Annotated in this window: 55 protein-coding genes (2 of these 55 cut by a window edge); 38 read left to right on the forward strand and 17 right to left on the reverse strand. The window is 67.2% G+C overall.

All coding sequences use genetic code 11. The features are described 5' to 3' along the window. On the forward strand, positions 1-435 hold the 3' portion of the coding sequence (locus WFK61_RS14170; protein WP_336812640.1) for an SCO family protein. 156 nt of this gene lie to the left of the window's left edge; 435 of the gene's 591 nt are visible here — the last part of the coding sequence; its start codon lies off the left edge, out of view; the stop codon is at positions 433-435. Positions 436-467: 32 nt separating this feature from the next. Here WFK61_RS14170 and WFK61_RS14175 read toward each other — a convergent pair whose 3' ends face one another. The 6 genes from WFK61_RS14175 to WFK61_RS14200 form a co-directional block, all read right to left on the reverse strand. Then, positions 468-929 (reverse strand): GNAT family N-acetyltransferase, encoded by a 462-nt coding sequence (locus tag WFK61_RS14175; protein WP_336812641.1) that lies wholly within the window; start codon positions 927-929, stop codon positions 468-470. Between the two features lie 42 nt (positions 930-971). After that, on the reverse strand, positions 972-1,358 hold the full coding sequence (locus tag WFK61_RS14180; RefSeq protein WP_336812642.1) for an ACT domain-containing protein: 387 nt from the start codon (positions 1,356-1,358) through the stop codon (positions 972-974). A 70-nt stretch (positions 1,359-1,428) separates the two neighbouring features. Beyond that, positions 1,429-2,130 carry a L,D-transpeptidase gene (locus WFK61_RS14185; RefSeq protein ID WP_336812643.1) on the reverse strand — a complete coding sequence of 234 codons (702 nt, stop codon included), beginning with the start codon at positions 2,128-2,130 and terminating at the stop codon, positions 1,429-1,431. A gap of 176 nt (positions 2,131-2,306) precedes the next feature. Next, positions 2,307-2,621, reverse strand: coding sequence for a hypothetical protein (locus WFK61_RS14190; RefSeq protein ID WP_336812644.1), 315 nt, complete (start codon positions 2,619-2,621; stop codon positions 2,307-2,309). Between the two features lie 89 nt (positions 2,622-2,710). Then, positions 2,711-3,430 (reverse strand): L,D-transpeptidase, encoded by a 720-nt coding sequence (locus WFK61_RS14195; RefSeq protein WP_336812646.1) that lies wholly within the window; start codon positions 3,428-3,430, stop codon positions 2,711-2,713. A 137-nt stretch (positions 3,431-3,567) separates the two neighbouring features. After that, positions 3,568-4,371, reverse strand: a complete 804-nt coding sequence (locus tag WFK61_RS14200) for a hypothetical protein (protein ID WP_336812648.1) — start codon at positions 4,369-4,371, stop codon at positions 3,568-3,570. A 269-nt stretch (positions 4,372-4,640) separates the two neighbouring features. Between WFK61_RS14200 and WFK61_RS14205 the strand changes: the two genes are divergently transcribed. Continuing rightward, the gene (locus tag WFK61_RS14205) at positions 4,641-4,916 is read left to right on the forward strand and encodes a hypothetical protein (RefSeq protein WP_336812650.1); all 276 of its coding nucleotides are present in this window, start codon (positions 4,641-4,643) and stop codon (positions 4,914-4,916) included. Between the two features lie 114 nt (positions 4,917-5,030). Then, positions 5,031-6,560, forward strand: a complete 1,530-nt coding sequence (locus WFK61_RS14210; protein ID WP_336812651.1) for a UxaA family hydrolase — start codon at positions 5,031-5,033, stop codon at positions 6,558-6,560. A gap of 18 nt (positions 6,561-6,578) precedes the next feature. Here WFK61_RS14210 and WFK61_RS14215 read toward each other — a convergent pair whose 3' ends face one another. Then, positions 6,579-7,553, reverse strand: a complete 975-nt coding sequence (locus tag WFK61_RS14215) for a VOC family protein (protein ID WP_336812653.1) — start codon at positions 7,551-7,553, stop codon at positions 6,579-6,581. A 210-nt stretch (positions 7,554-7,763) separates the two neighbouring features. Here WFK61_RS14215 and WFK61_RS14220 point away from each other — a divergent pair, with 210 nt between their 5' ends. Continuing rightward, positions 7,764-8,156 carry a hypothetical protein gene (locus WFK61_RS14220; protein WP_336812655.1) on the forward strand — a complete coding sequence of 131 codons (393 nt, stop codon included), beginning with the start codon at positions 7,764-7,766 and terminating at the stop codon, positions 8,154-8,156. A gap of 6 nt (positions 8,157-8,162) precedes the next feature. On the opposite strand, the gene WFK61_RS14225 is transcribed toward WFK61_RS14220, so the two are convergent. Beyond that, a complete protein-coding gene (locus WFK61_RS14225) occupies positions 8,163-9,347 on the reverse strand; it encodes an aminotransferase (RefSeq protein ID WP_336812656.1) in 1,185 nt (394 codons plus the stop codon). Positions 9,348-9,453: 106 nt separating this feature from the next. Between WFK61_RS14225 and WFK61_RS14230 the strand changes: the two genes are divergently transcribed. Continuing rightward, entirely contained in the window at positions 9,454-10,209 is a 756-nt protein-coding gene (locus WFK61_RS14230; protein ID WP_336812657.1) for an SIR2 family NAD-dependent protein deacylase, read from the forward strand. Here WFK61_RS14230 and WFK61_RS14235 read toward each other — a convergent pair. Further along, positions 10,206-10,835, reverse strand: coding sequence for a LysE family translocator (locus WFK61_RS14235; RefSeq protein WP_336812658.1), 630 nt, complete (start codon positions 10,833-10,835; stop codon positions 10,206-10,208). The two genes, WFK61_RS14230 and WFK61_RS14235, sit on opposite strands and share 4 nt — an antisense overlap. A 200-nt stretch (positions 10,836-11,035) precedes the next feature. On the opposite strand from WFK61_RS14235, the gene WFK61_RS14240 reads away from it, so the two are divergent. Continuing rightward, positions 11,036-11,653, forward strand: a complete 618-nt coding sequence (locus tag WFK61_RS14240; RefSeq protein ID WP_442896304.1) for a cold-shock protein — start codon at positions 11,036-11,038, stop codon at positions 11,651-11,653. A gap of 65 nt (positions 11,654-11,718) precedes the next feature. Here WFK61_RS14240 and WFK61_RS14245 read toward each other — a convergent pair whose 3' ends face one another. Beyond that, positions 11,719-12,015, reverse strand: a complete 297-nt coding sequence (locus WFK61_RS14245) for a hypothetical protein (RefSeq protein ID WP_336812659.1) — start codon at positions 12,013-12,015, stop codon at positions 11,719-11,721. Between WFK61_RS14245 and WFK61_RS14250 the strand changes: the two genes are divergently transcribed. After that, complete coding sequence (locus WFK61_RS14250) at positions 12,010-12,912, forward strand: HD-GYP domain-containing protein (RefSeq protein ID WP_336812660.1); 903 nt, start codon at positions 12,010-12,012, stop codon at positions 12,910-12,912. The two genes, WFK61_RS14245 and WFK61_RS14250, sit on opposite strands and share 6 nt — an antisense overlap. Positions 12,913-12,921: 9 nt before the next feature. Here WFK61_RS14250 and WFK61_RS14255 read toward each other — a convergent pair whose 3' ends face one another. Beyond that, a complete protein-coding gene (locus tag WFK61_RS14255; RefSeq protein ID WP_336812661.1) occupies positions 12,922-13,272 on the reverse strand; it encodes a HesB/IscA family protein in 351 nt (116 codons plus the stop codon). Between the two features lie 86 nt (positions 13,273-13,358). Between WFK61_RS14255 and WFK61_RS14260 the strand changes: the two genes are divergently transcribed. The 16 genes from WFK61_RS14260 (at position 13,359) to WFK61_RS14335 (ending at position 30,081) form a co-directional block, all read left to right on the forward strand. Further along, entirely contained in the window at positions 13,359-14,612 is a 1,254-nt protein-coding gene (locus WFK61_RS14260) for a deoxyguanosinetriphosphate triphosphohydrolase (protein ID WP_336812663.1), read from the forward strand. Between the two features lie 35 nt (positions 14,613-14,647). After that, positions 14,648-16,414 carry an arginine--tRNA ligase gene (gene argS, locus WFK61_RS14265; protein WP_336812665.1) on the forward strand — a complete coding sequence of 589 codons (1,767 nt, stop codon included), beginning with the start codon at positions 14,648-14,650 and terminating at the stop codon, positions 16,412-16,414. 103 nt (positions 16,415-16,517) lie between these two features. Next, positions 16,518-18,080, forward strand: a complete 1,563-nt coding sequence (locus WFK61_RS14270; protein WP_336812667.1) for an SPOR domain-containing protein — start codon at positions 16,518-16,520, stop codon at positions 18,078-18,080. A gap of 186 nt (positions 18,081-18,266) precedes the next feature. Then, on the forward strand, positions 18,267-19,361 hold the full coding sequence (locus WFK61_RS14275; RefSeq protein ID WP_336812669.1) for a TRAP transporter substrate-binding protein: 1,095 nt from the start codon (positions 18,267-18,269) through the stop codon (positions 19,359-19,361). Positions 19,362-19,478: 117 nt separating this feature from the next. Then, positions 19,479-20,489, forward strand: a complete 1,011-nt coding sequence (gene nagZ, locus WFK61_RS14280) for a beta-N-acetylhexosaminidase (protein WP_336812671.1) — start codon at positions 19,479-19,481, stop codon at positions 20,487-20,489. Positions 20,490-20,537: 48 nt separating this feature from the next. Further along, positions 20,538-21,368, forward strand: a complete 831-nt coding sequence (locus tag WFK61_RS14285) for a segregation and condensation protein A (protein WP_336812673.1) — start codon at positions 20,538-20,540, stop codon at positions 21,366-21,368. Further along, positions 21,365-22,060 carry an SMC-Scp complex subunit ScpB gene (gene scpB, locus WFK61_RS14290; RefSeq protein WP_336812675.1) on the forward strand — a complete coding sequence of 232 codons (696 nt, stop codon included), beginning with the start codon at positions 21,365-21,367 and terminating at the stop codon, positions 22,058-22,060. Before WFK61_RS14285 ends, scpB begins: the two co-directional genes overlap by 4 nt. Before the next feature lie 241 nt (positions 22,061-22,301). Further along, positions 22,302-23,342: an ABC transporter ATP-binding protein gene (locus WFK61_RS14295; protein ID WP_442896306.1), complete on the forward strand. Its 1,041-nt coding sequence runs from the start codon at positions 22,302-22,304 to the stop codon at positions 23,340-23,342. Between the two features lie 81 nt (positions 23,343-23,423). After that, a complete protein-coding gene (locus WFK61_RS14300; protein ID WP_047577664.1) occupies positions 23,424-23,672 on the forward strand; it encodes a twin-arginine translocase TatA/TatE family subunit in 249 nt (82 codons plus the stop codon). A 46-nt stretch (positions 23,673-23,718) separates the two neighbouring features. Further along, positions 23,719-24,432 (forward strand): Sec-independent protein translocase protein TatB, encoded by a 714-nt coding sequence (gene tatB, locus WFK61_RS14305; RefSeq protein ID WP_336812680.1) that lies wholly within the window; start codon positions 23,719-23,721, stop codon positions 24,430-24,432. Then, complete coding sequence (gene tatC / locus WFK61_RS14310) at positions 24,429-25,238, forward strand: twin-arginine translocase subunit TatC (RefSeq protein WP_336812682.1); 810 nt, start codon at positions 24,429-24,431, stop codon at positions 25,236-25,238. Before tatB ends, tatC begins: the two co-directional genes overlap by 4 nt. Positions 25,239-25,355: 117 nt before the next feature. Then, the gene (locus WFK61_RS14315) at positions 25,356-25,640 is read left to right on the forward strand and encodes a GIY-YIG nuclease family protein (protein WP_336812684.1); all 285 of its coding nucleotides are present in this window, start codon (positions 25,356-25,358) and stop codon (positions 25,638-25,640) included. 183 nt (positions 25,641-25,823) lie between these two features. Beyond that, entirely contained in the window at positions 25,824-27,125 is a 1,302-nt protein-coding gene (serS, locus tag WFK61_RS14320) for a serine--tRNA ligase (RefSeq protein ID WP_336812686.1), read from the forward strand. Positions 27,126-27,128: 3 nt separating this feature from the next. Continuing rightward, positions 27,129-27,890 (forward strand): 5'/3'-nucleotidase SurE, encoded by a 762-nt coding sequence (gene surE / locus WFK61_RS14325; protein ID WP_336812688.1) that lies wholly within the window; start codon positions 27,129-27,131, stop codon positions 27,888-27,890. 20 nt (positions 27,891-27,910) lie between these two features. Then, positions 27,911-28,573 carry a protein-L-isoaspartate O-methyltransferase family protein gene (locus WFK61_RS14330; protein ID WP_336812690.1) on the forward strand — a complete coding sequence of 221 codons (663 nt, stop codon included), beginning with the start codon at positions 27,911-27,913 and terminating at the stop codon, positions 28,571-28,573. A gap of 134 nt (positions 28,574-28,707) precedes the next feature. Further along, positions 28,708-30,081: a peptidoglycan DD-metalloendopeptidase family protein gene (locus tag WFK61_RS14335; RefSeq protein ID WP_336812692.1), complete on the forward strand. Its 1,374-nt coding sequence runs from the start codon at positions 28,708-28,710 to the stop codon at positions 30,079-30,081. A 328-nt stretch (positions 30,082-30,409) separates the two neighbouring features. Here WFK61_RS14335 and WFK61_RS14340 read toward each other — a convergent pair whose 3' ends face one another. Further along, complete coding sequence (locus WFK61_RS14340) at positions 30,410-31,288, reverse strand: ATP-binding protein (protein WP_336812694.1); 879 nt, start codon at positions 31,286-31,288, stop codon at positions 30,410-30,412. 518 nt (positions 31,289-31,806) lie between these two features. Here WFK61_RS14340 and yajC point away from each other — a divergent pair. The 5 genes from yajC (at position 31,807) to WFK61_RS14365 (ending at position 36,124) form a co-directional block, all read left to right on the forward strand. After that, positions 31,807-32,082 (forward strand): preprotein translocase subunit YajC, encoded by a 276-nt coding sequence (gene yajC, locus WFK61_RS14345; protein ID WP_257733051.1) that lies wholly within the window; start codon positions 31,807-31,809, stop codon positions 32,080-32,082. A gap of 63 nt (positions 32,083-32,145) precedes the next feature. Then, the gene (gene secD, locus WFK61_RS14350; RefSeq protein ID WP_336812696.1) at positions 32,146-33,756 is read left to right on the forward strand and encodes a protein translocase subunit SecD; all 1,611 of its coding nucleotides are present in this window, start codon (positions 32,146-32,148) and stop codon (positions 33,754-33,756) included. Positions 33,757-33,783: 27 nt separating this feature from the next. Then, entirely contained in the window at positions 33,784-34,743 is a 960-nt protein-coding gene (secF, locus tag WFK61_RS14355) for a protein translocase subunit SecF (RefSeq protein WP_336812698.1), read from the forward strand. 9 nt (positions 34,744-34,752) lie between these two features. Then, positions 34,753-35,130, forward strand: a complete 378-nt coding sequence (locus tag WFK61_RS14360) for an Mth938-like domain-containing protein (protein ID WP_336812700.1) — start codon at positions 34,753-34,755, stop codon at positions 35,128-35,130. 106 nt (positions 35,131-35,236) lie between these two features. Further along, positions 35,237-36,124 carry a phytoene/squalene synthase family protein gene (locus WFK61_RS14365; protein ID WP_336812781.1) on the forward strand — a complete coding sequence of 296 codons (888 nt, stop codon included), beginning with the start codon at positions 35,237-35,239 and terminating at the stop codon, positions 36,122-36,124. A 255-nt stretch (positions 36,125-36,379) separates the two neighbouring features. Here the strand turns inward: WFK61_RS14365 and trmFO are convergent, their stop codons facing one another. Together trmFO and WFK61_RS14375 are read right to left on the reverse strand one after the other, a co-directional pair. Then, on the reverse strand, positions 36,380-37,786 hold the full coding sequence (gene trmFO / locus WFK61_RS14370) for a methylenetetrahydrofolate--tRNA-(uracil(54)-C(5))-methyltransferase (FADH(2)-oxidizing) TrmFO (RefSeq protein WP_336812702.1): 1,407 nt from the start codon (positions 37,784-37,786) through the stop codon (positions 36,380-36,382). A gap of 185 nt (positions 37,787-37,971) precedes the next feature. Further along, the gene (locus tag WFK61_RS14375) at positions 37,972-38,127 is read right to left on the reverse strand and encodes a DUF1127 domain-containing protein (protein WP_082009515.1); all 156 of its coding nucleotides are present in this window, start codon (positions 38,125-38,127) and stop codon (positions 37,972-37,974) included. Positions 38,128-38,688: 561 nt separating this feature from the next. On the opposite strand from WFK61_RS14375, the gene WFK61_RS14380 reads away from it, so the two are divergent. Continuing rightward, positions 38,689-39,042, forward strand: a complete 354-nt coding sequence (locus tag WFK61_RS14380) for a hypothetical protein (RefSeq protein WP_336812707.1) — start codon at positions 38,689-38,691, stop codon at positions 39,040-39,042. A 200-nt stretch (positions 39,043-39,242) separates the two neighbouring features. Here WFK61_RS14380 and WFK61_RS14385 read toward each other — a convergent pair whose 3' ends face one another. After that, positions 39,243-41,642, reverse strand: a complete 2,400-nt coding sequence (locus WFK61_RS14385) for a heavy metal translocating P-type ATPase (protein WP_336812709.1) — start codon at positions 41,640-41,642, stop codon at positions 39,243-39,245. 241 nt (positions 41,643-41,883) lie between these two features. Then, positions 41,884-43,368, reverse strand: a complete 1,485-nt coding sequence (locus tag WFK61_RS14390) for a M81 family metallopeptidase (RefSeq protein WP_336812711.1) — start codon at positions 43,366-43,368, stop codon at positions 41,884-41,886. Positions 43,369-43,553: 185 nt separating this feature from the next. On the opposite strand from WFK61_RS14390, the gene WFK61_RS14395 reads away from it, so the two are divergent. The 6 genes from WFK61_RS14395 to WFK61_RS14420 all read left to right on the forward strand — a co-directional run bounded on the left by WFK61_RS14395 (position 43,554) and on the right by WFK61_RS14420 (position 51,597). Further along, positions 43,554-45,014, forward strand: a complete 1,461-nt coding sequence (locus WFK61_RS14395; RefSeq protein WP_336812713.1) for a M81 family metallopeptidase — start codon at positions 43,554-43,556, stop codon at positions 45,012-45,014. Then, positions 45,005-46,309 carry an alanine racemase gene (locus tag WFK61_RS14400; RefSeq protein ID WP_336812715.1) on the forward strand — a complete coding sequence of 435 codons (1,305 nt, stop codon included), beginning with the start codon at positions 45,005-45,007 and terminating at the stop codon, positions 46,307-46,309. Before WFK61_RS14395 ends, WFK61_RS14400 begins: the two co-directional genes overlap by 10 nt. Before the next feature lie 342 nt (positions 46,310-46,651). Then, complete coding sequence (locus WFK61_RS14405; protein ID WP_336812717.1) at positions 46,652-48,160, forward strand: M81 family metallopeptidase; 1,509 nt, start codon at positions 46,652-46,654, stop codon at positions 48,158-48,160. Between the two features lie 32 nt (positions 48,161-48,192). Then, positions 48,193-49,731 carry an ABC transporter substrate-binding protein gene (locus WFK61_RS14410; protein WP_336812719.1) on the forward strand — a complete coding sequence of 513 codons (1,539 nt, stop codon included), beginning with the start codon at positions 48,193-48,195 and terminating at the stop codon, positions 49,729-49,731. Positions 49,732-49,774: 43 nt separating this feature from the next. Then, positions 49,775-50,653, forward strand: coding sequence for an ABC transporter permease (locus WFK61_RS14415; RefSeq protein WP_336812720.1), 879 nt, complete (start codon positions 49,775-49,777; stop codon positions 50,651-50,653). Beyond that, positions 50,650-51,597, forward strand: a complete 948-nt coding sequence (locus tag WFK61_RS14420; RefSeq protein WP_336812721.1) for an ABC transporter permease — start codon at positions 50,650-50,652, stop codon at positions 51,595-51,597. Before WFK61_RS14415 ends, WFK61_RS14420 begins: the two co-directional genes overlap by 4 nt. A 5-nt stretch (positions 51,598-51,602) precedes the next feature. Here the strand turns inward: WFK61_RS14420 and WFK61_RS14425 are convergent, their stop codons facing one another. After that, positions 51,603-52,394 carry an IclR family transcriptional regulator gene (locus tag WFK61_RS14425; RefSeq protein ID WP_336812723.1) on the reverse strand — a complete coding sequence of 264 codons (792 nt, stop codon included), beginning with the start codon at positions 52,392-52,394 and terminating at the stop codon, positions 51,603-51,605. 133 nt (positions 52,395-52,527) lie between these two features. On the opposite strand from WFK61_RS14425, the gene WFK61_RS14430 reads away from it, so the two are divergent. The 3 genes from WFK61_RS14430 to WFK61_RS14440 form a co-directional block, all read left to right on the forward strand. After that, positions 52,528-53,844 carry an aspartate aminotransferase family protein gene (locus WFK61_RS14430; protein ID WP_336812725.1) on the forward strand — a complete coding sequence of 439 codons (1,317 nt, stop codon included), beginning with the start codon at positions 52,528-52,530 and terminating at the stop codon, positions 53,842-53,844. Positions 53,845-54,100: 256 nt separating this feature from the next. Next, complete coding sequence (locus WFK61_RS14435; RefSeq protein WP_336812726.1) at positions 54,101-55,294, forward strand: CaiB/BaiF CoA transferase family protein; 1,194 nt, start codon at positions 54,101-54,103, stop codon at positions 55,292-55,294. Continuing rightward, on the forward strand, positions 55,291-55,542 hold the start of the coding sequence (locus WFK61_RS14440) for an enoyl-CoA hydratase/isomerase family protein (RefSeq protein ID WP_442896307.1). It continues 546 nt past the right edge of the window; 252 of the gene's 798 nt are visible here — the first part of the coding sequence; the start codon lies at positions 55,291-55,293; its stop codon lies beyond the right edge, outside the window. Before WFK61_RS14435 ends, WFK61_RS14440 begins: the two co-directional genes overlap by 4 nt.

The following is a 55,542-nucleotide window of genomic DNA, read 5'->3' on the forward strand; positions in this document are numbered from 1 at the left end:
AAGGCGGTGACCGATGTCGATTTCCGCGGCAGCCCGCTCGCTGTGTTCTTCGGCTTCACGCATTGCCCGGAGGTCTGCCCGACCACGCTCCTGCGGCTGGGCGGCCTGACCCGGCAGCTGGGGGCGGATGCCGCGCGGTTGAAGATCCTGCTGATCACGGTCGATCCGGAGCGCGATACGCCGGCGCAGCTCGCGCTCTATCTGCAATCCTTCGATCCGGGCGTGACCGGTCTCACCGGTTCGCAGGCGCAGGTCGATGCGGTCATCGCAGGCTTCAAGGCCTATGCGAAGAAGGTCCCCGTCGATGGCGGCTACACCATGGACCATACCGCCAACGTCTATCTGATGACGGGCGAGGGCGCCTTCCGCACGATGATCGACTATCACGAGGCCGATTCATCGGCGCTGGCGAAGCTGCGGATGTTGCTGCGCTGAGTCGAGAGACGCAGGATCGTGCGGCTCGCGCCTTATTCCGCGCGAACTGGGAGCCGCCTGGCCTGAAAGCCGGTCTTGGACTGCTCGAAGCCGGCTGCCTCGTAAAACGCCAGCGTGGACGGCTTCTTCGAACCCGTCATCAGCATCGCCTTGTAGCAGCCGGCTGCCCAGGCGCGGTCGAGGGCGGCCTTCAGGATCGTCTTTCCCAGCCCGCGATTGCGATGGCCCGTGTCTGTGACGACGTTCTCGATCAGCGCATAGGGCGTTCCGCCCCGCGTCAGGTTCGGGATCACGATCACGGTGCAGCTTGCGACGAGATCGCTACCGAGGAAGCCGAGCAGGACGGCGCTCCCTTCGAAGCTCCGCAGCTTCTCCAGAATGACCGCTGCCTTGTCGCCAGGGCAGGGCGCATCATCCGGGAAGAGGTGGCGATAGAGAGCCTGCAGCGCGGGCAGGTCGGCCGGCTCGGCGGCGCGAATAATGAGATCGGTCATGTCGAAAGGAGGCGCTGATCGCCTTCGCCGGAACGGCAGCTTCTAGGATATGAAGACATGACCTGCCTGTTCGAGCAGGTCCTGGGATTTCTCCCAATCGGCATCGGCGACGAGGATATGCTCGCCGTCGAAGGTGCAAGCCACGAAAACGCCGATGCCCTGGCTGGATAGAGGCTCAATCAGCGCCTGCACGATTCCGGTCGCGTTGAAGGGGATCGGCCCGAGGCTGCGGAAGCAGCGCCAGTTCCTCTCCGCTTCGACGGCGTCAGGTATCCGCTCCTGCAGGCAGACGAGCGTCAATTCGTCGTCGGCGCGCATCAATGCGGAAAAGCCGGGACCGTCGAACCAGTTCGGGATGGGCGAGGCCGGGCCGAGCCGTGCAACGCCATAGATGCCGGCAACGGCGCGCAGTCTCACGGCAACGGACATGACGCCATCCTCCCATGAAAAAGGGCGGCGCTCCGGCGCCGCCCCTTCTATCCGCATTGATGTCCTTGGCTCAGGCCGGCAGGACGACCACTTTCGTCTTGACCGGCGTCTGGTCGTAGAGGTCGATCATGTCCTGGCTGAGCAGGCCGACGCAGCCGCTGGTGATGCCGGAACCGATCGATTCCTCGTCGCTCGACGCATAGATCGTGTAGAGCGTGTACTTGCCGTTCTGGTAGAGGTGCAGCGTGCGGGCGCCGAGCGGGTTCTCGAGTCCGCCCGGCATGCCGCGGGCATATTTCGCCGCTTCGGGCTGGCGCTTGATCATTTCCGGCGGCGGCGTCCAGGTCGCCCATTCCGACTTGCGGCCGACATAGGCGTCGCCGTTCCAGCGGAAGCCGTCGCGGCCGACATTCGCGCCGTAGCGAGTGGCGTTGCCGCCGTCCTCGATGCGGTAGACATAGTAGTTGGCGGGATCGACGATGATCGTGCCCGGCGCTTCCTTGGTCTCGTAGCGGACGGTGCGGCGCCAGTACTTCGGATCGACCTTGGCGATGTCGGCGGCGGGAATGGCGAACTTCTTGTCGGGCACCGGCCCATAGGTCTGCTGTGCCTCGGCGAGGCTCATGCCGTCGGTCGCGGCACAGCCGCCGAGCCCGAGCGCTCCGAGGCCGGCCGCCGAGCCGACCAGGAACGAGCGGCGATCGACAAGCCCAGACCGGCGCGCGAGCGAAGCCATTCCGCCGGCACCGGCATTCCTACCGTCCATGATCATGATCCGGGATTTCCCATGTCCTGCTGCCTGGCGAGACCTTGCTCCAGCATGCACGCGTTAAACTCGATAGCCGGGCGGAGATTGCCGTCACGGGGCTCCGCTGGCAAGCGCCAGCTTGTGTCGACGGCGCGACGATGCAGACGAAAAAGAGCGACGGTTGCCCGTCGCTCTTGAGATCACCACCAGCCCGGAGGCGGCGGAGGCGGATAATAGCGCGGCGGCGGCGGGCCCCAGCCTGGGCCGGGACCGTAACCATAGCCGCGCGGCGGACCATAGCCCCGGCCGTAGCCGTAACGGCGATCATAGCGCTCCTGGCGCAGGTTCTCTTGGATGATCATGTGCCGCCGCTCGGCCGCGGCCGACCAGGAATACTCGGCAGGCGCCTTGTCGAGGCGCTCGGCCAGTGCTTTCGGCAAAGCTTCGGAGGCCATGGCCGGTGCGGCGAGCGCGCTCCCGACGGCAATCGTGGCAAAAATCAACAGCTTGCGCATGGCAAACTCCTTTCGATGGCGATCAAACCACGCGGCGCCTCAACGAAACCTGAACAGGCCTGTTGGCTGCCGTTCATCTTGCCCGCAGGTCAGACGGGCAGCACCGTCACCGGCGTGCCCGGCGCCACGCGCGCATAGAGATGGGCGATGTCCTGATTGATCATCCGGATGCAGCCGGATGAGACGTTGGTGCCGACCGTGTAGGGCTCGAACGTGCCGTGGATGCGGTAGCCGAGATCGCGGCCCTCGCCGAAGAGGTAGAGCGTGCGGGCGCCGAGCGGACTTTTCGAGCCGCCACGCACGCCGAGCCCGCGCGGGGTCTGCTCGAGCTGGGCCCTGATCGCCGGGTCGCGCGCGATCATCTCGGGAGGCGGGACCCAGTCGGCCCAGTCGCGCTTCATGTTGATCCGGGCCGCGCCGGACCAGCCGAAGCCTTCGCGCCCGACGCCGACGCCATAGCGGGTCGCGACACGCGGAGACTCGACGAAATAGAGGTGGTAGCCGGCAGGGTCGACCACGATCGAGCCGGGCTTCTCGTCGCGCGGAAACTCGACGGTCTGCCGGAGGTAACGGGGATCGATGCGCTGATAGTCGATCGCCATGATCGGAAAGCGCTCGCCGGGATAGTCGGTATAGACCTCGGCGTAGTTGGGCTTGGCGAGCGTGCGGGTCGCGAGACCCTGCGGGCTCTGCCCGAGCGAGCCCGAGCCGATTTCGGGGAGGGCGACGATGCTCCGCGACCCGCATCCGGCAAGTCCTGTCGCCGCGACGGACAGGGCGGGAAAGGTAAACGAGCGGCGGGTCAGCATGGGGTATCTCTCAGGAAGGCCTGAGGAGATACATCGGCTTGGATGGTTACTGTTGGGTGAATTCGCGGTTCGAGGCCTGTTTACGCTCTGGAAACGCGCGATCGATCCGACGTCCACCCTCGCCCCCGCCGCTCCACTCAGCCGATAGCACGAGCTGTGCTCCATTGGCCGATGCCGGCGTCGTCCTCCAGCACGGCATCGTTCAGGGTCCAGCGGGGAATGCTGCGCATCCGGCCGAGCCCGGCGAAAAGGTCGGCAAAGCCGCCATCCGGTGCGATCTCGCGCAGCACCGCGTCGAGCTCCTGTCCGAATCCTTGAAACCCCTCGGCATCCACTTCGCTCAGGTGAATCTGGTTCCAGGTCGTGCCAAGCGACGGGGCTTCGAACAGGACAGCGGCCGTCTCCATCGTCCTGAACGTCCCGAGCTTTCCCATCGCGACGAGATTCGCTGCCGCAGGGCCGATATAGCGCCGCATGATCTCGCGATAGTCGCGGAGATGGGCGGGCGCGACATCGAGATACTCGATCGACGGCTTTCGATGCGGGCGGTGGGATGACCCGGTCCAGCCGCGCGGAAAGACGAAGGAGGCGGGCGTCGTGACCAGGATTTCGGCCCGGAGCAAATTGAGGCCGGCTGGCGATACGCTGCCGACGAGATCGGCAATGACTTCGCTGGGAACGATATCCCGAAAATAGATGAACTCGGCATGGCTCCAGACGGGCGCGTCGGATTGGCTCTTGAAGATCGAGCTGTGGCGATAAAGCGCGCGGCCGAGGCAGGTTTCGCCGAAATGTCGCCACTGGCCCGCCGCCCGTTCCAGGGCCTCGCTTGCTTCTACCGAGCTGGCGTCGAGGGTGCGGGCCAGCACCACGAGGCGCTCGTCCGGCTCGACGCAAACGAGGCCGGGTTCGTTGGGGAAGTCCGTCGACTGCTGCGGCATTGTCATTCGCTTCCTGTTGCTCGCCCTTCGGCCATAGCGTCTGGCGGCAGAAGGGCTGATTGCCGCTCATTTCGCCACATCAAACCTCCCTGCGAGGTTATTGGGCAACCACGCGGATTTCGGAACGGCCGCGCAGGCTGAATGCGGACCTGACCATCCGTCATTTGAAGGATGAAGCCCGCGGCCATTTTAGTTACCCATACGTAAACTTGGTGGCTCGGATAAGCGCGAAAAGTGCGGCGCCATCAAAAGGGGAAGGGGATACGCACATGTTCAATGTCGCCTTCGCGCGTGACCGCCAGTCCGACATGGTGATCGTGCCGGTCGAGGCCTCGTTCTCCGAGCTATGCCGGAGCGAGCAGCAGAGGATCATCGACCGCATCGGGCAATCGGCCGAGGATGCCGGATGGCGGGGCGTGGTCGTCACGGTCTGGGACAAGGGCGGCAAGCTCGGCTTCCGCGCGCCGCTCGCCCTGCACTCCTACCTGCGCTCGCGAACGATGGGCGAGATTTGCGCAGGCCTGAGCGCGCGGCTGGACTATTAACTCGACGGGCGCATGGCCGTTTCCTCATTTGAACCGATTGAAAACAGCGCCGGTTGGGCGCATCTCTAGGGGCGCGCGCCGCCGTCGCGGTGCCCGGAGGTTTCGGTTCCCGCCATGCTCGACAAGTCCGCGCCGCCCCGCACGCTGAAGCTCAACGCCGCCGACAATGTCGTCGTCGCCGTCGATCCCGTGGATCTCGGCGTGACCGCGGCGGGCGTCGAGGCGCTGAAACGGATACCGCGCGGGCACAAGATGGCGATCGTGCCGATCGCCAAGGACCAGCCGATCCGCAAGTTCGGCCAGATCATCGGTTTCGCCACGGCCGATATCGTGCCCGGCGACTGGGTCCACGAGCACAATACCGGTTTCCATGCCTTCGATCGCGATTATGCCTTCGCTGCCGAGGCGAAGCCGGAATTCGTGCTGCCGGTCGAGCAGCAGGCAACCTTCGAGGGCTTCCGCCGCGCCAATGGCAAGGCCGGCACGCGCAACTATGTGGGCATCCTGACCTCGGTGAACTGTTCGGCTTCGGCCGCGCGCTTCATGGCCGAGGAGGTGAAGCGCTCCGGCCTGCTCGCCGATTATCCCAATGTCGACGGCGTCATCGCGCTGACCCACGGCACCGGCTGCGGTATCGACTACAACGGCGAGAGCTTCGAGGTGCTGAAGCGCACCACCTGGGGCTATGCCTGCAATCCGAACATGGCGGCGGTGCTCGTCGTCGGGCTCGGCTGCGAAGGCTTCCAGATCAGCCGCATGAAGGAGGCCTACGGTATTTCCGAGAGCGACGTCTTCCGGACGCTGACGATCCAGGAGACCGGCGGCACCAAGAAAGCCGTCGCCGCCGGCATCGATGCGCTGAAGACCATGCTGCCGATCGCCAACAAGGCGGTGCGCGAGACGGTGCCGGCGTCCGAGCTGATGCTGGCTTTGCAGTGCGGCGGTTCGGACGGCTATTCGGGCATCACCGCCAATCCGGCGCTGGGGGCTGCCGTTGACATCCTCGTCGAGCATGGCGGCACAGCGATCCTCTCCGAGACGCCCGAGATCTACGGCGCCGAGCATCTACTGACGCGCCGCGCCGCGACGCGCGAAGTCGGCGAGAAGCTGGTCGGCATCATCAAGTGGTGGGAGGATTACACCGAGCGCGCCCGGATGAGCATGAACAACAACCCCTCGCCGGGAAACAAGGCGGGCGGGCTCACCACCATCCTGGAGAAGTCGCTGGGCGCGGCCGCCAAGGGCGGCACCAAGACGCTTTCGGCGGTCTATCACTATGCCGAACCAGTGAAGGAGAAGGGCTTCGTCTACATGGACACGCCCGGCTACGATCCGGTCGCGGCGACGGGGCAGGTGGCCGGCGGCTCGAACATCCTCGCCTTCACCACCGGGCGCGGTTCGGCCTATGGCTGCAAGCCGACACCCTCGGTGAAGCTCGCGACCAATACGCCGATCTACGAGAAGATGATTGACGACATGGACATCAATTGCGGCGACGTGCTCGACGGCGTCTCGCTGGAACAGAAGGGCCGCGAGATCTTCGACAAGCTGCTGAAGGTTGCCTCGGGCGAGCGGTCGAAATCAGAAGAGCTCGGCTATGGCGACGCCGAATATGTGCCCTGGCAGATCGGCGCGACGATGTGAGGACCGGGCAGGGCGCGCTCAGCCCTGTAGCAGCCTGACGCGCGTGCCCCAGGGATCGAGGCTCTCGAAGCCGCCGGCGATCGGCGCTGCCGTCAGCTTCGCGCCGGTCAGGCGCTCGGCCTGCGCGGCCATCAGGTCCGGCTTCTGCGTCATCAGCGAGAACCAGGCGAGCCCGGTGCTGGCTTCGTCGCGCAGCCCGGCACCGGCGCTGTTCCAGGTGTTGAGCGCGAGATGGTGATGGTAGCCGCCTGAGGACAGGAAGCTCGCCGTGTCGCGCCGGCTGGTCGGGGCGAGCCCGAGCAGGTCCTTGTAGAACCTGTCGCCGGCATCGACATCGCCGACGCGCAGGTGGATATGCCCGATGCGAAGCCCGTCCGGCGCCCTGGCATAATCGCTGATGCCGGTATTCGTCAGCGACAGGATGCCGTCTACATCGAGGCGGTGTGTGCCCATCACCACGCGCCCGTTGTCCCAGCGCCAGTTCTCGGCGGGGCGATCGGCATAGACCTCGATGCCGTTGCCTTCGGGGTCGTTGAGATAGACGGCCTCGCTGACGCTGTGGTCGGCGAAGCCGGTCAGTGGCGTCTGGTTGCGCGCGACATGGACCAGCCAGCGCGCGAGATCCCGCCGGCTCGGCATCAGGAAGGCGATGTGGAAGAGCCCGGCGGCCGTCGGCGGCTCAAGGGCCGCGCCCGGCTTAGGCTCCAGCGTCAGCAGGGCGCCCTCGGCGGTGCCAAGCGTGACGGAGGCGGCGCCGCGTGCCAATACTGAAAGGCCGATGACGTCGCGGTAATAGCCGGTCATTCGCTCGATATCGCGGACCTTCAGAGCGGCTGCCCCGATCCGGATCGGCGTCTTGCTGGCGAAGCCCGGCCCGGCAGCCGGCGCGGCAACGGGGCCGCCTTCAGCACGGGCGGCGAGGCTGGCTGCGCCTGCGAGCGAAGCCACGCCGGCGAGTTGGAGCAGGAAGCGGCGGGTCTGGGCACTGTTCATCGGTCGAGGCATGGGGCTGGCGTGGCGGCCGCTGCCGTCATGAACGGAAGCGGGCACCGACGCATCTCACAAGCGCGTGGGCCGGTTTGCCGGGCGCGCCGGAATTTTCGCCGCGTGATTGAACCGGACCATCGTGGGCCGCGACCAAGGATGGCTCCGACGCTGGTTGCCAGCGACACCGGAGCGCTTCTTCCATCGGTCCGGATCTCCATGAAGACCTTCTTCCTCGTCACCATCCCGCGCGTCCTGCTCGGGGTGATCTTCCTGATCAGCGCCGTCGACGGCTTCTGGTGGCTCGCCACGGGTGCGAACCTGATCCATCCGCCGACCAGCCCGCGCGGCGTCGTCTTCGAGACCGCCTTGCAGGATTCGGGCTTCATCTGGCCCTTCATCAAGGCGATCAACCTCACCGGCGCGCTCAGTCTGATCTCCAATGTCGTGCCGGCCTTCGGCCTGGCGCTCATCGCTCCGGTCATGGCGGTGATCGTGCTGTTCCACGCCACGATCAACCCGCAGGGCCTGCCGGTCGCGATCACCCTCGTCGTGCTAGGCTCGATGCTGGTCTGGGCCTATCGCGACCGCTACGCGGAGCTGTTCCGGTAGGGCTGCCTAGACCGAAAACCCCGTCAGCCGCTCGCGCAGGCCTTCGATCCTGTCCGCCGCGACATTGGCGATGGCGATGCGCAGGTGGTTCTCCTGGCCGGGGCCGAAATAGGGGCCGGGCAGGGCGAGCACGCCGCAATCCTCGACGAGGCGGCGCGCAACCTCGGCTGCCTTCACGCCCTCGAACGGGTGGGCGACATAGGCGAAATAGGCGCCGGCCGAGAGCACGCGCCAGCCGTTCAGCGGCGCCATCGCCTTGCGGAAGAGATCGGCGCGGACGTTGATCTCGGCGCGGTTGCGCTCGCGCCAGTCGCGAATGCCGTCGATGCCCCAGGTGACGGCGGCCTGCCCGGCCCGCACGGGGCTGATCTGGACGCAGTCGAGCACCTTGCCGATCTGGGTGAGGGCTGGCTCGCCGGCCGTGATCGCGCCGAGGCGCCAGCCCGGAATCGCATAGGCCTTCGAGAAGCTGTAGAGCCCGATCACCGAATCCTGCCAGCTCGTTGTCGCGAAGACCTCATGTGGCCTCGCAACGTCCGCAGGCAGAAAATCGCGATAGGTCTCGTCGAGAACCAGCCAGATGCCGCGCCTTGCGCAGAGCGCAGCGAAGGCGGCGATGGTCTGCAGCGGATAGACCGCGCCGGTCGGGTTGTTGGGCGTGACGAGGACGATGGCGCGGGTGCGGTCGTCGATCAGCGCCTCGGCCGTCGCGACATCAGGCACGAAGCCGGCCTCCGGCGCGCAGGGCAGCGGGCGGGCTTCGACGCCGAGCATGGTCAACGTCATCTCGTGATTGAAATACCAGGGCGTCGGCAGCAGCACGTTGTCGCCGGCCCGCGCCAGCGCCATCATCGTGACGACATAGGCTTGGTTGCAGCCGGAGGTGATCGCGACCTCGGCCGGCGCGAAGGTCGTGCCGTATATGCGCGATATCTCGGTGGCATAGGCTTCGCGAAGGGCTGCGTCGCCGGTGATGCCGCCATAGCGCGTGCTGCCGGGCTCGGCCGCGGCCGCCGCGAGCTTCTCGAGCAGGGCCTCCGGCGGCGGGGCGCCGGGGACCGCCTGCGAGAGGTCGATCAGCGGGCCGCGGGCGCCGCCATAGGCGCGGGCCCAGCCTTGCGCCTCCGGGATCGGCGGCGTGCCGGTATCGATGAGATCGGGATTGAGCGATGCTGTGGCGGTCGTCGGCATGGTCTCACTGGTTTGCGGCGTGCGTGGCTTTGCGTCAATCGCCTTGGAAGCGCAGCAAACCCGCGCCATATCTGGAGCGCTTCCAATCCAGCGACCGGGCGGGTTCATGCAGGACGAGACCGAGGATGCCATTGCCGCGCTGCAGGGGCTGCTCGACGAGGCGGACAGCATCGTCAGCTTCACCGGCGCCGGCATCTCGACGGAATCCGGCGTGCCGGATTTCCGCACGCCGGGCTCGCCCTGGATGGTCAACAAGCCGATTCCCTACGACGCCTTCGTCCAGAGCCACGAGGTTCGCGTCGAGGCCTGGCGCCGCAAGTTCACGATGGACGACCATTATCGCGGCGCTGAGCCCAATAGCGGCCACCGGGCGCTCGCCCGGCTGGTCGCGGAGGGGCGTTCGCCCGCGATCGTCACGCAGAATATCGACGGGCTGCACCAGGCCTCCGGCGTGCCCGAGGACAAGGTGATCGAGCTGCATGGCAACGGCACTTATGCGACCTGCCTGACCTGCGGCTGGCGGCATGAACTGGCGGCGATCCGGCCCGTCTTCGAGGCGACGGGCGAGCCGCCCGAATGCATGATCTGCGGCGGCCCGGTGAAATCCGCGACGATCTCCTTCGGGCAGGCGATGCCGCAGGAGGCGATGAAGCGGGCGCAGATGCTGGCGCTGGAATGCGACCTCTTCCTCGTCGTCGGCTCGTCGCTCGTGGTCTATCCGGCGGCGACGCTGCCGGTGATCGCCAAGCGGCAGGGCGCGAAGCTCGTCATCCTCAACCGCGAGCCGACCGAACTCGATCCGATCGCCGATCTCGTCATTCGCGCCGAGAGCGGGGCCGTGCTTGGCGCCCTGCGGGGCTAGTCGCGCGAGGCGAGCGCCAGCCTGAGGGCAAGGCCGCCGAAGACCGCGCCCATCAGCCTTTGCGGCAGGCGGGCCAGGGCAGGTCGGCTGGCCAGTACCTGGCCGATGCGGCTCGCCGCGAGGATGACGATGCCGTTCATCAGTAGGCCCATGACGTTCAGGATCGTCGCGAGGACGATGACCTGAAGCGCGATCGAACCCAGTTCCGGCTTCAGGAACTGCGGCAGCAGGGCTAGCATGAACAGCGCCATCTTGGGGTTGAGCAGGTTGGTCCAGAGCCCTTGCAGGAAGATGCGCTGCAGCGGGACGGCGGCAACACGATCCGGTGCGAACAGCGGCGCCTGCGAGCGCAGGGTCGTCCAGGCAAGGTAGGCGAGATAGGCCGCGCCGACCCAGCGCAGCACGTCATAGGCCGTGGGCACGAGGATGAAGAGCTGGGACAGGCCGAAAGCCGCCGCAAAGGCCTGGAGATAGCTGCCGATCGCGATGCCGGCATAGGTGAGGAGGCCGGCCATCCGGCCCTGGCTCAGGCTGCGCGAGGCGATCAGCAGCATGTCGGGGCCGGGCGTGGCCGTGAGGACCGCCGCCGCGGCGGTGAAGAGCGCGAGCGTGGACAGGTCGAGCATGGCGAATCCCGCTGATGTGGCGTTCCGGCATCATGGCACGACCCTGGCCGCCGCCGTCACGCGCCTGCCGATGGCCCGATCTGTGCGGCTGTCGGGGCTACCGGATGATGTGGACGAATTTTTCGGGGCTGTATCCTGAATCGGCAGCAATGGTATCGTGACAACGCGAATCAAGCGTTGCGCGTGGGGGTGAGCGGCACATGTCCGACGAATTCGGTGAGAGCGGGCGGCCACCGATGGGTCCTATCCAGTCACTCAATCGTGTCATGCGGCTCGATGGGCCGGGCAGCCACGTTTCGGAGGTGCCGGTCGAGGTCACCGGCTACGTCAAGTGGTTCGATGTGTCCAAGGGCTATGGCTTCGTCGTGCCGGAGGCTGGCGGTGCCGATGTCCTGCTCCATGTCACGATCCTGAAGCGCGACGGATTCAATACGATAGCGGAAGGGGCTCGCATCGTGCTCGAAGCCGTCGAGAAGGCTCGCGGCCGTCAGGCCGTGCGCGTGCTCTCGATCGACACGACCTCCGGCCGTCACCCGTCCGAGATGCCGATGGCACGCACCAATGTCGCGGTCTCGCCGACGAGCGGGCTGGAGCGCATGGTGGTGAAGTGGTTCAACCGCCTGCGTGGCTTCGGCTTCGTCTCGAAGGGCGAGGGCGCGCCCGACATCTTCGTGCATATGGAGACGCTGCGCCGCTACGGCCTCGTCGAGCTGGTGCCGGGGCAGACCGTGCTGGTGCGTTATGGACCGGGGCCGAAGGGTCTGATGGCCGCCGAGATTCATCTGGAACAGGACGTGGCCGCGACCGCGGCGCACTGAGCCGCGCGGAGACCGGAGAGGCAACCGCCCCTTCGGCTTCGCTTCGCGTTCCACTTTGTTTGCGATCAGTCCCAGTATTCGCGACCGGCTTTACGGTTCATCAATCCGCGCGGCGTTGAGATGCTGGCTTCTTCGGAGGCCGCGTCATCGTTCTTCTGCTCAGTGATCACGACGAGCGCCGTCAGGCGTTGCAGCGGATGCTCTCCGTCTGGGGTCCGTGCGCAGCACTGTCGCTTGGCGGTAGCGGGGACGCTCCGCATGAAGGCGCCACCCTTCTCGTCGTCGATGTCGATCTTTCCGAACGTTTGAGCATCGAGGCGACGCGTGCGGCGCTCGCGCCGCGCCTGCATGCCGGCATGCATTGCATCTTCCTGCTCCGCGACATGTCGAGTCGCTGCCAGATTCAGGCCAATGCGCTCGGCGCGACCGATATCCTGCCGACCGATGTCCCGACCGGCGTGCTGCTCGACAAGATCGGGCTCTTGCTGACCCCACCCGGCCAGTCCGAGGCTGCGGCGGCGCTCGGGCAGCGCTTCGTCGCGGCCTCGGCGGCACTCTCCGATCTGATGGGGGCGGCCGGGTCCGGCGCCGGATTGCCGATGAAGGCGATCGAGGACAGCGTCACTGCCCTCAACCGCGCGGCCGATAGCGGCGACCTCAACGCCTGGCTCGACATGGTGTGGCGTCACGACGATGCGACCTACCAGCATTGCCTGCTCGTGTCGGGCCTGGCTGCCGCTTTCGCCCAGCGGCTCGGCTTCCGCGAGGCCGACCGGCGATTGATCGCCGAGGCTGCCGTCCTGCACGATATCGGCAAGGCCCGGATTCCACTCGACATCCTGCGCAAGCCGGCGAGCCTTTCGCTGAAAGAGCGCGAGGTCATGCGCGAGCATCCCGGAATCGGCCATGACATGCTGGTCGCGCAGGGGGGCTTCGCACCGCTGGTTCTCACCGCGGTGCTCTCGCATCACGAATATCTCGACGGTTCGGGCTATCCGCACGGGCTCAGCGCGGGTGAGATTCCCGATCCGGTGCGGATCATCACGATCTGCGACGTCTACGCGGCGCTGATCGAGCGGCGCAGCTACAAGCCGCCGATGCCGCCGGGCGATGCCTATGCGACGCTCGTCGCGATGGGCGGAAAGCTCGATCGCGATCTCGTCAGGGTCTTCGGCGAGGTCGTGCTCGATGCCGAGATCGGCCGGCTCGGTCAGTACGGCAAGCCTGTCCTCAAGCGCGCGGCCGGGCATGCCGCCTGAGGGCAGAGCCTAGACCGCGAAGGACGTCCCGCAGCCGCAGGAGCTCGTCGCGTTCGGATTGGTGATGCGGAAGGACTGGCCGATCAGGTCGTCGACGAAGTCGATCGTGCAGCCTTCGAGCAGATCGAGCGAGGTCTCGTCGATCAGGACGGTGGCGCCGTCACGCTCGATGACGAGATCGTCCGGCGCCTTCTCCCGGTCGACGTCGAAAATATACTGGAAGCCGGAGCAGCCGCCGCCGGCCACGCTGACGCGCAGCATCGAGCCCGGCGGCTCCTGCGCCATCACCGAGATGATCCGTTTGGCGGCGTTCGCGGTCACCGCGATGCCGCGTGGATTGACCGCAAGATCGGTCGACATGGTCAGATGCTCCTTGCACCCTGGTTGCCCGGAAAGGTAATGGCCCGGCAGCGCCTCTACAAGCACGGGCGCGCGACGGGGCAGCCATGCCGCATCCACAGACCCAGCCTTCCGGCTTTTCCTTCGCGCCCGGCACCGAGCCGGGGGAGCGCTGGCGCGCGCCCTATGCCTGCCGCTCGACGACGAGTCGCGGCCGGCTGGTGGCGGAGCCGGCCTCGGCGACGCGCGGCGAATTCCAGCGCGACCGCGACCGCATCATCCATTCGACCGCCTTCCGCCGGCTGAAGCACAAGACGCAGGTCTTCGTCTCGCATGAGGGCGACCATTACCGCACGCGCCTGACCCATACGATCGAGGTGGCGCAGATCGCCCGCGCCCTGGCGCGTGCGCTCGGGCTCGACGAGGATCTGGCCGAGGCCTTGGCGCTGGCGCATGACCTCGGCCACACGCCCTTCGGCCATACCGGCGAGGACGCGCTGGAAGAATGCATGGCCGGGTTCGGCGGCTTCGACCACAATGCCCAGACGCTCCGGATCGTGACGCGGCTGGAGCGGCGCTATGCCGATTTCGACGGGCTCAACCTGAGCTGGGAGACGCTCGAGGGCCTCGTCAAGCATAATGGCCCGCTGCTCGACCATCAGGGCAGGCCGACGGCGCGCTATGCCAGGAGCGGCATCCCGGTCGCGATCGTCGAGTATCAGGAGCGTCAGGACCTCTGGCTCGACAGCTATGCCTCGGCCGAGGCGCAGGCGGCCGCGCTGGCCGACGACATCGCCTATAATGCCCATGACATCGATGACGGCCTGCGTGCGGGGCTGTTCGGCCATGCCGAGCTCCGGGCGGTGCCGTTCCTCGCCGAATTGCTCGACGAGATCGAGCGGCGCCATCCGGGGTTGGAACGGGCGCGCGCCACCAACGAGCTGGTGCGGCGCGTGATCACGCGCTTCGTCGAGGACGTGATCGCGGAATCGCAGCGGCGCCTGACCGCGCTGATGCCCGATGATGCGGATGCGATCCGGCGGGCGGATGCTCCCGTCATCGCCTTCTCGCCGGTGATCGAGACGGCAGACCGCGATATCAAGGGCTTCCTCTATCCCAACATGTATCGCCACCCGCGCATCGCGCCGATCCGGGCCGATGCGGCGCAGGTCGTGCGCGACCTGTTCCAGCGCTTCAGCGCCGATCCGGCGGCGATGCCGGAGGAGTGGGCGGCGGGTTGCGATCCGCTCGACGAGCACCGCCGCGCGCGGCGTATCGCGGACTATATCGCAGGGATGACGGACTGGTACGCGCTCGACGAGCACCGCCGCCTGTTTGACGCCACCCCCTCGCTGCGATAGGGCCGGGCGGCTTTCCATCCGCAATCGTGGCCGCAATGAACCTGTTCGAGATCTATTCCGCCCGTCTTCACACCGCGCTCTCGGCCCTGGCCGAGCGAGGCGCGCTCCCGGCCGGCCTCAATCTCGCGCGCGTCGTGGTCGAGCCGACCAAGGACCCGGCCCATGGCGATCTCGCCACCAATGCCGCGATGGTTCTGGCCAAGGATGCCGGCACGAACCCGCGCGCGCTTGCCGCGCTGCTGGTCGAGGAATTGTCCAAGGACCCGGAGATCACCAAGGCCGAGATCGCCGGCCCCGGCTTCATCAACCTGACGCTGCAGCCGGCCGTGTTCACGGCAGTGCTGAAAGCCGCGATCGAGGCTGGCCTGGATTACGGGCGCGGCGCGCCCAAGCCCGAGCCGAAGGTCAATGTCGAGTACGTCTCGGCTAATCCGACCGGGCCGATGCATGTCGGCCATGGCCGTGGCGCCGTGTTCGGCGATGCGCTGGCGAGCCTGCTCGCCTTCGCCGGCCATGACGTCACCCGCGAATACTACATCAACGATGCCGGCGCGCAGGTCGACGTGCTCGCCCGTTCCGCCTTCCTGCGCTACCGCGAGGCGCTGGGCGAGGATATCGGCGCGATTCCCGAGGGGCTCTATCCCGGCGACTATCTGGTCTCGGTCGGCAAGGCGCTCGCCGAGCAGTATGGCGATACCTTGCGCGGCAAGGCCGAGTGGGATTGGCTCCCGCTCGTCCGGCAGGCGGCGATCGACGGCATGATGGCGATGATCCGTGACGATCTCGCCGCGCTCGGCGTCGTCCACGAACTGTTCTTCTCCGAGCGCTCGCTGCAGGGGCGGGACGGCAATTCCAACGCCGTGCACCAGACCATCGAGGATCTGCGGGCGCGTGATCTCGTCTATGAAGGCCGCCTGCCGCCGCCGAAGGGCCAGAAGGACGAGGACTGGGAGGACCGCGAGCAGACCCTGTTCCGCGCCACCAAGTTCGGCGACGATGTCGACCGGCCGCTGCTGAAGTCCGATGGCAGCTACACCTATTTCGCCAACGACATCGCCTATCACCGCTCCAAGTTCATGCGCGGCTTCCCCGAGATGATCGACGTCTGGGGCGCCGACCATGGCGGCTATGTCAAGCGCATGCAGGCGGCCGTGAAGGCCGTGACGAACGGGCAGGGCTCGCTCGACGTCAAGCTCTGCCAGCTCGTGCGGCTGCTGCGCAATGGCGAGCAGGTGCGCATGTCCAAGCGCTCCGGCGACTTCGTCACCCTGCGCGAGGTCATCGACGAGGTCGGCCGCGATGCGGTGCGCTTCATGATGATCTTCCGCAAGAACGACGCGACGCTGGATTTCGATCTCGGCAAGGTCGTCGAGCAGTCGAAGGACAACCCGGTCTTCTATGTCCAGTACGCGCATGCGCGCTGCGCCTCGATCTTCCGGCAGGCCCGCGAGGCTTTCCCGGATATCGACCTGTCGACGCCGGCGCTGGCCGGGGCCGATCTGTCGATCCTGACCGACGAGGCCGAGATCGGCGTCGTCAAGATGCTCGCGTCCTATCCGCGAATCATCGAGGGCGCTGCCGCTGCTCACGAGCCGCATCGCGTGGCCTTCTTCGTGCATGAACTGGCGAGCGCCTTCCACTCGCTCTGGAACAAGGGCAAAGACTCGCCGCAATTACGGTTCGTTAATCAAACTGATCGAAAGTCGACCTTGGCGAGATTGGCGTTCGTGCACGCGGTGCGCAGCGTCCTTGCTTCCGGTCTGGCTGTCGCCGGAGTTGCGGCGCCGGAAGAGATGCGCTGACGGAAAAGGCTTTTTCCGGCGGCGCGCACAAGGTCAGGTTGACCGCACAGAGTTCCCGGTTCTTCCATAGGAGGAAGCGGCTTGTGCTGGAATGGATCGTACCATGAGTGAGCCAGCTAGGAACCGTTTCGCGCTCGATCTTGAAGATCTCGAGCGCCAGCTGCGCGGAGCCGGGCAGACGCCCCGCCCGGGGCAGCAGGCCGACCCGCTTGCGGAACTGACCCGCATCGTCGGGCAGGACGATCCGCTGAAGGACATCTTTGCCGAGCGGCGCCAGCCGCCGCGCCCTGCGATGCGCCAGGAGCCGAGCTTCGAGGTCGTGCCGCAGCTGCCGGCGCCGGCCGTTCCCGAAGCGAGCCAGCCCCCGGCCGAGATGCGCGGCGCGCTCGACGAGTTCGAGGCGCTGCTGCGCCGCACCGAGCCGCGGCGAGCGCAAGCCCCGGTGCCCGCGCCGGTGCAGCCCGCTCCTCAGCAGGATTTCGAGCCCGATTTCGACCTGCCCGAGCCGCTGCCTTATGCCCGCCCGGCGGCGATGCAAGGCGCGGCCCAGCCGCGTGATCTCGACGAGGCCGTGCCGCAGCATCACGCGCCGGCTGCCTATGCCGATGAACCGGCGACCTATGATTATAGTCATGCCCAGCAGGCGATGCCCGCGCCCGAATACGGCGAAGACGACATGCCCGACCTTGAGCCGCGCCGCTCGCGCAAGGGGCTCTGGGCCGCGGCTGCGGTCATCGCCGTCGGCCTCGTCGGCGTCGGCGCCGCCTTCACCCTGCGCGGTGGCTCGGCGACCAAGGACGGCCAGCCTCCGGTGATCACGGCCGATTCCGGTCCGGTCAAGGTCGCGCCGGCCAATCCGGGCGGCGCCGAGATTCCGAACCAGAACAAGCAGATCTACGAGCGCAGCGCGGAAGCGCCGGCGGCGCCGACCAAGGTCGTGAACAACGAAGAGCAGCCGGTCGACGTGCAGCAGGCCGCCCGCTCGATGCCGCCGCGCGTCGTCGCCGGTGCCGGCACTGCGCTTGCCGCCGCTCCGAGCGCGCCTGAGCGCAGCATCGCTCCGGCGGAGCCCGGCCTGACGCCGATGCCGCCCGTGCCGGGCCTCGGTGAACCGCGCAAGGTTCGCACCGTCTCGATCCGTCCGGACGGCACCCCGGCGCAGGCTCCGATTGCCATCGATCAGCCGATCGCGACCGGTTCGGCGCCGACCCGCTCGATTGCCAGCCAGACGGGGAATTCGGCCCTGGCGCAGTCTCGCCCGGTCCAGCTTCCCGCCGCCGCGGCCCCGAAGATCGAGGCCCGCGCCACGACGCCGCCGGCCGCGACCACGCCGGTCGCGCCGACCCGCCTCGCCAGCGCCGCGCCGGCTCCGGCCGCCGTTCCGCCGGCGCCGGCCACGGCCGCTGTCCGCGCCGGCACCGGCGATTTCGTGGTGCAGCTCGGTGCGCCGGGCAGCGAGAGCGAAGCCCGCGCCACTTTCGCGGCGCTCCAGCGCAAGTATCCGCAGCAACTCGGCGGCCAGGCTCCGATCGTCCGCAAGACCGAGCTTGCCGGCGGCAAGACGGTGTTCCGCCTCCGCGTCGGGCCCTATTCCCGCGAGGATGCGACCTCGATGTGCACGGCGCTCCAGGCTGCCGGCGGACAGTGCTTCATCGCCAAGAACTGATCGCGTCCGACCTGTGACGCGATATGACGGCGGCGCCCATCGGGCGCCGCCGTTCTCATTTGAATCAGACGCATGACAGGGTGTGTTGCCACGCTTGTTTCATGCGTTCGGCCATGCGAGTAGCCTCCCCAACAACGAGTGGCCTGCCCCGAAATGGCGGGCTGGCAGAACGCTGGAGGTAAACCCATGGATCGCCGCAAGTTCGTCAAGGTCGCCGGTGCCGGCGCCGCAGGCAGCGCCGTCATCGCCGCGCCCGCGATTGCCCAGTCGCAGCCCAAGATCAATTGGCGCCTGACCTCCAGCTACCCGAAGAGCCTCGACACGCTGTTCGGCATCTCGACCCATGTCGCCAAGCGCGTCGCCGAGATGACCGACAACAATTTCCAGATCCAGGTCTTCGCGCCGGGCGAGATCGTGCCGGCCCTGCAGGCGCTCGACGCCGTGCAGAACGGCACTGTCGAGTGCAGCCACACGCTGGCGAGCTTCTATATCGGCAAGGACCCGGCCTTTGCCTTCGAGACCTCGCTGCCCTTCGGCTTCAATGCCCGCCAGCAGAATGCCTGGCTCTACCAGGGCGGTGGCCTCGAGCTCTGCCGCGCCTTCATGAAGGGCTTCAACGTTTACACGATCCCCTCGGGCAATACCGGCGCGCAGATGGGCGGCTGGTTCCGCAAGGAGATCAAGTCGCTGGAGGACCTGAAGGGCCTGAAGTTCCGCATCGCCGGCCTCGGCGGGCGGATCATGGCGCGCCTCGGCGTCGTGCCGCAGACCATCGGCGGCGCCGACATCTACCCGGCGCTGGAGCGCGGCACGCTCGATGCGGTCGAATTCTCCGGCCCCTATGACGACGAGAAGCTCGGCTTCGTGAAGGTCGCCAAGTACTACTACTACCCCGGCTTCTGGGAGGGGAACGCCAATGTCAGCTTCCTCGCCAATCAGGACAAGTGGAACGAGCTGCCGGCCTCCTACAAGGCGATCGTCGAGGCGGCCTGCGCCGAGGCGAACGCGCATTGCCTGGCCAAGTACGACCACAACAATCCCGACGCGCTGATTCGCCTTGCCGGCACCGGCGCGGAGCTGCGGCCCTTCCCGCAGGAAGTGATGACGGCGGCGTTCAAGGAGGCTTTCGCCATGTATGGCGAGCTTGCCGCCAGCAACGCGAACTTCAAGACCTTCTACGATTCCTTCCTGCCGTACTGGAAGAAGGAGCAGCTCTGGTTCCGCATCGCCGAGCTGCCCTTCGACGCGTTCAACGCGCAGGCCTACCAGCAGGTGAAGTAACGATACGGGCGGGCGCGGATCATTCCTGACCGCGCCCGCGCTGCTTTCTGTGTTCTCGCATCGGCCTTGTCCGAAAACCGCATTTCCCTTTTCGGGCCGATGCCGTAACCCGATGTCATGACATCGCGCGCCTTCATCGCCGGCTGCCTCGGCACGAGCCTCACCGCGGACGAGCGGGCCTTCTTCCGCGACGCAAGGCCCTGGGGCTTCATCGTCTTCAAGCGCAACACGCAGTCGCCCGAGCAGGTCGCGGCGCTGACCGCCGAGATGCGCGAGACGGTCGGCTGGCACGCACCGATCCTGATCGATCAGGAAGGCGGTCGGGTCCAGCGCATGGGGCCGCCGAACTGGCCGAAATACCAGTCGGCCCGTGCCTTCCTCGCGATCAACGACCCCATCCGCCAGCGCGAGATCGTCCGCCTCAACGCCCGCCTGATGGCGCATGACCTGAAGAGCGTGGGCATCGATGTCGATTGCCTGCCGGTGCTCGACGTGCCGGTCGCCGGCAGCCATGACGTGATCGGCGACCGCGCCTATGCCCATGATCCCGATCAGGTGGCGCGGCTCGGCAGGGCGGCGGCCGAGGGGTTGATCGCCGGTGGCGTGCTGCCGGTCGTCAAGCATATGCCCGGCCATGGCCGCGCGCGCGCCGACAGCCATCACGACCTGCCGATCGTCGACGCCTCGCTGGACGATTTGCGGGCGCATGATTTCCGGCCGTTCCGGCATCTCGCCGACATGCCGCTGGCCATGACCGCGCATCTCGTCTTCACCGCTCTCGATTCCAGGAACCCGGCGACGATCTCCCGCAAGATCGTGCGCGAGATCATGCGCGGCGAACTCGGCTTCGACGGGCTGATCATGACCGATGATATCTCGATGAAGGCGCTGTCGGGCTCGTTCGAGGCCAAGTCGCGTGCCGCGATCCGGGCCGGCGTCGATGTGATCCTGCATTGCCACGGCATCATGGACGAGATGATCGCGGTCGCCGGGGCCGTGCCGGAGATGACCGGCGCCCGCGCCCGCCGCGCCAACGCAGCGCTCGGCCGCATCCGGCATGAGCCGGAGCCGGTCGATCTGGAGGCCGCGCGCGCCGAGATCGCCGCGGCGCTTGCCTTGAGCGCCTGAACGGCCGAATCTGCGCCTTCGGGGATGACAGGTGGGGCAGGGCCTTCGATGACGGCCGAATTGCCATTCGAGGAAGACCGCGAGCAGCGCGCGGGCGAGCCTTCGCTCGTCGTCGATGTCGACGGCTATGAAGGGCCGCTCGACCTGCTGCTCGATCTCGCGCGCCGGCAGAAGGTCGACCTGCACCGCATCTCGATCCTGGCGCTGGCCGAGCAGTACCTCACCTTCGTCGAGGAGGCGCGGGCGCTGCGGCTCGAACTCGCCGCCGATTATCTCGTGATGGCGGCCTGGCTGGCCTATCTCAAGTCGCGCCTGCTGTTGCCCGAGCCGCCCAAGGGCGAGGAGCCAAGCGCTGCCGACCTTGCGACGGCGCTGGCGCTACGCCTGCGCCGGCTGGAGGCGATCCGCGCCGCCGCGAACAAGCTCTCGGCCCGCGAGCGATTGGGGCTCGATGTCTTCGCGCGGGGCGCACCGGAGGAGATCGTCGCCGGCGCCCGGCCGGTCTGGGAGGCGGAGCTCTACGACCTGCTCGCAGCCTATGCCCAGCAACGGCAGAAGCGGGTCCAGGGGCATATCTCGGTCGGTCACCGCGCCGTCTGGTCGTTGGTCGAGGCGCGCGAGGCGCTGCAGCGTTTGGTCGGCGCCGCCGGTGACTGGACCGAGCTTGACGACTATCTCACGCAGTACATGAGTTCTCACGGCCTGCCGGCGCGGGAGATGCGGGCGACGGTCCGGGCTTCCGCGCTCTCGGCGATGCTGGAAATGGTGCGGGAAGGGGTGATCGACCTCAGGCAAGAGGAGGCTTTCGCGCCGATCCAGGTGCGTCGCCGCTCGGCCCGGCCGGAAGGGCTGCCCTTCGCGGCCAAGGACGCTTCATGACCGGCGTGGCGGCTGAACCCGAGGATGCCGAGGCAGATGGCGGCGCGGAGGCCTTTTCGCTGGCGTTGCGCGTCGTCGAGGCGCTGCTGTTTGCCTCCGCCGTGCCGTTGACGGCCGAGGCGCTCGGCCGCGCCATTCCTGCCGGTATCGCTATCGAGCAGGTGCTGGCCCGGCTCGCCGAGGATTATGCGCTGCGCGGGGTCAATCTGCGTCAGGTCGCCGGCGGCTGGGCTTTCCGGACGGCGCCGGACCTCGGCTACCTGCTCGCGGCTGAGGCGGAGCCGCCGCGCCGGCTGTCGCGGGCTGCGCTCGAGGTGCTGTCGATCATCGCCTATCACCAGCCGGTGACGCGGGCCGAGATCGAGGAGATCCGCGGCGTCGCCACCGCCAAGGGCACGCTCGATATCCTGCTGGAGGCGGGCTGGGTGCGGTTGCGCGGGCGGCGTCGCTCGCCCGGCCGGCCGATCACCTATGGCACGACGCCGGGCTTCCTCGACCATTTCGGGCTCGACCGTATCGACGATCTGCCGGGGCTGGAGGAACTGAAGGGCGCGGGCTTCATCGAAGGGCGCCTGACGCGCGACCTCGCGGTGCCGGTTCCCGACGACGATCCGGGTCTGCGCGACGACGAGGACCCGCTCGGCGACCTGTTCAGCCCGCTTGACGACGGCGAAGGCGGATCGCAGGGGTGAGGAGCGGGCACCGTGATCGTGCAATCGTTTTGCACGGCGTCATCCCGGACAAGCCGCGAAGCGGCGCCGATCCGGGATCCATCGTCGAGCGCGGTGGCCTCCGATGGATCCCGGGTCTGCGCTACGCTTGCCCGGGATGACGGCGCGAATGGTTGAACATGAAGTGGGATCGGGATTGAGCGAGACCAAATCAGGATGGCTCGGCTGGGGCCGGCGCGGCACGGCCGGCGCGGCGATCCCGATGGCGCTCGGTTTCGAGAACGTGACGCAGCGCTTCGGCGCGGTGACGGCGCTGTCGGATGTCTCGCTCTCGGTCAAACCCGGCGAGATCGTCGCGCTGCTCGGCCAATCCGGCTGCGGCAAGACGACGCTGCTGCGGCTGGCGGCAGGGGTCGAGCGGCCGAGTGCGGGCCGCGTCCTGCTGGAGGGGCGCGACGTCTCGGCGCCCGATCGCTTCGTCGAGCCCGAGCACCGCGGCGTCGGCTTCGTCTTCCAGGACTATGCACTGTTTCCGCATCTCAGCGTGCGCGACAATGTCCGCTTCGGCCTGCGCGGCCAGGCGCCAGCCGCCGCCGAGACGACGGCCCTGCGGGCGCTGGCACGCGTCGGCCTCGCCGAACTCGCCGATTCCTATCCGCATATGCTCTCGGGCGGCGAGCAGCAGCGCGTGGCACTGGCGCGTGCGATCGCGCCGCGGCCGGGCGTGCTGCTGATGGACGAGCCCTTTTCGAATCTCGATCGCCGTTTGCGCGACGTGGTGCGCGACGAGACCGCGGCCCTGCTGGAGGAAACCGGCGCGACCTCGATCATCGTCACGCATGATCCCGAGGACGCGATGCGCATCGCCGACCGGATCGTGCTGATGCGGGCCGGGCGGATCGTCCAGGTCGGCACCGGCGAGGAACTCTATCGACAGCCGACCAGCCTCTTTGCCGCCCGATTTTTCTGCGATCTGACGGAGATCGAGGGGCGTGTCTCGGGCGGGGCGGTCGATACGCCGCTCGGCCGCTTCGCGGCGCCCGGAATGGCGGAAGGATCGATGGCGGTGGCCTGCATCCGGCCTCATCGGGTCCGCATCGTGCCGAAGGGCTACTATCTGCGCGGACGACTGACGGCGCGGCGTTTCCTCGGCGAGGCCGATCACCTTCAGGTGAGCGTGGACGGCTTCGATCGGGCCTTGTCGGTGCGGGCGCCGCTCTCGGACGAGATCGCGGTGGGCGATGAGATCGGGGTCGAGATTCCGTCGGACGAAGTCCTTGTGTTTCCGGCCGTGGATCAATAGGTTCCGCCGCCGAACAATCGACCGGACAAGGATTTGGTTGGGGCCATTCCCCGGTCGACGCAAATTCGGAGGAGTTTCGCCATGGGTGGCGTGAGCATTTGGCACTGGATCGTCGTCGGCGTCATCGTGATGCTGCTGTTCGGGCGCGGCAAGGTTTCCGAATTGATGGGCGACGTCGCCAAGGGCATCAAGTCTTTCAAGAAGGGCATGGCCGAGGATGACGAGGCAGCGGCGCCGACCGCCACCAATGTCGACCCCAAGGTGATCGACCAGACGAAGGCCGACAACGCCGCCGCCCAGGCCCAGGCCAAGGCCGAGCACAAGGCCTGATGCCGCGGCGCCCCTCGGGGCGCCGGCTTGAGAGGACGAGCCGTCGATGTTCGACATCGCCTGGAGCGAGATGGTGTTGATCGGCGCGGTGGCGCTGGTCGTCATCGGCCCAAAGGACCTGCCCAAGGCCCTGCGCACGGTCGGCCAGACAATTGGCCGGGTCAGGCGCATGGCCTCGGAATTCCAGGGGCAGTTCAACGATGCGATGCGCGAGGCCGAACTCGCCGACCTGAAGAAGCAGGTCGAGGATGTCGGCGGATCGGTGTCGAGCGCGCTGAACAACGATTTCAAGCCGATCGATACTCCGAAGGAGTTCGATACGGCCAAGCCGGATGCTTCGAAGCCGGACGAGGCCGCCTTGAAGGAGGCCGAGGCCAAGCTCGCTTCGCTGCCGCCGCCGGCGCCTTTGCCGCCGGTCGAGATCGCGGCCGACGCGCCCAAGCCCGCCGACAAGCCGAAGCGGACGCGCAAGGTCGCGGCCGAGCCTGCTCCTGTCGTCACCGAGGCTCCGGTCGCTCCGGTTGCCGCGATCGAGCCGGCCCCGGCGAAGCCTGCCCGCAAGCGCAGCGCCAAGGCTGCCGAAGCTCCGGCCATCGTCGAAGCACCGGCTCCGCCGCCGGTTGTGACGGTGCCGGCGAAGGCTCCGAAAGCCGCTGCTGCGCGCAAGCCCAAGGCAGTTGTCGCTACCGCGCCGACTGAGCCCGCCAAGCCTGCCGCCCGCAAGCGCAAGACCGCCAAGGGCGAGGAGAATTCCGCATGAGCGTCGCCAATCCTCGCGACGGCGAGGACGAGATCGAGGCCTCGCGCGCGCCGCTCATCGAGCATCTCGTCGAATTGCGCTCGAGGCTGATCAAGTCGCTGATCGCTTTCCTGGTGATGTTCTTCCTCTGCTTCGCGCTGGCGACGCAGATCTACAACATCCTGGTCCAGCCCTATATCTGGGCGGCGGGGCCGGGCGCGAACGTCCAGCTCATCTACACCGCGCCGCTGGAATATCTGTTCACCCAGATCAAGATCGCGGCGTTCGGCGCGGGCTTCCTGGCGTTCCCGGTGATCGCGACGCAGATCTACAAGTTCGTCGCGCCGGGGCTCTACAAGAACGAGAAGCAGGCCTTCGCGCCCTATCTGGTGGCGACGCCGGTCTTCTTCATCGCCGGCGCAGCGATGGTGTTCTTCTTCGCCATGCCCGTGCTGATGAAGTTCTCGATCGGCATGCAGCAGACCGCGACGGACGGGCAGGCCGGCATCGCGCTCCTGCCCAAGGTCAGCGAATATCTCTCGCTGATCATGACGCTGATCTTCGCCTTCGGCATCGCCTTCCAGCTGCCGGTGATCCTGACCCTGCTCGGGCAGGCGGGCATCATCGATTCGAAGTTCCTCAAGGAAAAGCGCCGCTACGCCATCGTCTTCGTCTTCGTCGTGGCGGCGGTGCTGACCCCTCCGGACGTGATCTCGCAGCTCATGCTCGCGATCCCGATGATGCTGCTCTACGAGCTCTCGATCTTCTCTGTGCGCCGCGTCGAGAAGAAGAGCGAGGCGAAGAAGGCGGAAGAGGACGCCGAGTAATCAACCGCGACCGTCATCCCGGCCGCAGCGAAGCGGAGCGCCGGGATCCATCGTAGGGCATTGCACCTGACGATAGGTCTTCGATCGGGCAGTTCGTCCGGAATGACGAGGCTGCACATGTGGCTCTACATCATGGCGAGCGGCTGGAATGGGACGCTCTATGTTGGCGTGACGAACAGCTTGAGCCGCCGAATTGCCGAGCACCGGGGCGGGCTCGGGTCTGATTTCGTCCGCAAGTATGGGGTGATTCATCTCGTTTATGCGGAACGGCATGAACGCGCCGACGAAGCGATTGCGCAGGAAAAGCGGGTCAAGCGTTGGCGACGCGAGCGGAAAATCGCCCTGATCGAAGCCGAGAACCCAAATTGGATGGATCTCTCGGGCACAATCCATCTCGACTAACGGGATCCATCGTAGAGCTCTGGAGTCTTACGATGGATCCCGGATCTGCGCTGCTTCGCAGCTTGTCCGGGATGACGGCTTGGTTCTGGAGTTTTCGCTGCGAGGTTACCTGTTCCCTCGCGCGCGATCCCGGTCTAGAGCATGCGACGCTGCATTCCGCAGCGATGGCATGGCCGGACGACGATGTACGACATCAGATGGATTCGCGAGAACGCCGCGGCGTTCGACAAGGGGCTTGAGCGCAGGGGCCTGGCGCCGCTGTCGTCCTCGCTGCTCGAACTCGATGACGTCCGTCGCTCGTCGATCGCCAAGGCGCAAGCCACGCAGGAGCGCCGCAACGCGCTCTCCAAGGAAATCGGCAAGGCGATGGGCGCGAAGGATGTCGCGCTCGCCGACAGCCTGAAGGCCGAAGTCGCGGCGCTCAAGGAGCAGCAGCCGGCGCTGGAGGCCGAGGAGAAGGCCGCCAAGGACGCGCTCGACGAGAAGCTCGCCGCGATCCCGAACACGCCCTTCGACGATGTGCCGGATGGTGCCGACGAGCACGGCAATGTCGTGTTGCATGTCCATGGCGTGAAGCCGGAGGAGCGCGGGCTGCTCAAGGGCGTCAACGACCCCAAGCAGCATTTCGAGCTGGGCGAGGCGCTCGGCCAGATGGATTTCGAGAAGGCGGCCAAGCTCTCCGGCTCGCGCTTCGTCGTGCTGCAGAGCCAGATCGCGCGGCTGTCGCGGGCGATCGGGCAGTTCATGCTCGACACGCACACGGAAGAGCACGGCTATACCGAGGTGAATCCGCCGCTGCTCGTGCGCGACGACGCGATGTTCGGCACGGCGCAATTGCCGAAGTTCCGCGAGGACCAGTTCCGTGCCGGCGAGGATCATTGGCTGATCCCGACCGCCGAGGTGCCGCTGACCAATCTGGCAAGGGAATCAATCCTCTCCGAGGAGGAGCTGCCGCTTCGATTCACCGCGCTCACACCTTGCTTCCGTTCGGAGGCCGGCTCGGCCGGGCGCGACACGCGCGGCATGCTGCGCCAGCACCAGTTCGAGAAGGTCGAACTCGTCTCGATCACCGCGCCGGAGAAGTCGCGTGAGGAGCATGAGCGCATGCTCGCCTGCGCCGAGGCGGTGCTGAAGAAGCTCGACCTGCATTATCGCGTGATGACCTTGTGCACCGGCGACATGGGTTTCGCCTCGCAGAAGACTTGGGACATCGAGGCCTGGCTGCCCGGCCAGAAGACCTATCGCGAGATCTCGTCCTGCTCGGTCTGCGGCGATTTCCAGGCGCGCCGCATGAACGCCCGCTACAAGACCAAGGACGGCAAGGGCCCGTTCTTCGTGCACACGCTCAACGGCTCGGGCACGGCGGTCGGCCGTGCGCTGATCGCGGTGATGGAGAATTACCAGAACGCCGACGGTTCGATCACCGTGCCGGACGTGCTGGTGCCCTATATGCGCGGCGCGACGCGGATCGAGAAGGCGGCCTGAGACATGCGTATCCTCGTCACCAATGATGATGGCATCCATGCCGAGGGCCTGGCCGTGCTGGAGCGCATCGCGCGCCAGCTCTCGGACGATGTCTGGGTCGTGGCGCCCGAGACCGACCAGTCCGGCGTGGCGCATTCGCTGTCGCTGTCAAATCCGCTGCGGCTGCGCCAGATCGACGAGAAGCGCTTCGCGGTGCAGGGCACGCCGACCGATTGCGTGATCATGGCGGTGCGCTCCGTCATGGCCGATGCGCGGCCCGATCTCGTGCTCTCGGGCGTCAACCGGGGTTCGAACGTTGCCGAGGACGTGACCTATTCCGGCACCATCGCCGCCGCCATGGAAGGCACGCTGCTCGGCGTGCCCTCGATCGCGGTGAGCCAGGCCTATTCGCCCGGCAATCGCGATTCGATCCGCTGGGACTGCGCCGAGGGCCATGCGCCGGGCATCATCCGCCGCTTGCTGGAGGAGGGCATCCCGGAAGGCGTGCTGTTCAACCTCAACTTCCCCAATGCGGGGCCGGACGAGGTCGAGGGCGTCGCCGTCACCGTGCAGGGCCGGCGCGACCAGGAGCTGGTGCAGCTGGAGCCGCGCAAGGACGGTCGCGGCAATCCCTATTACTGGATCGCCTTCCAGCGCAGCGGCAAGGAGCCGGCCAATGGCACCGACCTGAAGGCGCTGGCGGAGAAGCGCATCTCGATCACGCCGCTCGAGCTCGACCTGACGCATGAGCCGACGCTGACGCGCTTCGCTCAGCTCTTCGCCTGAGCCCTGGGGCGGGGAGGGGCATGAGCGAGGACGCGCCGGCCAGCGAAGGCGAGCGCACCGTCGCCTTCCTGCTCTCGCTCCGGGCGCGGGGCGTGCGCGATCTCGCGCTGTTGCGCGCGATGGAGCGGGTGCCGCGCGACCGTTTCGCGCCGGCTCGCTTTGCCGATCTCGCCCGGCAGGACGTCTCCGTGCCGCTGCCCTGCGGCCAGACGATGACGGCGCCGCATACGGTCGCCAATCTGCTCGGCGCGCTCGACATGCAGCCGGGCGCGCGGGTGCTGGAGGTCGGGACGGGCTCCGGCTATGTCACGGCGCTGCTCGCCGCGATGGGCGGCGAGATCGTTTCGCTGGAGCGCTACCGCTCGCTCGCACTGGCGGCGCATGAGCGGGTCTCCGGCAGCGGGTTCGGCGGGGTCGTCGACCTGCGCCATGCCGACGGGTTCCAGCCCGACCGGACGCTCGGGCGCTTCGACCGCATCCTCGTCAATGGTGTCACCCAGGCGGTGCCGGAGGCGCTGCTGGCGCGGCTGTCGCCGGGCGGGCGTCTCGTCGGTGCGCTGCGCATCGATGGCGCGGCGCGGCGGGTGGTGGTCACGCATCTGGAAGACGGGCAATTCGATCACGCGACCGGGCCGGCGCTGCGCCTGCCGCCCTTGATCCCCGGCCGCTCGCGCGCGCTTTAGGGCCTTTGCCTGCGCGCGAGGCGTTTCGAAAAATCCAAAAAAGTGAAGACGGCCGGCTGAGAGAAACGCTTTCGTAACCTCAACGGGACTTTAATCGCCCCTATCGAGTTGCGTCGTTCGCGAGTACTCAGTTCATGCGTAGCCAAGCCGGATCGATCAATCCCCGCGCTCTCCGTCGTCTGTCCACGGTGTGCCTGTTCGCCGTCGGCGTCAGTGCCTGCTCGTCGGATACGATGCGCTTCACCGAGACGCCGTTCGACAGTCCCTTCAAGTCGGCCCAGGCATCTGCCCCGGTCCGCGATCCGGTCACGACCGGCTCCATCGGGCAGGTTTCGAGCGCGCCGCTGCAGCCGGTGGGTTCCGCCCCGGTCGTCCGGGCGCAGTCTCTGCCAGCGCCGCAATCTTCGGTCGCGCTGAGCGCTCCCGTTTCGCAGCCTGTCTCAGGCGGCTCTGCCGGCTGGTCCGCGCAGGGCGGCACGCCGGTCGTGCTGGCCCAGGGCGAGACGCTCGACACGATTTCGTCGCGTTACGGCGTGCCGCGTGCCGCCATCATGTCGGCGAACGGGCTGAGCAACGCGAATGTCGCCCCCGGCACGCGCATCACCATTCCCGTCTATAATGCCTCCGCTTCCGCTGCTCCGGTTGCCGCTCCGGCCCCGGCTCGCCAGGTCGCCCAGGCTCCGGCCGAGACCCAGCGCTTCGTTGCCGGCCCTTCGGCAGCTCCGCGCATCGCGCCGCCGGCTGCCGTCGATCCGACGGCGCAGGCCAAGGCTGCCGCCGATGCCAAGGTCGCTGCCGCCGCCGAGGCCAAGGCGAAAGCCGCTGCCGACGCGCAGGCCATGAAGGAATCGCGCGCCCGCTTCGCTGCCGAGGCGAAGGCCAAGGCCGATGCCCGCAAGACCGGTGCCGCCCTGCCGACGCCGGCTGCCAAGCCCGCGGCTGCGCCGATCGCCGCCGTGAAGCCTGTTCCCGAGGCTAAGCCGGTGAAGACTGCTGCGCCGGCCGCCAAGCCGGTGGTCGTGGCTAGCGCTCCGGCCGCCGAACCGAAGCCGACTGCGATCCCGAAGGCCGAGCCCGCGCCGGAGCCGAAGACCACCGCCAGCATTCCGAAGCAGGAAGAGGAAGCCTCGTCGGGCGACAAGGCGGATTTCCGCTGGCCGGCTCGCGGCCGCGTCATCTCCGGCTATAGTGGCAAGGGCGGCAACGAGGGCATCAACATCGCCGTTCCCGAAGGCACGCCGGTCAAGGCTGCCGAGGGCGGCACGGTCGCCTATGCCGGCAGCGAGCTGAAGGGCTATGGCAACCTCGTCCTGATCCGCCACCCGAACGGCTATGTCTCGGCCTATGCCCATAACGGCGAGCTCAAGGTGAAGCGTGGCGATACGGTCAAGCGTGGCCAGGTCGTCGCCAACTCCGGCCAGAGCGGCAACGTCTCCTCGCCGCAGCTTCATTTCGAACTGCGCAAGGGCTCGGCGCCGGTCGATCCGACGCCCTACCTGAACAACTGATACCGGAGCTGCGGACGAGGTTTTCCCCTTCGATCGGTTCCGCGAGACCCTCCCGATCGAAAAGAACGGGGCTGCCCCAGAAAAGGGCGGCCCCGTTTTCGTTTGTCTCGTGACTTGGTTGGTTAGGCGCCGGGAGCGAAGCAGCAGAGCCGCGCGCTTGTCATTCCGGGGCGCGCTGCAGGCGCGAACCCGGAACCCACGACTGGGCGGACCATGAGACGCTGCGTGATCGGCGGCTCACCCGGTCGTGGGTTCCGGGTTCTTCGCTGCGCGAAGCCCCGGAATGACACAGTGGATGGCTTAAGCCGCTGCGAGCGCCTGCGCCTTCTCATGCTTCCAGCCGCTTCCCCAGCCGGCCGGCGAGGTCCTGGATGTACTGCCAGGCGGTGCGGCCGGAGCGGGAGCCGCGCGTCGTCGACCATTCCAACGCGTCGCGGCGCAGCTCGTCGGCGGCGACGTTCAGCCCGAAATGGCCGGCATAGCCGTTGATCATCTCCAAGTATTCGTCCTGGCTGCATTTGTGGAAGCCGAGCCAGAGGCCGAAACGGTCCGAGAGCGAAACCTTCTCCTCGATCGCTTCGCCCGGATTGATCGAGGTCGAGCGCTCGTTGTCCATCATGTCGCGCGGCAGCAGGTGGCGCCGATTCGAGGTGGCATAGAACACGACATTGTCGGGCCGCCCCTCGACGCCGCCGTCGAGCACCGCCTTCAGCGACTTGTATGAGGTATCGTCGCTGTCGAAGGACAGATCGTCGCAGAAGACGATGGCGCGGTGCGGGTCGTTGCGCAGCTGGCTCATCAGCCCGGGCAGGCTTTCGATATCCTCGCGGTGGATCTCGATCAGCTTCAGCGGCAGCGCGTCCTTGGCGAGGCGCAGGTTGGTGTCGGCATGGACGGCCTTGACCAGCGAGGACTTGCCCATGCCACGCGCGCCCCAGAGCAGCACGTTGTTGGCCGGCAGACCCTTGGCGAAGCGCTCGGTGTTCTCGGCCAGCGTGTCGCGGACGCGGTCGACGCCGCGCAGCAGCGAAAGCGCGACGCGATTGACCTTCGGCACGGGCACGAGTTCCGAGCCAGAAGCCTGCCAGACGAAGGCGTCGGCCGCCTTGAGGTCCGCGGCCTTGCGGCGGGGCGGGGCGATGCGCTCCAGCGCGTCGGCGATGCGCAAGAGCGTGGCGAGCGTCTGGTCGGTCTCGGTCGTGGTCATGGCGGCGTGGCCTTCGTTTCGTTCGGTCGAACCGTACCGTACCGTCCGGTACGGTTCATGCCGCTAGCTAAACCACGCCGTGGATCGCGCGCAAGGGGCATTGCGCGAATGGCAGCCAGCCCATAGGTGAGGGATCGCGCATGGGTGATTGGATACGGTGTTCGCATTTCGCTCTTTTGAGCCCTCATCCTGAGGAGCGCTGAAAGCGCGTCTCGAAGGATGCTCCAGAGGCTTCGGAACCACCTGGAGCATCCTTCGAGACGCAAGCTTCGCTTGCTCCTCAGGATGAGGGCTTAGTTTGCCGAAATGCGATTGCCCCGAGAGTCCGGGCGCGTCCGATTGATTTCACGGCGTTGCTGGCTATAGTCCGCGCGATTTTGCGGCCGGGCGGTGGTTTTGGCCTTACGTCTTTCCATCAGAGATTCGCGGTCGGCGGCGTGCCGCCGCCGTACCAGAGGAGTGTATTCGTGATCACCCCCGCTTTCGCCCAGGCCACAGGAGCCGGTGGCGGCGCCGACATGCTGATCCAGCTCGTGCCGTTCCTGCTGATCTTCGTCATCATGTGGTTCCTGATCATCCGGCCGCAGCAGCGCCGGGCCAAGGCCCATCAGGAGCTGATCAAGAACGTGCGCCGTGGCGACACGGTTGTTACCTCCGGCGGCATGATCGCGAAGGTCTCGAAGGTCGTCGACGACGGCGAGATCGAGGTCGAGATCGCCGACGGCGTGCGCGTGCGCATCGTGCGCGGCATGATCCAGGACGTCCGTTCCAAGGGCGAGCCGGTCAAGAACTGAGAATGCGGTGGCTAGGGCTCCCGATTCGGGAGCCCGGGCACGATAACAAGGCTGTTCACGCAGATGCTTCGTCTCCAGGCCCGCAAGGTCATTCTCGTCCTGCTCGTGCTGTTCATCGGCTGCGGGCTCGCCGTGCCGAACCTCTTGTCGCCTGAGACGCGCAAGGCCATCGAAACCAACGCGCCGTCCTGGATTCCGCGCGCCTTCCTGCCGATCCATGCGGTGGTGCTCGGCCTTGATTTGCAGGGCGGGTCCCACGTCCTGCTCGAAATCGACCGGGCCGAGCTGGTGCGCAGCCAGGTCGTCCAGTTGCGTGACGACGTCCGCCGCATCCTCCGCGAAGAGCGTGCCAACCCGCAGGGCGGCATCCAGACGACGACGCGCGGTGTGCAGGTGCGTGTTCCGGACGCCACGGAGCGCGCCCGCGTGCTGCCGAAGCTGCGCGAGCTCGCTCAGCCGATCGGTACGCTCGGCGCCTTCGGCCCCTCCGGCAACCAGTCGATCACCGTCACCGACCAGCCTGATGGGCTGATCCAGCTCACGGTCACCGAGGCCGGTTCGAACGAGCGCATCCGCCGCGCCGTCGAGCAGGCGATGGAAGTGCTGCGCCGGCGCGTCGACGCGCTCGGCACGACCGAGCCGAACATCCAGCGCCAGGGTCTCGACCGTATCCTGGTTCAGGTGCCGGGCCTGCAGGATCCGCAGAAGCTCAAGGACATTCTCGGCCAGACCGCGAAGCTCGAGTTCCGCCTCGTCGGCGATGCCAATAGCAGCGATATCGACATGCTGCCGTCGCAGGATGCCGGTGGGCAGCAGGTCCCCGTGCTGCGCCAGCCCTCGGTCGACGGTGCCGATCTGATCGACGCGCAGCCCGCTTTCGATTCGCGCAGCGGCACGCCGATCGTGAACTTCCGCTTCAACATCCGCGGCGCCCAGCGCTTTGGTCAGATCACCACCGAGAATCTCGGCCGCCCGCTGGCGATCGTGCTCGACAACAAGGTGATCTCGTCGCCGGTGATCCAGTCGCCGATCACGGGCGGCTCAGGCCAGATCTCCGGCAATTTCACGGTCGAGCAAGTTAATAACCTCGCGATCCTGCTGCGCGCCGGCGCGCTGCCCGCCCGCATGACGATCGTCGAGGAACGCACCGTCGGCCCCGGCCTCGGCGCCGACTCGATCCAGGCCGGCAAGATGGCGACCCTGATCGCGACCGTGCTGGTGGTGATCTACATGCTCGCGACCTACGGCATCTTCGGCCTGATCGCGAGCATCGCGCTGCTGGTCCATGTCGGCCTGATCTTCGGCCTGATGTCCTTCCTCGGCGCGACGATGACGCTGCCCGGCATCGCCGGCATCGTGCTGACCATCGGCACGGCGGTCGACTCCAACGTGCTGATCTACGAGCGCATGCGCGAGGAGGAGCATCAGGGCCGCAGCCTCGTCTCGGCGCTCGAAGCCGGCTTCCAGCGCGCCTTCGCCACGATCATCGACTCCAACGTCACGATGCTGATCGCGGCGGTGGCACTGTTCTCGCTCGGCTCCGGCCCGGTGCGCGGCTTCGCGGTGGTCTTCATCCTCGGCATTCTCACCACCGTGATCACGGCGGTGACGCTGACGCGGATGCTGATCGCGATCTGGTATCGCTGGGCCAAGCCCAAGCGCCTGCCGTTCTGACGCTGCCAACCCTTCAGGAGATTGGCCATGCGCCTGCTTCGTATCGTTCCGGACAACACCAAGTTCAAATTCGTCTGGTTCCGCCGCTTCAGCTATCCGCTGTCGGCCGCCTATTCGATCCTGGTGATCGTGCTGTTCCTGACCGTCGGCCTGAATTTCGGCATCGACTTCAAGGGCGGCACCTTGATCGAGATGCAGACCAAGGGGCAGGCCGTCGATATCGCCCAGATCCGCCACACCGCCAACGCGCTCGGCTTCGGCGAGGCGGAGGTGCAGGAATTCGGCTCTGGCGGCGAAGTCTCGATGCGCTTCGGCATGCAGCCGGGCGGCGAGACGGCGCAGCAGGCCGTCGTGGTCAAGGCGCGCGAGGCTTTCGCTTCCAGCTATGAGTTCCGCCGCGTCGAGACCGTCGGCCCGCGCGTCTCGGGCGAACTGGTGCAGGCCGGCACGCTCGGCGTCGTGCTCGCGATCGTCGGCGTGCTGATCTATCTCTGGTTCCGCTTCGAGATGCCGCTGGCGATCGGTGCGATCCTCGGCACGCTGCACGACATCGTGCTGACGATCGGCTTCTTCCTGATCACGCAGCTCGAATTCAACCTGACCTCGATCGCGGCGATCCTGACCATCGTCGGCTATTCGCTGAACGAGACCGTCGTGGTGTTCGACCGCACGCGCGAATTGCTGCGCCGCTACAAGACCATGCCGGTGGCCGAGCTGCTCGACCTCTCGGTGAACTCGACCCTGTCGCGCACCGCGATGACGGCGACCACGACCTTCCTGTCGCTGCTGGCGCTCGTGATCTTCGGCGGCTCGGCGATCGAGGGCTTCGCGCTGGTCATGCTGTTCGGCGTCGTGGTCTGCACCTATTCGGCGATGTTCGTCTCGACCCCCGTGCTGCTCTACATGGATGTCCGCTCGGCCGGCGCCCGCGAGGAGGCGCAGGAGGCGGCGCGAGCCAAGACTTCCGCCGCCAAGGCGAAGGCCTGATCGCGGCCAATGCCGCGTTTCGAGGGCTTCGTTCCCGGCCGCTTTCCGCTCGACGCCATCGGCGCGGGCGGGTTTCGCTTCGCCGAGATGAGCCACAAGGGCTCGATCATCGCAACGCCGGCTGGCATCCGCATCTGGCCGGTGACGCGCTTCTCCGAAGTGACGATCGAGAGCCTGCAACCGGTGCTCGACGAGGCCGGGACGATCGATTTCCTGCTGATCGGGACGGGAGCGGATATCGCCTTCATTCCGCCCGCCCTGCGTGATCCTCTCAAGCAGGCGGGAATCGCGGTCGAGGGCATGGCGACCGGCGCGGCGGCGCGAACCTACAATGTCCTCGTCGGCGAGGACCGGCGGGTGGCGGCGGCTCTGATCGCGGTCGACTAGGACCATGTCGTGAGCCGGCCATGTGAGCGGCGCGTAGCGATGACGCCGCGCTTGGCCTAGACTGGGCTTGGGCCGAGGGCGAGTGATGACGGGCCAGGGCGGAACGATGCCGCAGACCGAGACCGACGACCGCAGGGAGATCGCGCCGGCGCGCCTGCCGGAGGCCTATGCCCATTGCGCCGCGCTGGTCCGCGAGCAGGATCAGGATCGCTATATCGCCGGGCTCTATGCGCCCGAGGACCGTCGCGCCGCGCTCTATGCGCTCTATGCCTTCAGTCTGGAGATCGCGCGGGTCAGGGCGCTGGTGAGCGAGCCGCTGCCCGGCGAGGTGCGCCTGCAATGGTGGCGTGACGTGCTGGAGGGGCAAGCCGGCGGCGAGACGCAGGCGCATCCGGTCGCGGCGGCCCTGCTCGACACGATCAGGCGCTATCGCCTGCCGGTCGCGCCGCTGACGGCGCTGATCGATTCCCGCATCTTCGATCTCTATGACGATCCGATGCCCTCGCTGCGCGATCTCGAAGGCTATGCCGGCGAGACGGTGAGCGCCGTGATGCGGCTTGCCTGCATCGTCCTGGCCGGCGGGCGCGATCCTGGCGGGGCGACGGCCTGCGGCCATGCCGGCGTCGCCTATGCGCTGACCGGGCTGATGCGCGCCTTCCCGTGGCATGCGGCGGAGGGGCAGGTCTATCTGCCGGCCGATATCCTCGCCCGCAACGGCGTGACGCGCGACGACATCGTGCGCGGACGCGGCGGGCCCGGCGTGCTCTATACGCTCAAGGAACTGCGCGAGATCGCGCGCGGACACCTGAAGAAGCTCACCAGCCTCAGCGAGACGATTCCCTCCGGGCTGAAGCCCGCCTTCCTGCCGGTCGCGCTGGTCGAGCCCTATCTCAAGCGGATGGAGGTGGGCGGCTACGACCCCTATCGCACCATCATCACCCTTCCGGCCTGGCGCCGGCAATGGGTGCTGTGGCGGGCTTCGCGGAAGCGGTGAGGGCGCGGCCGTCGTTCTTGGACGGAGAGCAGTGCCTAGGCAGAATTCTAGATAGCGCGGGGAACCCTCTCCCATAGGGAGAGGGCAGGGTGAGGGGTAGGCCGCTCACCGTGATTGCCGTGAGGTGGTCGCTGCGCAGCGGCCAGGACAACGCCTCTCTGGTCGAGGGGCCGACACCTCACCCCTGCCCCTCTCCTTACAGGAGAGGGGTTTCCCCCCGCTTGTTCTGCCCGTCGAGAATGACGGCGTGACTTCCTACTCCGCCGCTTTCGCTTCGACGCCGCCGGCCCATTCGTCCATGACCTGCTTGGCGCGGGCCGTCAGGGCCTGCTTGCGGGCGAGGCTCTTGGCCGGGCCTTTCAGGCGCTTGCCGTCGGGGCCGGTGGTCGCGACGCCTTCGATCAGCGGGAACAGGCCGAAATTGATGTTCATCGGCTGGAAGGAACGTGGCCCCTCGTCGATGGTGACGATGTGGCCGCCGGTGATGTGGTTGACCAGGGCGCCGAGCGCCGTCGTCGCCGGCGGCATCGGCAGCTCGCGGCCAAGCCGCTCGGCCGCGGCCATGCGGCCGGCGAGGAGGCCGGTCGCGGCGCTCTCGACATAGCCCTCGCAGCCGGTGATCTGGCCGGCGAAGCGCAGGCGTGTGTCCGCCTTGAGACGCAGGCGCTCGTCGAGCAGCTTCGGCGAGTTGAGGTAGGTGTTGCGGTGGATGCCGCCCAGCCGCGCGAACTCGGCATTCTGCAAGCCGGGGATCATCCGGAAGATGTTCGCCTGCTCGCCATATTTCAGCTTGGTCTGGAAGCCGGTCATGTTGAAAAGCGTGCCCAGCGCGTTGTCCTGCCGGAGCTGGACCACGGCATAGGCCTTGACCGTCGGGTTGTGCTTGTTGGTGAGGCCGACCGGCTTCATCGGGCCCCAGCGCAGGGTCTCGCGGCCGCGCTCGGCCATGACCTCGATCGGCAGGCAGCCGTCGAAATAGGGCGTGCCTTCCCATTCCTTGAACTCGGTCTTCTCGGCGGCAAGCAGCGCGTCGATGAAGGCCTCGTACTGGTCGCGGTCGAGCGGGCAGTTGATGTAGTCGGCGCCGGTGCCGCCGGGGCCGGCCTTGTCGTAGCGCGACTGGAACCAGGCCTGGTCCATGTCGATCGAATCGAAATGGACGATCGGCGCGATGGCATCGAAGAAGGCGAGCGAATCCTCGGATGTCAGCGACTGCAGACCTGTGGCCAGCGCAGGCGAGGTCAGCGGGCCGGTCGCGATGATGACATTGTCCCACTCGGCCGGTGGGAGGCCGGCGATCTCGCCGCGATCGATGGTGACGAGCGGATGCGCTTCCAGCGCGGCGGTGACGGCCTGGGAGAAGCCGTCGCGGTCGACCGCGAGCGCACCGCCGGCCGGGACCTGATGGGCGTCGCCCTTGGCCATGATCAGCGAGTTCAGCCGGCGCATCTCCCAGTGGAGCTGGCCGACGGCATTGCTGGAGGAATCGTCGGAGCGGAAGGAGTTCGAGCAGACGAGCTCGGCCAGTCCTTGCGTCTTGTGGGCGTCGGTGCCGCGAACGGGCCGCATCTCGTGGATGACGACGGGGACGCCGGCCTGCGCGATCTGCCAGGCGGCTTCGGAGCCGGCGAGACCGCCGCCGATGATATGAACGGGTTCCATGGCTGGGGATGTGTCCGCAGCCGGGCCGCAGGTCAAGGGACAGGCGCCCTGAAATGCAAAATGCCCGCCGTGAGGCGGGCATTCGCTCTTCGACCGAAGCTCGAGGGGAGGGGAAACACGAGCCTCAGGAGAAACTACACGGAACGCGCCGCGCCCGATGCGCGACGGTTGTCATTCCAGAGTCTTCAGGCCGCAGCGTGCGAGCGGGCGATGAAGGAGATCTCCGAGCGCGACAGGCCGAGATCGTCGAGCTCGCGGTCGGTCAGACGGGAGAGCTCGCGGACGGTCTCGCGATAGCGGAGGTAGGCGCGGATTTTGGCGGCGATCATGGTGACGAACATTGTGGTCTTCCTTGCGAATATTCCGGACCGGGGCGGTGCCCACAGCGATAATTTCGTTGTGCACTGCATATAAACCGGACAGCCTGCTTCCAACAGGGGCACGTCGTCAGCTCCGATATGCTTCTAATGCATGACGAGTTAAGGTTCCGGTCATTTTTGTGGGATCGTTCTGCGCTGAACGTAATGCTTGCGGCGAAATTGAGGAAATCGGCGGCCTTTGATTTGTGCATCGGTCGACTTGAAGCGGAGGTTCGATCGATGATTGCCTATTAATTGGTCATGTTGCATGTGCTAAATTGCGAGCGCCTGCGTCACAGCAATTTTGCGTTGCAGCAGGAGGTGGCGAGGCTGCGATTCCCGGCCGCGGCCGAAGGCTCGTCCACCTTCGCGCGTCGATCCGCTGCGGCAGAGTTTGCCGGGTAGAACTTGCCGGATTTCCCGGGCTGAATCGTCTCGCATTGCGCCGGCTATCCGACAAGTAATTGATATCTCACTGCTTTCAAGGAGAGGGCCTCGCGGCCCGGAGATTGCCTGCCGGTGCCCAGCAGAAAGGAGCACGCGATGACCATCTCGTTCTCGACCTCGAACTGGCCCGTCAACCTGACGAAGACCTACGCCGCCAAACAGTCCGCCGACGACGATTCGAAGCAGGATGCCGGCGCTTCCGCTTCAACCTCCGTCTCGTCATCCTCGACCGAAGCCGAATTCCTGAAGATCGCGCGGATGTCGCCGGAGGAGCGGGTTCAGGCCGCGCTCCTCGCCAAGCTCGGCATGACCGAGGAGGAATTCAACAAGCTCGACGCGCAGGCCAAGGCCGACATCATGAGCAAGATCCGCGACGAGATGCTGAAGCAGATGGAAGCCAAGGGCGAGAATGCGAAGAAGACCGGCGCGCTCGCCGATATCAGCGTGTGAGATATCCTGCGGCGTCTTGTTTCCTGATTGCGATGCCTTCGCTCCACCTTTGTCATTCCGGGGCTTCGCGTAAGCGAAGAACCCGGAACCCACGACCGGGTGGGACTGTGGTGTTCAGTTGCAGGCGGCTCGCCCAGTCGTAGGTTCCGGGTTCGCGCCTGCGGCGCGCCCCGGAATGACAAGCGTAGGCCACTCTCCCGTCAGCCCACCTTGCCGGCGTCGAAGCGCAGCAACCGCAGGGCATTGGCGGTGACGATCACGGTTGCGCCGGTATCGGCGAGGATCGCGACCCAGAGGCCGGTATAGCCGAGCACGCTGGTCACCAGGAACACCGCCTTCAGCCCGAGCGCGATCGTGATGTTGGTGCGGATGTTGCCCATCGCCGCGCGCGCCAGCCGGATCAGCGCGGCGACATCGCGCACGCGGCTCTTCAGTACTGCGCCATCGGCGGTCTCCAGCGCGACATCGGTGCCGGAGCCCATGGCGATGCCGATGCTGGCGGCCGCCAATGCCGGCGCATCGTTGATGCCGTCGCCGACCATCATCACCGACGTCTCGCCGGAGAAGGCCTTGATCGCCGCGACCTTGTCGTCGGGCATGAGCTCGGCCTTGTGCTCCATGCCGAGGCCGGCGGCGATGGCGGCGCCGGTGCGGGCATTGTCGCCGGTCAGCATGGTCGAGCGGATGCCCATGGCCTTGAGTTCGGCGATCGCAGCTGCAGCATCCTCGCGCGGCTCGTCGCGGAGCGCGATGAAGCCTGCGAGCGTGCCGTCGACGACGACGGCGGCGACGGTCTTGCCGGCGGCCTCCAGCTCCTCAGCCGTGAGGCGTGCCCGCTTGTCGAAGGGGGCGCGGCTCTCGGCATGGCGCGGGGCGCCAACGAAGACGGCGCGGCCATCGACCTTGCCGGTGACGCCCTTGCCGGCGAGCGCCGCAGCCTCGGCCGCCGGCTTGTAGGCGATGCCATCCGTACGGGTGCGCTCCAGCACGGCTTCAGCCAGCGGATGCGCCGAGCCGTGCTCGACCGCGGCGGCGAAGGCGAGAACCTCGGCCTCGCTGCCGGCGAGCGCCACGATATCGGTGACGCGCGGCCGCCCCTGCGTGAGCGTGCCCGTCTTGTCGAAGGCGACGAGGCCGGTCTTGGCGGCGGTCTCGATGACGACGCCGCCCTTCATCAGCAGGCCCTGACGGGCGCCGGCCGACAGGGCGGCGGCGATCGAGGCGGGCACCGAGATGACGAGCGCACAGGGGCAGCCGATCAGCAGCAGCGCCAGCGCCCGGTAGATCCAGACCGACCATTCGGCGCCGAGCAAGAGCGGGGGCACCAGCGCGACCAGCACGGCGAGGCCGACGATCGCCGGCATGTACCAGCGCGAGAAGCGGTCGATGAAGCGCTCGGTCGGGGCGCGGGCCTCCTGCGCTTCCTCGACCAGGCGGATGATGCGGGCGATGGTGTTGTCTTCGGCCGCCTTGTCGACGCGCACGCGCAGCGCCGCCTCGCGGTTGACCGAGCCGGCATAGACGGGCTCGCCGACGCCCTTGGTCTTCGGCACGGATTCGCCGGTGACCGGGCTCTCGTCGATGCCGGAGGTGCCGTCGGTGATCTCGCCATCGGCCGGGATGCGGTCGCCGGGGCGGACGAGCACGGTCTGGCCAATGCGGAGGCTCGCGGCATCGACCTGCCGGGTCGCGCCGTTCTCCTCGATGATCGCGGTCTTGGGCACGAGATCGCCGAGCGCGCGGATCGAGGCGCGGGCGCGATCCGCCGCGACCCCTTCCAGCACCTCGCCGACCGCGAAGAGGAAGACGACCAGCGCCGCTTCCTCGGCCGCGCCGATGAAGAGCGCGCCGATGGCGGCAATCGTCATCAGCATCTCGATGGTGAAGGGAATGCCGGCGCGGGCCGCCGCGAAGGCGCGCTTCGCGACGGGCAGGACGCCGACGATACAGGCCAGGATGAAGGCCCAGTGGCCGATGCCCGGCCAGATCAAGCCGGCGCCATAGGCGGCGCCGAGGAAGAGACCTGTCGCGATGACGAGCCGGCCCTTGCCGGTCTGGTACCAGCTCGCGCCCTCGGGCGTGGCTTCATGGACATGGCCGGGCAGGCCGTGGCCGTGATCCTTCGCGGCGGCGGTCGGCGTGGTGGTCTTCGGGGCGTGGTCGTGTCCGGCGTAGGAATGGCCGGCGTGATCGTGCTTGTGGTCGTGGCCATGCGCATGATCCGAGCAGCAGGCATCGCCGTGCTCATGCTGGCCGTGATCATGGGCGTGGTCGTGATCGGAATGCTCGTGCTTGTGAGCGCCATGGTCATGGCCACAGCCGCAATTGTCCTGCCTGGTCGCCTGACGCTCGGCGGCCGGTGTGGCCAGCGCGGCCGTGGTGTAGCCGAGGCCGTTGACGCGCTTCTCGATCGCTTCCGGCGTGGTCGCGCCGGCATCCAGCGCGAGGGTCAGCGTCTCCGACATCACCGAGAGCCTGACATCGCTGACGCCGGGCAGGCGCTCCACCGCGCCACGAATCTTTGCCGCGCAGCTTGCGCAATCCATGCCGCCGACCTTCCAGGACAAGGTCTGGGCTGTGGTTTCGGGGCGGGCGGCCATGACGTGTCTCCGTCTCTCTTTCGCTACGGGACATCTCTCTACAAGCTGTAGCCACTTCAGGTTCAAGAGGGAAAATGCAGGTTATGCGTTTGCTGGTTCTCTTGAGAACCACGCGGTCATCCCGGGCCTGACCCGGGATCCATTCCGGAGCGCTTCCGGTTGAGGTTCCGGCATGGATCCCGGATCTCCGCTTCGCTGCGTCCGGGATGACCCGCGTCGCGGGGAAAGCCGAGGGCGCCACTCAATCCAGCGGAAACACTGGCCGGCGCAGGCGCTTGTAGGGCAGGCCGGCGATCCGGCTGGTGCAGGGGCCGGGCGTCGTCACGGTGAAGCTGCCCTTCGCGATCTTGTCATAGGCGCGCCGGTGCGCCACCGCCGCCTTCACGCCGATCGCCTTCAGCGTTTCCGGCTCGATGCCTTGCGAGCGGAGCTGGCCAAGGTCGAAAGGCGGAGTCTTGCGGCTGCTCAGCAGCACGGTGACGCCCTCGACCTGCACGACCACGCAGGGGCCCATGTTGAAGCGCGAGCCCTGCGAGGCCGCGAGATGGCTGTTGAGGTCTTCCAGCGCGAATTCGCCGTCGCTGGCACTGACGAAGCTGGCCTCGATCTCGACCGGCCCTTCGGCGATGGCGCTGCCCTTGCCGCCGATCGAGAGCTTGCGGATTTCGCCGGGCCTGGCGCCGGCCATGGCGGCGACGGCGGCGGGATCGGCGATGGCGACCGCGCAGTTGCCGACGCCGTGGCGCAGGAAGGCCCGCAGCACTGACGTGGCGTCGCCCGGTGCGCCGCCGCCGATATTGTCGGCGGGCTCGACGACGATATAGGGGCCGCCTTCGGAGCGCAGGATCTCCGCGACGGCCGCATCGAGATTCCATTCCGCCGGCAGGCCGAATTCACGCAGCTCAACCGCTGTTGCCGTGAGGCGATCCAGCGCCTCGCGGGCCACCGCTTCCGGGCCGGTGAAGGCGACCGCGAAGGCAACGCCAGCCTCGGGCACATCCGAGAAGGAATAGCCGCCGACGACATTGGCCACCCAGATATTCGGATTCTCCTGTTCAATCAGGCGCGCCAGCGCCTCCAGATCGCGCATCGGCCGGTCGGCCGTGCCGGTGCCGGTCGGCGGCCAGATCACCGGCGCGTTGCAGGAGAGCATGCGGGGGAGCTCTCCGCTTGCGAATGACCGTGCCAGCAACCGCGCGGACCGGACGGCGGATTCGCGGGCATCCGTATGCGGGTTCTCGCGATAGGCGACGAGCGCGTTGGCATGCGCCGCCATGGCAGCGGTGAAATTGGCGTGAAGATCGAAGACGCCGAAGACCGGCAAAATCTCGCAGCCCGGCACCGCGCGGATATGGGCGAGGAACGCGCCTTCCGGGTCAAGGCATTCGGTCGTGACCATCGCGCCGTGCAGGGCGAGCCAGATACCGTCGAGACCGCCATCGGCGAGCGCCGCTTTCAAGCCGGCGTCGAATTCCGCGAGGAAGCGCCGGAACACCGCACGATCGACCGTGCCGGCGGGCAGGGCGGTGTAATCCACCGTCGGCAGCACCTCCCAGCCCTCGGCCTCGGCGATTTCGAGGAAGCCGCCCACCGTCGAGCCGTCGCCGCGGCGCGCCAGCAATTCCGCGCCCTTGCGGACGGTGAAATCGGCGAGCGTCGTCACCTCGTCGACGAAACTATGGGTCTCGTGGAAGAGCGATCCGAGCAGGATGCGGCGGCGGGGCATGATCGGCTGGGGCTCCTTGCTCACAGGATGCATTCATCTCGGCCGCCGATCTGTTCCGGATCAAGCCGGCATTGTTCCATCCTAGGGAACGCGGATGCTTTGACAGGCCGTGCCCCGACCTCGTTTCATGAGGCGGGCCGGCAGTCCGAAGGGCGATTGCCGCCTCTGGCCGAGAGAGCATGCGGATGCGCGTCTTCACTGCGTCGCTGGCGACGGAAACCAACACTTTCGCGCCGCTCTTCGTCGATCGCAGCGCCTTCGAAGGGGCTTTCTACTGTCCGCCCGGTACGCATCCGGACACGCCGACGCTGTGCTCGGCGCCCACCGTGGCGGCACGCCGCCGCGCCGCGAGCGAGGGCTACGAGCTGGTCGAGGGCACGGCGACCTGGGCCGAGCCCGCGGGCCTCGTCTCGCAGGAGGGCTATGAGAGCCTGCGCGATGAGATCCTCGATCAGCTCAAGGCGGCGCTGCCGGTCGATATCGTGCTGCTCGGCCTGCACGGCTCGATGGTGGCGCGCGGCTATGACGATTGCGAGGGCGACCTGATCACGCGGGTGCGGGCGCTGGCCGGGCCGGATTGCGTCATCGGCGCCGAACTCGACATGCATTGCCACCTGACCGCCGAAATGGTCGCGGGCGCCGATATCATCGTCGCCTTCAAGGAGTTTCCGCATACGGATTTCCTGGCGCGGGCCGAGGACCTGCTGGAGCTCTGCCTGAAGATGGCGCGCCGGCAGGTGAGGCCGGTGAGCGCGGTGTTCGATTGCCGTGGGCTCGCCGCCTTCATGACCAGCCGCGAGCCCGGGCGCAGCTTCGTCGACCGACTGCTGGCGATGGAGGGACAAGACGACATCCTCTCGATCTCGGTCGCGCATGGCTTCCAGGCGGCGGACGTTGCCGATGTCGGGACGAAGGTTCTGGTGATCACCGATGGCAATGAGGCGAAGGCGGCGGCGCTGGCGAAGCAGCTCGGCCTCGAAATCCTGCGCTGGGGGCAGGGCGCCTCGCCGAAGCACTACAAGCCGGAGGAGGGCATCGCGGCGGCGCTCGAATTGGCTGAGCCCGGCAAGCCGGTGGTGCTGGCCGATCGCTGGGACAATCCGGGCGGCGGTGTCGCCGGCGATTCCTCGGTGATGGTCGAGGCACTCCTGCGGCATCCGGACGTGCCCACCGCGATCGGAGCGATGTGGGACCCGGTTGCCGTGAGCCTGTGCCGGGCGGCCGGCGTCGGCGCCGAGATTCCCCTGCGCTTCATCGGCAAGGCGGCGCCGTCCTCGGGCCGGCCGATCGATGCCGTGGTGACGGTTACCGGTACGACCGCGGACCTGCTGATCCCGTTCGAGCAGAGCTGGGTGTCGCTTGGGCCTGCGGCGGCGATCCGCATCGGCCAACTCGACATCGTGCTGGCCTCGACGCGGGCGCAGACCTTCAGCCCGCCGGTCTTCACCGATCTCGGCATCGACCTGAGCACGAAGGCGGTGGTGGTGGTGAAATCCTCCAACCATTTCCACGCCGCTTTCGCGCCGATCGCGGCACAGGTGCTTTACCTCGACAGCGGTGGACCCTACCCGCCCGATGCGGGCAAGATCCCCTACACCAAGGTGAAACGCCCCTTCTCTCCGCTGGACCCGAATCCATGGCTGTGACTGTTCCTGCCCCGCTTCCGCGCCTGTCGCTCCGCGAGATCGAGGAGCAGCGTCTCGATGTACTGGTGAAAGGGCTGCCGCCGGGTGCCTCGCTCAGGCTTGGCGATGTCGGCAAACAGGGCTGGAACGTGCTCGCCGGCGACCTGCCGATGCCGCTCGCGGTGATCCGCGAGAGCGTGCTCAAGGCCAACAGTGCCTGGATGAGCGCCTTCAGTGCCGCGAATGACCTCAAGATCGCGCCGCATGGCAAGACGACGATGGCGCCGCAGCTCTTCGATCTGCAGGTCGCCGATGGCGCCTGGGCGATCACCGTCGCGACGATGCAGCAGCTCGCGGTTGCCCGGCATTTCGGCGTGAAGCGCGTCATCCTCGCCAACCAGCCGGTCGGACGGCAGGAGGTTGCGGCCTGTTTCGAAGCGCTGCGGGAGCCCGGCTTCGAGCTCTATTGTCTTGCCGACAGCGTCGCGGGCGTCGGCTTGCTGGCCCAGGCGGCGAAGGAGCATGCGGGGGACAATCCGCTGCGCATCTTCGTCGAGATCGGCTTCATGGGTGGGCGCACGGGTGCCCGGACCCGCGAGGAGGCGCTGGCCGTGGCGCGTGCGGTCGCTGGTGCGCCTGGGCTGCGGCTTGCCGGCTTCGAGTGCTTCGAGGGGCTGCACAGCGACACCGGCAATGCCGACCGATTGCTGGGTGAGGTCGTTGCGGTTGCCGCGGCTGCGGAGAATGAAGGGCTGCTCGGGCCGGAGCCGATGGTGCTCTCGGCCGGCGGGACTTCGCTGTTCGACCGGGTCGGCGAGGCCTTCAATGCCGCCGCCTTCAAGCGCCCGATCGTCAAGGTGCTGCGTTCCGGCTGCTACCTGACCCATGATTCCACGGTCTATTCGGCGGCGTTCCGGCGGATCACGCTGGAGACCAGCCTGAAGCTGCCGCCGGGCGGGCTGGAGCCGGCACTCGAAGTCTGGGCCTATGTCCAGTCGCGGCCCGAGCGCGGGCGCAGCCTGCTCACCGTCGGCAAGCGCGATATCTCGTTCGATTCCGGGATGCCGGTGCCGGTGCGCTGGTATCGGCCGGGCGGGGCGATGACGCGGCCGGAGCCGATGCCCGCGGGCCATACGGTGCTGGGGCTCAACGACCAGCATTGCCATCTCGGCACGCCGGAGGAGAGCCCCTTGCAGGTCGGCGACATGGTGGCCTTCGGCATCGGCCACCCCTGCACGACCTTCGACAAATGGGCGGTGTTGATGCTGGTCGACGATGACTGGACGGTCACCGGCGCCATCCGGACCTTCTTCTGAGGCTGGGACCAACATCATAGCCCTCATCCTGAGGAGCAGCCGGAGGCTGCGTCTCGAAGGATGTTCCAGGGGGCTCCGGAACCATCTGGACCATCCTTCGAGACGCGCTCTTCGAGCGCTCCTCAGGATGAGGGCTGAGATTCCCAAAGACGCCAGTATGCTTCTGTTCCTTCAGATGGAACATCCAATCCTTGACGTGAAATATTTGGCGCCCTTACGCTTTTGACGATGAGGCCGGGCTGCCGCTCAACACGAATTCAGCCCGGCGCGATGCCCTGAACTCCGCAAACCGCTTTGCCCGGCATCGGCCGGCCGGCGGCGTCGCAATCCGGGAGGATGCCCGTGCGTCTGGCGCTGATCCACATCGTTCAGGAGACGAACGACTTCAATCCGCTGCTGACGACGCTCGCCGATTTCGAGGCGTTCGGCCTTGTCGAGGGCGAGGAGATCGCCCGGCAGTTCGGTGAGATCGGCCAGATCGGCGGGCATTACGCGGCGGTGAAGGAAAGCGGGCTCGATATCGAGACGATCCCGATCATCCGCGCCTGGGCCGTGGCGGGCGGGCGCATCTCGCGCGAAGCCTTCGATTTCTTCCAGGCGAAGATCCGGGCCGGGCTGGAGACGGTCGGGCCGATCGACGGGCTCGTCCTGCATCTGCACGGTGCCTGTGCGGCCGAGGGCATCGACGATGTCGAGGGCGAGCAGGCCGAGCTCTGCCGCAAGATATTGGGAGCAGACGTGCCGATCCTGCTCGGGCTCGATCACCACGCCAACGTCACGCACAAGATCATGGCCAATTGCACGGCCATCGTCGGGCACCGCACCCAGCCGCATGACGTGTTCGATACCGGCAAGATCGGGACCGAGGTGCTGCTGCGCATCCTCACGGAGAAGTGCCGGCCGGTCATGGCCTGGCGCAAGATCCCACTGCTCTCGCATCAGGAGCAGTTCCTGACCTCGAAGGGCCCGATGAAGATCTGGTTCGACCGGGCCCGCGCCATCGAGGCCGACCGGCGCGTCCTGCAAGCCTCGAACTATCCGATGCAGCCCTGGCTCGATGTCGCCGAGGGCGGCTGGTCGACGATCGTGGTCACAGACGGTGACCAGGCCCTGGCCGAGAAACTCGCGGACGAACTGGCCGATCTCGCCTGGTCGATGCGCGACGATTTCCAGATCCGCGAGGCGGTTTCCATCGACGATGCCGTGCGCAAGGCCGATGCGGCGGAGCGCGGCATGGTCGTGGTCAGCGATACCGGCGATACCGTCTTCGGCGGCGCGGCCGGCGACAGCAACCTGCTGCTGGAATCAATGCTGCGGCTCGGCATCAGGAGCAAGGCGCTGATCCCGCTGATCTCGCCGAAAGCTGTCGCGACGCTGACCGCGGCAGGCGAGGGCGCCGAGGTGACGCTGCCGCTCGGCGGCGACGCGGCGACCGCCTTCTTCAAGCCGCTGACGGTAACGGGACGAGTCAGGAAGCTCGGCGGCGGCTCGATCCCACTCAACTTCAACCATCAGCCGGAGGTCGACATGGGCCGGGTCGCGATCTTCGATGTCGGGCCGGTGACGCTCCTGATTTCCGAACTGCGCGGCGTCGCAGGCAATGTGCCCGATGTCTACGAGGCCTTCGGCATCGACCTGTCCGACTACAAGATGGCCGTGCTCAAGACGGCATCGAACTTCCAGTATTTCGACCGCATCGCCTCCGGGCTCGTCCGAGCCGATACGCGCGGGCCGGGGCAGTCGGACGTGTTCACCCTGCCGTGGCAGCGGATTCCGCGCCCGGTCTATCCGTTGGAGACAATAAGCGACTGGCGGGCGCATTCGTCCCAGCCGGGAGCGGGGACGCGCTGAGACGAAACCAGACACGACAAAAGGGGAAAGCGATGACAAAGCTGTCGCGACGTCAATTCGGCATGGCCGGCCTTGCGCTGGCGGGCGCGTCCCTGGCGGGGGCCTTGCCGGCCTCGGCCCAGCAGCTCAAGGGCGGGAGGCTGCGCGTCGCCGTGCTGAGCGAGCTGGCGAACTATGATCCGCAGCAGCTCTCGACGGTGAATTTCCACGTCATCAAGAACCTCTATGACAGCCTGATCGAATACACGCCGGAGGGGAAGCCGGAGCCGAGCCTGGCGACGGAATGGACGATCACGCCGGACAAGACCTCGGTTACGCTGAAGCTGCGCAGCGGCGTGACCTTCCATAGCGGCACGCCGTTCAAGGCGGATTCCGTGCTGGCGACCCTGCAGAAGGGCGCCGATCCCAAGCGCGGCAAGAACGTCTTCGCCACCATGTCGATCGTGAAGGACTGGTCGGCGCCGGACGATTCCACGGTGACGATCAACTTCAAGGCGCCGGTGCCCGAGCGCCAGATCCTCGATTTCCTGCAGTTCCTGATCCCGATCGACCCGAAGGGCATCGATACGGTCGAGACCGTGCCGGCCGGCACGGGCCCCTATACGCTGGTCAACCGCGCCGTCGGCCAGAGCCTGACGCTCAAGGCCAACCCGAAATACTGGCGCGAGAAGCAGCCGATCGTGCAGGATCTCGTCTTCACCGTGTTCAGCGAGGACGCTTCCGCCAGCGCGGCGCTGGAATCGGGCGCGGTCGACATCGTCTATAACGGCTCCTCGCGCAGCGCGGTGCGGCTCAAGAATGCCGGCTTCCAGGTCTTCGCGGGGCCGGGGCCATTGGTGCAGGTCTTCCGCATCAATTCGACGCGCGGGCCGTTCCGCAACAAGGCGTTCCGGCAGGCCTTCAACCACCTGATGGACCGAGCGAGCATCCTGCGCGTCGGCTATGCTGGCATGGGCAAGGTCGTGGCGCTGCCCTGGGCGCCGGCGAGCCCGGCTTATGACGAAAGCTACAACGCGACCTATGCCTATGACCTGGAGAAGGCGAAGAAGCTGATCGCCGCTTCCGGCCTCTCCGCCGACGAGCTCAAGAGCTGGAAGCTCCTGGTCAATGGCAGCGACGAGGCTTCGGTCGCGATCAGCCAGATCGTGCAGGGCTCGCTGCAAAAGATCGGCATCCCCATCGAGCTGGACATGCGGCAGGGCGCGGAATACGTCACCGCGCTGCTCGGCGGCGATTTCGCTGCGACCTTCGGCGCCGTCGGCAATGTCCAGAAGTTCCCGTCGCGCGTCGCCACCAACTCGATCTACCGGACTTCGGGCAATCCGGTCCTGAAGGACCCGCATCCGCATCCCGACTATGTCGCGGCGATCGCCAGGGTCGATGGCGCCTCGGGCGGAGCAGCCGAGGTCAAGGCGGCCTACGACAACCTCAACAAGGTCATGGTCGCGGAGGCGTTCGGCATCCCCACCAATTCCTACGATGTCGGCCTGATCGTCGCCTCCGACAAGATTGGCGGCGTGACGCTCGATATCGACAATCTCTTCGTCGCCCGCACCATCGGCTTCAAATGATGCGGCCTGACGGCGCCGGGCGGCGCGAGCGCGGCGCCCGGCGATGACGGAGACGTTGGCCCGGATCAAGGGATTGCTGCGTCGGCTGCTGGCCCGGCGCGGCGCGGCGCTCGGGCTCGGCTTTCTCACGCTGGTGGCGCTGGCGGCGGGCTTCGCGACCGTGCTGCCCTTCGATCCGCTGTCGCAGAGCGTCGCCGCTTCGCTGCTGCCGCCCTCGGCCGAGAACTGGTTCGGCACCGACGAACTTGGCCGCGATATCCTGGCGCGCGTGATCTATGGCGCGCGAACCTCGCTGCTGACGGCGGTCGGCGCTGTCATCATTGCGGCGCTCATCGGCGTGCCGATCGGTCTCGCCGCCGGCTTCTATGGCGACTGGCGCGATTCCCTGCTGATGCGCTGCATCGACGTGCTGCTCGCGCTGCCGAACATCCTGTTCGCGATGGCGCTGATCGCCGTGCTCGGCCGCAGCCAGGGGGCGGCGCTGATCGCGGTCGGCATCGCCGGCATTCCGGGCTTCGCCCGCATCGCCAGGGCGCAGGTCATGGCCCTGCGCCAGCTCGATTTCGTCACGGCGGTGCGCGGCTTCGGCGGCAGCCCCGGTTACATCATGTTCCGAACGATCCTGCCCAACGCCTTGAGCCCGTTGGTGGTTCAGGCGATCGTGCTGGCCTCGATCGCGATTCTGCTGGAGGCGGCACTGGCCTTCCTCGGGGTCGGCGTGCCGCCGCCGACGCCGAGCTGGGGCGAGATGCTGCGCACCGGAAAATCCTATCTCTACGAGGCGCCGACCTACGCGGTGCTGCCCGGCATCGTGCTGACGCTGACGATCCTGTCGCTCGACACGATCGGCCGGGCACTGACCGCGATCCTCGACCGCGACGAGACCGATGCCAGCGGCGAGACCATCGGAGGCCGGCGATGACGGGATATGTCCTGCGCCGCCTCTTCCAGATGCTGCCGGTGCTGCTCATCGCCTCCTTCGCGATCTTCGCGATGATCTATGCCGTGCCCGGCGGGCCGGTCGCGGTGATCGTCGGCGAAAATGCCGGGCCGGAGGAGATCGCGGCCGCGATCCAGCGCTACGGGCTCGACCGGCCGATGGTGGTGCAATATGCCGATTGGCTCGGCCGGGCGGCGCTGGGCGATTTCGGGCTTTCGCTGCATAGCCGCCAGCCAGTGCTGCAACTGATCGGCGAGCGCCTGCCGGCGACGCTGCAACTGGCGCTCGCGGCAATCTTCGTCGCGCTCGTCATCGGCATTCCCGTCGCGATCGCGAGCGCGGTGAAGCCGAATTCCTGGCTCAACCGCCTGCTCAGCGGCTGGAGCGCTCTGGCGCTGGGCGTGCCGACCTTCTGGCTCGGTATCCTCTTGATCCTGCTCTTTGCGGTGGAGCTGCGCTGGCTGCCCTCGGCCTCGCGTCACGTCCCATTCTGGGAGTCCCCTCTCGACGCGCTGCGCAGCCTCGCGCTGCCGGCGATCACGCTCGGCACCTATGTTTCGGGCATCCTGGCGCGGTTCCTGCGGGCCTCGCTGATCGGCGAGGCGCGGGCCGACTATGTCCGCACCGCCCGCGCCAAGGGCGTGCCGGAGAACCGCATCGTCGGCTTCCACATCATGCGCAACGCGCTCCTGCCCTTCGTCACCATCGTCGGTTTGATGATGGCGAATTTCATCGGCGGCGCCGTGGTGACGGAGGCGGTGTTCACCTATCCGGGGCTCGGGCGCCTGCTGATCCAGGCGATCAGCACCCGCGACTATCCGCTGATCCAGGGCTGCATCCTGGTGATCCTGGTCGCCTACATGCTGATCAACCTCACGGTCGACATGCTCTACGCCTGGATCGATCCGCGGATCGAATACCGATGAGGGCGCTAGCGCAGATCTGCCGTGGGCCGCGAGCCGAGATGGCTCGAGATGCCGGCCGCGACCTCGCGCAGTCGCGTGCCGACCTTGGCCGCCAGCGAATGCGGCATCCGCATCAGCGGCGCGGAGACGCTGAGCGCCGCGACGGGATAGCCGTTATCGTCGAGGATCGGCACGCCGACACACATGGCGCCATCCTCGTTCTCGCCCATCTCGGTGGCATAGCCGGTGCGGGCGACCTGTCGGAGCTGCCGCTCGATCTCCTCGCGTTCCAGCAGGGTGCGGCCGGTGCGCTCGGTCAGCGGCAGGTCGAGCTGCCTTTGCCGCTCCGCTTCGGGCAGGAAGGCGAGGATCGCCTTGCCGAGTGCGGTCGAATGCATCGGATGGCTCTCGCCGATGCGGGCCTGCATCCTGAGCGATCGGTTGGCCTCGATCAGGTCGATATAGACGACGGTGCCGTTGCCCTTGACTGCAAGGTTCACGGTCTCGTTGAACTCCTGCATCAATTCGATCATGGCCGGGCGGGCGAGTTCGCGGACCTTGCTGACGCTGGCATCGGCGCGCGCGATGGCCCGCAGTTGCGGCCCGAGATTGTAGCGGTCGGTCGCGCGGTTGTGGTCGAGGAAGCCGGCGGCGGTCAGCGTCTGCAGATAGCGGAAGGTCGTCGTCTTCGGGATGCGCAATTCCTTGCTGACGGCGGTGAGCGCGATCTCGTGGCCGTGGCGGGCGACCAGCTCCAGCACCTTCAGCGCCTTCATCACCGGCTGCACGACATAGGGGTTGTCCGGTTTCTTCGCCATCGCCGCTCCGGTGGTCGGGCTCGTTTGAGAGCGAGCATGGCCAAGGCTTGTAAATTCCGCAAGGCGAAACCCCTGTTCCTTTACGCGGAGCAATCGGTCTGGTGAGGTCGGGGCAACAGCGGGAGGCAACGCAATGACAGGCAATGACAGCCAGCAGGCGGGCGCCCTGCGCTTCGACGAATCCGCCCGGCAGATCGCGGCGAATGCGCGTTTCATCGCCGGCGGCGTGAACAGCAATTTCCGATTGGGCATGCAGCCGGGACCGCTCGTCTTCGAGCGCGGCGAGGGCGCCTATCTGATCGATGTCGATGGCAACCGGATCATCGACTATTACTGCGGCATGGGCGCGACCGTGCTCGGCCATACGCCCGCGCCCGTCATCGAGGCGGTGAAGCGCCAGGCCGAGAAGGGCATCCTCTTCGCCGGCCAGATGCTGGTCGAAGCGGAAGCGGCGCAATTGATCTGCGAGCGCATTCCCTCGGCCGAGCGCCTACGCTTCGGCTCATCCGGCTCGGAGGTGGCGCAGGCCGCGATGCGCTTGGCGCGTGCGGCCACCGGCAGGCGGACGATAGTCAAGTTCGAGGGGCACTATCACGGCTGGTTCGACAACATCCTCTGGTCGACGGCGCCGGGATTGAATGCAGCCGGGCCCGAGGAGGCGCCGACGCCGGTGATCGGCAGCAAGGGCCAGGACCCGCAAGCCGGCGAGGGGCTCTCTATCCTCGGCTGGAACGATCTCGCGGCGCTGGAAACCCGCCTCGCCAAGGGCGATGTGGCCGCCGTGCTGATGGAGCCGGCAATGTGCAACCAGGGCGCCATCGCGCCTGCGCCGGGCTATCTGGAAGGCGCGCTCGCGGCCTGCCGCAAGCATGGCGCCATCCTGATCTTCGACGAGGTCATCACCGGTTTCCGGCTGGGTCGCGGCGGGGCGCAGGAGCGTTTCGGCGTGACGCCCGATCTCACGCTGATGGCCAAGGCGATCGCCAACGGCTTCCCGGTCGCGGCGATCGCGGGCCGGGCCGATCTGCTCGATCTTTTCGCCGATGGCGTGCTGCATGGCGGCACCTTCAACGCCCAGCCGGTGGCGATGGCGGCGCTGGTCGCGACCCAGAAGGCGCTGACGCCGGAGCATTACGAACGCAGTTCCGCACAGGGCCAGCGCCTGCAGGACGGCATCCGCACCATCCTCGCGGAGACAGGCATCAAGGCGCAGGTCGCCGGCTTCCCGCTGATGTTCCACGTCGCCTTCGGGCTCGATGCGCCGGCGCGGAACTACCGGGACGTCGCGCGCGCCGACAAGGCCGCCTATAGCCGCTTCGCCCATGAATTGCTTAAGCGCGGCGTGCGCGTTCTGGAGCGCGGCGCCTGGTTCGTATCGTCGGAGCATGACGCAGGCGTGGTCGATGCGACGCTGGCAGCGGTGCGGGATGCGGCGCGGGTTGTGGCTTAGTTTTCTGCCGAACCACGAGGTCATCCCGGGCTTGCCCCGGGATCCATCGTAAAGCGTTGAGCCCTCCGATGGATCCCGGATCTCCGCTTCGCTCCGTCCGGGATGACGCGAGCTTGGGGATCCATGGCTTCGGCGCCCGGCTTCATGCTGGGCGTTGCGTTGCCATGCGCCCCACTCCTGCATGCAGCATGCGCTCTGCCATTGACCGGGCCGCGCACCGTACCGGATAGTTCGCTCCGAGAGGGAGCGAAGACCGATGCCGCAGCCGAGACCGTCCACCGCGCTTGCCGGGCTCAAGGTTCTGGACCTGACGCGGGTGCGGGCGGGGCCGACCTGCGTGCGCGTCTTCGCCGATTTCGGGGCCAATGTGATCAAGGTCGAAAGCCCGCCGGGACTCGATCCCAACGAGAACATGAGCGGGCCGCGTCTCGGCTACGACATGCAGAACCTGCATCGCAACAAGCGTTCGCTGGCGCTGAACCTCAAGACACCCGAAGGCAAAGCGATCCTGATGAAGCTCGTCGACGAGGCCGATCTCGTCGTCGAGAATTTCCGCCCGGACGTGAAGGAGCGGCTCGGGCTCGATTTCGAGACGCTGCATGCGCGCAATCCGCGGCTGATCCTGGTCTCGATCTCCGGCTTCGGCCAGTCCGGCCCGTATCGGACGCGCGCTGGCTTCGACCAGATCGCGCAGGGCATGGGCGGGATGATGTCGGTGACCGGCCTGCCTGGCCAGGGGCCGGTGCGGGCCGGGATCGCGCTCGCCGATTCCTCGGCCGGGCTCTATGGCGCGGTCGGCGCACTGGTCGCGCTGCAGGAGCGGGCTGTGTCGGGCAAGGGGCAGTGGGTGCAGACCTCGCTGCTCGAAGCCCAGATCGCGATGATGGATTTCCAGGCAGCGCGCTATCTGGTCGAGGGCTCGGTGCCGCCGCAATCCGGCAACGACCACCCCTACCAGACGCCGATGGGCGTCTACCGGACGCGCGACGGCGCGATCAATCTGGGCGTCGGCGGCGAGGAGCAGTGGCGCTCCTTCTGCCGGGCGATCGGGCGGCCGGAATGGGGCACGGATGCGCGCTATGACAGCACGGAGAAGCGCTTTGCGCGCCGGCCGGAATTGCGGGAGCTGATCGAAGAGATTTTCGCCGGGGCCGACAGCGCCGATTGGCTGGAGGCGATGGAGCGCAATAGCGTCCCGGCCGGGCCGATCTATGCGGTCGACGAGATGTTCGAAGACCCGCAGGTGCGCCATCTCGGCATCGCCAAGCCGGTGAGCCATCCCGAGCTCGGCGATATCCGCCTGATCGGCCAGCCGGTGACGCTGTCGCGCACGCCGGCCGATGTCGCGACGCCGACGCCTGCGGTCGGCGCCAACAACGACGAGATTCTGGCCGATCTCGGCTATGACGAAGCCGGGCTCGCGCGCTTGCGGGCCGATGGCGTGATCTGACGGAGACCCGCGTGAACGACGAAATCCTGTATGCGGTCGAGGGCGGGGTCGGCACGATCACGCTCAACCGGCCCCAGGCGCGCAACGCGCTGACCTTCGCCATGTATGAGCGCATCGCGGAGATCTGCCGCGACCCGGCGGCCCATGGCGATCCGCGCGTCATCATCATGACCGGGGCGGGCGACAAGGCCTTCGCGGCGGGCACGGACATCGCCCAGTTCCGCTCCTTCTCCAGCGCCGAGGATGCG

Origin of the sequence: Allobosea sp. MMO-172 (genome assembly GCF_037147855.1) — a bacterium.
Classification (GTDB): Bacteria; Pseudomonadota; Alphaproteobacteria; order Rhizobiales; family Beijerinckiaceae; genus Allobosea.

Coding starts and splice junctions, on each gene's coding strand:
- WFK61_RS14175 (WP_336812641.1), bottom strand. CDS start 929: ATGACCGATCTCATTATTCGCGCCGCCGAGCCGGCCGACCTGCCCGCG.
- WFK61_RS14180 (WP_336812642.1), bottom strand. CDS start 1,358: ATGTCCGTTGCCGTGAGACTGCGCGCCGTTGCCGGCATCTATGGCGTT.
- WFK61_RS14185 (WP_336812643.1), bottom strand. CDS start 2,130: ATGATCATGGACGGTAGGAATGCCGGTGCCGGCGGAATGGCTTCGCTC.
- WFK61_RS14190 (WP_336812644.1), bottom strand. CDS start 2,621: ATGCGCAAGCTGTTGATTTTTGCCACGATTGCCGTCGGGAGCGCGCTC.
- WFK61_RS14195 (WP_336812646.1), bottom strand. CDS start 3,430: ATGCTGACCCGCCGCTCGTTTACCTTTCCCGCCCTGTCCGTCGCGGCG.
- WFK61_RS14200 (WP_336812648.1), bottom strand. CDS start 4,371: ATGCCGCAGCAGTCGACGGACTTCCCCAACGAACCCGGCCTCGTTTGC.
- WFK61_RS14205 (WP_336812650.1), top strand. CDS start 4,641: ATGTTCAATGTCGCCTTCGCGCGTGACCGCCAGTCCGACATGGTGATC.
- WFK61_RS14210 (WP_336812651.1), top strand. CDS start 5,031: ATGCTCGACAAGTCCGCGCCGCCCCGCACGCTGAAGCTCAACGCCGCC.
- WFK61_RS14215 (WP_336812653.1), bottom strand. CDS start 7,553: ATGAACAGTGCCCAGACCCGCCGCTTCCTGCTCCAACTCGCCGGCGTG.
- WFK61_RS14220 (WP_336812655.1), top strand. CDS start 7,764: ATGAAGACCTTCTTCCTCGTCACCATCCCGCGCGTCCTGCTCGGGGTG.
- WFK61_RS14225 (WP_336812656.1), bottom strand. CDS start 9,347: ATGCCGACGACCGCCACAGCATCGCTCAATCCCGATCTCATCGATACC.
- WFK61_RS14230 (WP_336812657.1), top strand. CDS start 9,454: ATGCAGGACGAGACCGAGGATGCCATTGCCGCGCTGCAGGGGCTGCTC.
- WFK61_RS14235 (WP_336812658.1), bottom strand. CDS start 10,835: ATGCTCGACCTGTCCACGCTCGCGCTCTTCACCGCCGCGGCGGCGGTC.
- WFK61_RS14240 (WP_442896304.1), top strand. CDS start 11,036: ATGTCCGACGAATTCGGTGAGAGCGGGCGGCCACCGATGGGTCCTATC.
- WFK61_RS14250 (WP_336812660.1), top strand. CDS start 12,010: ATGCATTGCATCTTCCTGCTCCGCGACATGTCGAGTCGCTGCCAGATT.
- WFK61_RS14245 (WP_336812659.1), bottom strand. CDS start 12,015: ATGCATGCCGGCATGCAGGCGCGGCGCGAGCGCCGCACGCGTCGCCTC.
- WFK61_RS14255 (WP_336812661.1), bottom strand. CDS start 13,272: ATGTCGACCGATCTTGCGGTCAATCCACGCGGCATCGCGGTGACCGCG.
- WFK61_RS14260 (WP_336812663.1), top strand. CDS start 13,359: ATGCCGCATCCACAGACCCAGCCTTCCGGCTTTTCCTTCGCGCCCGGC.
- argS (WP_336812665.1), top strand. CDS start 14,648: ATGAACCTGTTCGAGATCTATTCCGCCCGTCTTCACACCGCGCTCTCG.
- WFK61_RS14270 (WP_336812667.1), top strand. CDS start 16,518: ATGAGTGAGCCAGCTAGGAACCGTTTCGCGCTCGATCTTGAAGATCTC.
- WFK61_RS14275 (WP_336812669.1), top strand. CDS start 18,267: ATGGATCGCCGCAAGTTCGTCAAGGTCGCCGGTGCCGGCGCCGCAGGC.
- nagZ (WP_336812671.1), top strand. CDS start 19,479: ATGACATCGCGCGCCTTCATCGCCGGCTGCCTCGGCACGAGCCTCACC.
- WFK61_RS14285 (WP_336812673.1), top strand. CDS start 20,538: ATGACGGCCGAATTGCCATTCGAGGAAGACCGCGAGCAGCGCGCGGGC.
- scpB (WP_336812675.1), top strand. CDS start 21,365: ATGACCGGCGTGGCGGCTGAACCCGAGGATGCCGAGGCAGATGGCGGC.
- WFK61_RS14295 (WP_442896306.1), top strand. CDS start 22,302: ATGGCGCTCGGTTTCGAGAACGTGACGCAGCGCTTCGGCGCGGTGACG.
- WFK61_RS14300 (WP_047577664.1), top strand. CDS start 23,424: ATGGGTGGCGTGAGCATTTGGCACTGGATCGTCGTCGGCGTCATCGTG.
- tatB (WP_336812680.1), top strand. CDS start 23,719: ATGTTCGACATCGCCTGGAGCGAGATGGTGTTGATCGGCGCGGTGGCG.
- tatC (WP_336812682.1), top strand. CDS start 24,429: ATGAGCGTCGCCAATCCTCGCGACGGCGAGGACGAGATCGAGGCCTCG.
- WFK61_RS14315 (WP_336812684.1), top strand. CDS start 25,356: ATGTGGCTCTACATCATGGCGAGCGGCTGGAATGGGACGCTCTATGTT.
- serS (WP_336812686.1), top strand. CDS start 25,824: ATGTACGACATCAGATGGATTCGCGAGAACGCCGCGGCGTTCGACAAG.
- surE (WP_336812688.1), top strand. CDS start 27,129: ATGCGTATCCTCGTCACCAATGATGATGGCATCCATGCCGAGGGCCTG.
- WFK61_RS14330 (WP_336812690.1), top strand. CDS start 27,911: ATGAGCGAGGACGCGCCGGCCAGCGAAGGCGAGCGCACCGTCGCCTTC.
- WFK61_RS14335 (WP_336812692.1), top strand. CDS start 28,708: ATGCGTAGCCAAGCCGGATCGATCAATCCCCGCGCTCTCCGTCGTCTG.
- WFK61_RS14340 (WP_336812694.1), bottom strand. CDS start 31,288: ATGACCACGACCGAGACCGACCAGACGCTCGCCACGCTCTTGCGCATC.
- yajC (WP_257733051.1), top strand. CDS start 31,807: ATGCTGATCCAGCTCGTGCCGTTCCTGCTGATCTTCGTCATCATGTGG.
- secD (WP_336812696.1), top strand. CDS start 32,146: ATGCTTCGTCTCCAGGCCCGCAAGGTCATTCTCGTCCTGCTCGTGCTG.
- secF (WP_336812698.1), top strand. CDS start 33,784: ATGCGCCTGCTTCGTATCGTTCCGGACAACACCAAGTTCAAATTCGTC.
- WFK61_RS14360 (WP_336812700.1), top strand. CDS start 34,753: ATGCCGCGTTTCGAGGGCTTCGTTCCCGGCCGCTTTCCGCTCGACGCC.
- WFK61_RS14365 (WP_336812781.1), top strand. CDS start 35,237: ATGCCGCAGACCGAGACCGACGACCGCAGGGAGATCGCGCCGGCGCGC.
- trmFO (WP_336812702.1), bottom strand. CDS start 37,786: ATGGAACCCGTTCATATCATCGGCGGCGGTCTCGCCGGCTCCGAAGCC.
- WFK61_RS14375 (WP_082009515.1), bottom strand. CDS start 38,127: ATGTTCGTCACCATGATCGCCGCCAAAATCCGCGCCTACCTCCGCTAT.
- WFK61_RS14380 (WP_336812707.1), top strand. CDS start 38,689: ATGACCATCTCGTTCTCGACCTCGAACTGGCCCGTCAACCTGACGAAG.
- WFK61_RS14385 (WP_336812709.1), bottom strand. CDS start 41,642: ATGGCCGCCCGCCCCGAAACCACAGCCCAGACCTTGTCCTGGAAGGTC.
- WFK61_RS14390 (WP_336812711.1), bottom strand. CDS start 43,368: ATGCCCCGCCGCCGCATCCTGCTCGGATCGCTCTTCCACGAGACCCAT.
- WFK61_RS14395 (WP_336812713.1), top strand. CDS start 43,554: ATGCGCGTCTTCACTGCGTCGCTGGCGACGGAAACCAACACTTTCGCG.
- WFK61_RS14400 (WP_336812715.1), top strand. CDS start 45,005: ATGGCTGTGACTGTTCCTGCCCCGCTTCCGCGCCTGTCGCTCCGCGAG.
- WFK61_RS14410 (WP_336812719.1), top strand. CDS start 48,193: ATGACAAAGCTGTCGCGACGTCAATTCGGCATGGCCGGCCTTGCGCTG.
- WFK61_RS14415 (WP_336812720.1), top strand. CDS start 49,775: ATGACGGAGACGTTGGCCCGGATCAAGGGATTGCTGCGTCGGCTGCTG.
- WFK61_RS14420 (WP_336812721.1), top strand. CDS start 50,650: ATGACGGGATATGTCCTGCGCCGCCTCTTCCAGATGCTGCCGGTGCTG.
- WFK61_RS14425 (WP_336812723.1), bottom strand. CDS start 52,394: ATGGCGAAGAAACCGGACAACCCCTATGTCGTGCAGCCGGTGATGAAG.
- WFK61_RS14430 (WP_336812725.1), top strand. CDS start 52,528: ATGACAGGCAATGACAGCCAGCAGGCGGGCGCCCTGCGCTTCGACGAA.
- WFK61_RS14435 (WP_336812726.1), top strand. CDS start 54,101: ATGCCGCAGCCGAGACCGTCCACCGCGCTTGCCGGGCTCAAGGTTCTG.